Below are 53,538 nucleotides of genomic sequence, written 5' to 3' on the forward strand. Positions count from 1 at the left end.
TGTCTCCAGGCACTTTTTAGTGACGGTCTGGTTAATTTGGATACGAACTTTATCGATCGCTCAATCTGTAATTTTGCTTCTAGTGACCAATAAATGACAAGTCATAGCTAATGACTAATGACTGTTGAATGTTGACTGTTAGCTGTTAGCTGTTAGTTGTTATTGGGAATTGAGAATGAGAAATTGGGAATTCGTAGCAAGTAACCAATAACCAATAACTAATAACCAATTCCCAACAACTACTAACTACTGACTAATGACTACTGACTAATGACTACTGACTACTGACTAATTAAGATTCAGCCATTTTTGAGCGTTAAGCCGCTGGACGACGCCAAACACCATGAGGTCGAGAGTAATCTTGCGCTCGTCTATCAAAAAAGGCTCTAAAGTGCTGGTATGGCTATTATTTTCAGCACAGGAAAACGCCCTTTGACTTTGAATATTTTCTTGAGGAAAATACAGGTTAAATTGGCGCTGACCTTCTTGGAATTTACCAATTACCTGCCAGCAATCTCCAGCGGTACTCATACCGGCAATGGGGAGTTTTTGCTTGGTAAAACGCACCTCTAAGTCCTTAACGCCCTGCTTGGTCAAAGCAGTTTGCAAGGCGGGCAAATAATCTTGTTGAATAAATTCCGCAAAGGGCTTGTCTTCAACAGCAGGTGCTTTTTCTTTTTTAGCTTTAGCTGGGGGCTTGTCGCCGTCAGCGGCTTTAGCTGGGGGCTTGTCGCCGTCAGCGGCTTTAGCTGGGGGCTTTTTAGCTTTAGCTGCGGGCTTGTCAGTGCTGGGTAAGTCGGTTGTCTCGGGTGCGTCGGAACTTGGGGCGTTCTCGATCGCAGCACTGGGAGTTTCTGATTCGCCAGCGGTAGGGTTTTGCGGTTCTTCTGGCATTAAGGCTTCCTTGTAAAATTGATTGGTAGGAGTTTTGAGTTGAGATCCGGGCGAGCGACTCGATCGATCGCACAGATATTTTATCGAAAACCAAGCTTAAAGAATTGTCAGTCAAAAAACTTTGAGATCGAAACACTCGCTTCCGGGTTTTTCTATTGACAAATTGCAACTCCTGTGCTGACTCTAAATTTCAGCGACAGCTCGTTCAATCAAACGGCGGGCGAGAGTTTGAACGCCGGTGTGTTCGTAGTAATTGGTAGTCATGTCGAGGAATGCGCCCACATAGTCCACCTTATCGGCAGAAATTTCGACAAAATTCTGCAAGTGGCCGAGTACGTTTTGGGGAGTCAAACCCCGATCGCTGACAAAAGATCCCATCCAACCGGAAACCGAGTTAAAGCTTTCGCCGATAAAGCCGAGCTGGCCTGCGGGAGAGCCGCCTGGAATCATGCTGCCGATCGACTTAAACACTACATTATCTTGCAAATCTTGCGGGGAGAGGCGTTGAATCCAAGACTGAGTGGCCATAATAAAGTCTGGGCCCAGGGGAATCAAACCGTCGAAACAAACCAAAGCAGCCATCCGCATCAGGGATTCGCCGCCGTAGTCGCCCAGAGCTCCGGCAAAATCGCCGATGCTGTCGCCTGGAATCCCGTTAATTTGGCAAAAAGCGAGCAACTCAGTGACTAACTTCAAAGAAAGGTCGATCGTCTGAGCTTTTTCTGGCTTCGGGGTGAGATTGCCGAGGAAGCCCAAAAATGGGACATTTTCGGATACTTTGTTGGCCATAGCAGCCGCGCCTAGGGCACCGGAGGCACTGTCGATGGTTTGGTAGAGCCAAAGAGCGCGCTGGTAGCCTTGGGACTTATCGTTGTAGAGATAGATGGCGCGATCGCCAATTTGCTGAATCAAATCTTCATCAGTTTCGCCAGTAACAGTGCGAATGGTATTTTCAAAGCCCACTAAATTGTTCCACTCGCCGGGAACCACAAAGTCAAGCGCTCGCAGGGCTTTGACAGTCATGTTGTCTTTTGGCAGTTGATCGACTAATTCAAAGACTGTTTTGCTCACAAAAAACTCCTTATAGCTGAACAAGAATCAAAGATATTACTTTTGGCAGATGGCAAGAACTTCACAATTTTGTCTGGACAGACTTAATTCTGATTGCGCCTGACTAAAGTCGGGCGGGGAGTTCTATCGGAGACATTGCTACTTGAGGCGGGCTAGGCCGGGGAGGTTAAATTTTGACAGCCAAGCTTCGCGATCGCTAGCAGTAAAAGATGGATCGCGGGATTGAACTTTCACCTGATAGCGATTTGCCACCAAAACAGCAGTGATATTAGCACCCTGATTGACAGCAGGATAGCCGCTAATTTGCTTGGTACTTTGCTGGAATTTTGTACCAGCCGAGGGGTTGCCGGCGATATCGTTAATCGAGAGTACCGCGACATTTTTACCGCCTTTGTTGAGCTTAGCTTCAGCAAAACCAGATTTTTCTTGAGCGAAGACGCGATCGAATCCGGCACCTGAAGAGGGGAAGTATTTATTTAACTTGCCGCCTGCGACTGCGTTCTTGGGAAGGTTTTGACTTTGAGCTATGGATTTGTCAGTAGCCTGCTTGGCATTAGCGGCGGGTTTTTGGGTACTTTCCTCCTGGGCTTTGTCCCAGCGGGAAGGGGTTTGGGTTTGACCGCCGCAGGCGGTCACTAACAGGAGTACCGAGATCAGGAATGGAGCTAAGATTTTGCGCGCGGAGGGAAATGGCATCGATGTCTCCTTATGAGATACTTTCCGATTACAATTGTGACTCACGACTTCGCAATTTGTCTTCTGCGAGCGGGTGATTGGTGCTTGCGGGAAAAAAATATTTGTAAAAAAATCCTCTGCCCGCATGACAGAGGATTTTTTGCAATGGCGAATTCAGATGGAAGAAGACAGAAAGATTGCTCCACACAGTCGAGTCTGGGGGTCGGGGTCAAGAAAGCAAATTTCCTAATTACCAGCAATCTCAAAACAATTTTTTCGGATTTTCCCTAGACTTATGAGAGAGGTTTCAGAGCATTTGTCTGTCAGTCTTCCAACTGAGGCGTTGCTTTGTGGGAAAAGCTCAGGCGTCGCTTTCAATGTAGATAAACAACAAACCCATTACCACAACTGGCATCAGCCAGGTAATTACCGGAATCAAAATCCAAGGCAAGAAAGAGGCAGCGTAGGTACCTGTCATGTCAAATTCTCCAAACTAAAGTTAGCGTGTTCCAACAGGGATATAGACGAGTAGAGTCTAATTGTTGACTAAACCCCGGAAAATGGCATCAACGCCATTAAAGTTTTCCAGCAAGAAGTAGGCAGCAAAGACGCCACTCATGCCGCCAATGAAGAAACCAGCGGTCAACTGACTCCATCCTTCAGCATTTCTGAGGGAATCGGGAGTCATGGGATTAGCACTGGGGTAGCTGGTGTTGTCTTGCTTGAAAGAGACCAAACCGTAGGCAGACATACCTAGTGTGCCGAGTAGAACTATGACGAGGGCTGTAATTAGTCCGCCAAGATTAGCTGCTTCAGGATAATCCCGCAGGGGTCCGAAGACGATTTCTGGGCCGACGAGGAAATAGCCGTGTGCCAAACCGATTTCTAGACCTCGAACTAGGGGCGAGAGTCCTTTGCGGTAGGCTGGCAAGTTCCCGATGAATGCTTTGGTGAAATCAGAAGCACTGATGGGAGTTGCTAGATGACCCGTGAAGGGGTCGCCGTTAAAGGGTTTAATAAGCTCTGCATCTCTGGGATCGGCCATATTCTCTTTTTCCTCGCTGTGCGTAAATTTTGAGGCGTTCAAGTCATATTTTACGCAGGGACGGGCTTCCTATTTGCATAAATGCTACCGAGCTTTAGAAAAGTTCACTATTCTTTAGTTTTCAGAAGAATTTTTCTTTTGTCCTCTATACCAGAAAGCGAGTCGATCGGGCGACACTCCCAGGAAATAAGCGATAATTACTATTTGATTGATGGCAGTGGTTTTGAGTACCCCAAACTGCTGCCAGCGACGGTCGGAGGTCAGCACTGGCTGGGGTAATAGGGCAATGCGGCCTTGTTTTTTCAACCGGCGCACGAATTCAAAGTCTTCCATCAGGGGTAAGTCGGGAAAACCGCCGATTTTGTCAAAGGTAGCTAAATACAGAAAAATGGCTTGATCGCCGTAGGGCATTTGGAAAAAGTTCGATCGACAGTTTACCCCTGTTTCTACCAGCCGCAGACAGAGCCTGCGCCCATCAATTTTGAGTGGAAATGCCCCCCCTACTATGGACGGTTTAGCTAATGCCATGCGCGCGTCAGAGTCGTAGCCTGGGGGTAAAAGAGTGTCGGCGTGGAGGAACAGCAGGATATCTCCAGTAGCGGAGGCGGCACCTGCATTCATTTGAGTAGCGCGGCCTGGGGCGGTAGAGATAACTAGCACGCCCAGAGATTGGGCTATATCTGCGGTGCCATCGCTGCTGCCGCCGTCTGCGACAATGATTTCAACATTTTTAGCATTTCGGGCGGTGGAGATGACTGGGGCGATCGTAGGTGCTTCGTTTAAGGCTGGAATAATAATAGAAATTTTGAGATTATGATTTTCTGATGGCATACAGAATTAAGCAGCCCGTGACATAGAGGGCGGGTTGTACAAAGCTTATCTGTTATTCAACAGCTTCGGACAGTTTTAGGCTTTACAGATGGGGGCGAAAAACCGGGTTTCTATGAGTTTTGGGTTGAGTAGCCATAAATATAGCCTTTCTGTGCTCTGGTATGAGGTACTATCCGGGATAGGCCGCCGTGGCCTCCGTGGCCAAACCGGGCATAGGCCGCCCCGCCGTGGGCATAGGCCGCCGTGGGCATACCTCACCACGCGATCGAACCGCTATATAGTCAGAAACCGGATTTCTCACCAGCAGTCAGAAACCGGGTTTCTACGAGTTTTGGGTTGAGTAGCGATAAATATAGCAAGAAACCCGGTTTCTAAGAGTTGGGGGACGCTTTAGGATAAATTCAGTCAGAAACCGGGTTTCTACGATTTGGGAGACGATTATCGTAGAGTATCGCCCTCAAATCATGATTCTATTTTGAACTAAAATTTGTTATGTTTTGCCTTTTTGTCGCGCTTGCGACTATTGTCGCAAGCGCTGTCTAACCACTGCATTTGGTCAGACAAATACAATTACTATATTATGACCTTCTGGTTTCACAAACAAGTGTTTTTTATTAATTAAACATGAGAATTACTAATGAATTAGATCTGCTCAATAGAGTTTAATTATTTCAACATATTCATATCTAAATCTAGCAAATCCTCCGGTCGATCGATATCTGCAAGAGTGGGAAGATAAGCAATTTTCAGATCGAGCTTTTGGGCGATCGCCCGCGTAGCAGCAAATACCTCATTAGTTCCCCAGTTAATGCCGCCAAACAATTCCGGTATCGATCGCCCCAGCCCGATCAGATAATAACCTCCGTCTTTTGCCGCCCCCAAAACTAAATCGTGCTGGCTCAGTTTGTCGAAAGCTTTTGCCATGATTTCTGGTTTCAGTGCGGGACAATCAGTGCCGATAATTACAGCTTTGTCAACCCCCGAATTAAAGGAGTTTTGAAACGCTGCGGTCATTCTGGCACCTAAATCGCCGTCTGTTTGATTTTGATAAATAACATCGGTTCCCAACCAGTCTTGCATCTGTTGTGGGCTGCCGCCTGTGTAATGAATTTCTACTGATAGGCGGCGGGAGTTTTGGAGAGTGAGCGCGCGGGCGATCGCCTTTTGAGCCATCAAGCGGTGAATATTGGCAGCACCTGTTTTTCCCAGCACCGGAATCAGTCTAGTTTTAGTTTTTCCGGGTTCGGGATAGCGGGTGAAAATTATTAGTTTTTCTGGAATCATACCATTTTTGATTTTAGCTGATAGATCTTGCATAAATCTTCGATAGAGCCGAGCCACCGCAGATTTTAAGCAAATAAACACAAATAAACGCAGATAATTTATAGATTGTCTGCGATTGAGTGCAATGCAAGTCTAATATTGGTGGGTTGGGCGCGGTTTAATATTTGTTTGTTGGTAACTTAAGTTAATTGTCGCACCCAATTTACCCTACAATAGGTTAACCAAAAATTGGTAATTAACGGTTAGCTCATTTCTAGCATTCGCTGGATTGGTTTCAAGGCTGCCCGTTGCAGTTCTTGGGACATGGTAATTTCGGGAGTTTGATTTTTGAGGGATAGGTACAATTTTTCCAAGGTATTTAATCTCATGTGCGGGCATTCGTTGCAAGCACAAGTATTATTGTTGCCAGGAGCGGGGATAAATTGTTTGTGTGGTGTTTGCTTTTGCATTTGGTGAATTATTCCCGGTTCAGTCGCGACAATAAATGCTTGGCTGGAACTCGATTGAGAATATTTGAGCAAAGCGGCGGTGGAACCGATATAATTCGCGTGGCGAAGTACGGGAGGTTCGCATTCTGGGTGAGCGATGATTTCGGCTTCGGGATGTTCGATTTTGAGTTGAACTATCTTTTTTTCTGAGAAGTTTTCGTGGACGATGCAGGCTCCTTGCCAGAGTTCCATGTGTCTACCGCTTTGTTCGATGACGTAGCGGCCGAGATTGCGATCGGGCCCAAAGATTATTGGCTGATTTTCAGGAATTTGGTTGACAATTTTGACGGCGTTGGAGCTGGTGCAAATTATGTCGCTCATTGCCTTGATTTGGGCGGTACAGTTAATGTAGGAAATAACTAAGTGTTTTGGTCGATCGGCTTTGAATGCTGCAAAGGCTTCGGGCGGGCAACTGTCGGCGAGGGAACAACCTGCATTTAAGTCTGGCAGCAATACTAATTTGTCGGGATTGAGGATTTTGGCGGTTTCTGCCATGAAATGAACTCCGGCAAAAACTATGACATCGGCGCTGGTGTTGGCGGCTTTGCGGGCAAGTTCTAGGGAGTCGCCTATGAAGTCTGCGATGTCTTGGATGTCGGAGTCTTGGTAGTAGTGGGCGAGAATGACGGCGTTTAACTCTTGTTTGAGGGCGTTGATTGCTGCAAACAAGTCGTGGGGCAGTCTGGTTTGGGTAAAGTTGGGAGCAGGTGCGGTGGTAAACACAGTTAGAATCTTGGGTGAATGGTGGCGGCTGGACTCAAATGTATTTTGAATTATAGTTGAATTCACCAAAAACGGTTGCAAGCGGCTGGTTGGGCCAATCTAAAATCTAAAATCTAAAATCTAAAATCTAAAATTGCCTGGGGGAGAGTGCAAAAATTGGTCGCTGTTTCCTATGCTGATAAGAAGGGGCTAGGGCTCGATCGCACATAACAAATCAAATGAATAAAGCTAAATCTATCAAAATTGCGGTGGTGGGGGACGTTCACGATCGCTGGGAAGCAGAAGACGGCGAGGCGCTGAAGCATTTGGGCGTTGACTTGGTGCTGTTTGTGGGGGATTTTGGGAACGAGTCGGTGGATGTGGTGCGGGCGATCGCCCAATTGGACATTCCGAAAGCTGCGGTGTTTGGAAACCACGACGCTTGGTACACAGCGACGGAGTGGGGCCGGAGTCAGTGCCCCTACGATCGCACTAAAGAAAATTGGGTAAAACAGCAGTTAGATTTAATGGGAGAAGCCCACGTCGGTTACAGCAAGCGAGATTTTCCCGAATTGGGCGTAACTGTGGTGGGAAGCCGCCCGTTTACTTGGGGGGGGTCGGAGTGGAAGTACAACGATTTTTACTCGGAATGGTTTGGGGTAGAAAGTTTTGAGGAGTCGGCCAAACGCATTGCAGGAGCTGCGGCGGATGCGGATTGCGAAAATGTAATTTTTTTGGGTCACACGGGCCCGACGGGGCTGGGAGAGGCTCCGGGCGACCCCTGCGGTCGAGATTGGAAGCCGCTGGGAGGGGATTGGGGAGACCCGGATTTTGCTGAGGCGATCGATCGAACTCGCGGTTCGGGGAAGCACGTACCTCTGGTAACTTTTGGTCATATGCACCACAAACTGCGGCACACCAAGCACGAGTTGCGGAAGTCGTGTTTCGTGAGTGGGGAGGGTACAGTTTATTTGAATGCCGCCAGCGTACCGCGAATTGCGGAGACAGAGCGATCGAAACTGCGGAATTTCTCGATCGTGCTGCTGGAAAATGGCACAGTGTCGGAAGCGTCTCTAGTTTGGCTGGGGGAAGATTTCGCAGTGGTTTTAGAGCAAATTCTTTACCGGCAAACAGAATCGGCAACGGCTTGTAGTTAGCGGCAACTACTGGTATGATGTAGTTTATCTACCGGGAGAGGTGGCAGAGTGGTCGAATGCGCCTGACTTGAAATCAGGTGAACCGTAAGGTTCCGTGGGTTCAAATCCCACCCTCTCCGTTTTTTCAAGACTTTTAGCCAATTAACTAACAAGCTTTAGCAACACTCTAGGCTTAAACAAAACCCCGGAGAAAGGGAGCTCGATAGAGTTTTAGACAGAAAGTCGATAAGTATAGCCTTTCTAGCGAAAGATGAGGTACTGTCGGGCATAGGGCAGTGGATTATTTTTAGATAGGCACGCATTAGTCATGGTTTGCGATCGCAAAAACATTGCTTGCTAGCAAAACTCTACAGCCATAACCAGCCTCAACAAGCAAAGGCACGAACAGCACAAAAAGGCAGCAATTTAACAGGTCAATGCAGGCATTGACCAGATATTTTCGGATAAAAACAGATAGAGTGCAGTCCCTGCAAATATCTGTATCTGACTGATTTTGTACAGCATACACCTGATTTTGTACAGCAAATGCCTGACTTTAGCGCTCCACAAAAATTAGCGGGACTTAAACAACTTTCAAGCCCAAACAGATCATCAAACAGGCTTTATATGCAGCTTGGGCGTCTATATTCTGTTGCAGCCAGCGCACAAATCGATGCTTGACGGCACCAAAAATTTAGGAATAATATCCGCTAAAAGTGGAGGAGAAAAGACGGATTCTGAATCAAAAAACAGTTCCTAAATTTAGATGGCTGCGGTTATTCACAGCGGCTGTTCCCGTTGAGAAGGCGGTTCTTCTGGCAGCGGAATAAACTCTGTCTCTTGAGGAACCTGACCGAACCTTCCTTCTTTCCAATCGAGTTTGGCTTGCTCAATGCGCGAGTGCCGGCTCGAAACAAAATTCCACCACTTATGCCGCTCGCCCACAGGTTCACCGCCAATCACAATACACCGAGCCGTGCTTGAAGCAGAGATGTTTACTTCAGTCCCTGAAGTTAGAACTGCCAACCGATGCTGTGCTAAAGGCACTCCATCGATTAGAAGCCCCTCTGTTACGCTGTAAACCGCCTGTTCGCTGTAATCGCCCGGTAAGGTAAACTCTGTTCCATTCGTCAGTTGCACGTCCAGATAAATCATGGGTGAAAATATTTGAACTGGGGAAATGCGACCGTAAGCCTCACCCGCAATCAGGGCGAACGAAACTCCTGCATCCTCCCAAACAGGTAGCTCAGAAGCTGGATGGTGCCGAAACCAAGGGTCGGTTTCTTCGTATTCGTCGGGAAGCGCTATCCAGGTTTGGATGCCGTGCAGGATGGCTTCTTTGTTGCGATCGTCCTGGGGGGTGCGTTCCGAGTGGACAATGCCTCGCCCTGCCGTCATCCAATTGACCGCGCCGGGACGGATTTCTTGAACGCTACCGACACTATCGCGGTGCAGCAAAACTCCTTCAAACAAGTAGGTGACGGTTGCTAAGTTGATGTGCGGGTGCGGCCTGACATCGACACCCTTACCTGGTGGAAACACCGCAGGGCCGAGATGGTCAAAAAAGATGAACGGGCCTACCAGAGTTAGAACGTCTGAGGGAAGCAAGCGGCGGGCTTGGAATCCACCCAAATCTTGAATGTGCGGCTCGATGAGATGCTGAATGCTATCTGTCATGATGTTGGTGAAGTTGCGAACGTTAATCGCCTGTGTCAACAGTGCATTATACAAAAAGCTATCCCTAAAGAGTTGTATCGGTGACTTGTTTAAACATTCCCAAGGGTAAGCTGTTGTAGAGTGTCGAGTTCTCAAGCAGCTTTCTGGTTGCGAGACGGTGGAGAGTTCGTCAGCGACTTGAATCCGACCTTTGACGGGGAAGCGAATCAGGCGATCGAGCGAGCCGCGTTTTTCTTCGCTGGTGGACTCATCGAGGATGGCGCATCATGCCGTAGCGGTCAGCTTTAGTGAGGCGGTGAGTAAGTAGGTCGGCGAAAAAACACACAACTATGTTAAGAAACACAAAGAAAGGTATAGCTTTAGTGAGGTAATTAATATATGGGTGCTCGACTAAGAGTATTTCTGACTCAAAAGCAAGACAAAACCCTATTAAATCTGAGAACGGCGAAAGTACCACAAAAAGTCAAATATCGAGTAGAAGTAATCAGGTGAAATGCACATGGCTGGTATGTTTAGAAAATAGCTACTCACTTTAACTTGGCTTCACAAACAGTGAGAGCAGTCTTACATAAATGGGAAGAATTTGGTAGAAAAAGCCTTTGGGAAAAACTAGGTCGAGGAGTAAAAGCCAAATGGAAAGAAGAGGATATAGAGTTTTTGGAAGAATGCTTAAAAAAAGAACCACGTACATATAACAGTTTTCAATTAGCTGATAAATTAGAAAAAGAGCGCTGGATCAAATTAAGTCCAGAGAGACTAAGACGGGTACTAAAAAAAGGGGGCTCATTTGGAAAATAGTTAGTCCAAGTCATAAAGGAAAACAGGACGCCATCCTAGCGAGAAATAAAGCAATCAGACCTAGATATGCTGGAATTAGCAGCAGCGGCTGGAGAATTTGACTTAAAATATTTTGATTGATCGGGATACGAGTGCCTGGAGTAAACCTAGTTATACCTATTACAAAAAAGGCGAGCAAAAACGGATACAACAAACTAAAAATCGAGGTTGTAGATTAAGTATTGTGGGGGTTTTTGAACCTTTAAGTAGCTTTGTATATGGTTTGGTAATTGGAGGTGTCGATCGAAAAGCTTATATTCAGATGATGGAGAAAGAAGCAGAAGAAGCGGCCCAAATGAAACGGATTAGAATTATTCTACAAGACAACGAGCCAATACACTGATGTCAGGATGTTAAACAGTTGTGGTCAAAGTGGGAAGGTCAGGGTTTATATGTTTTTTTGTTGCCTAAATATTGTTCCGAAATGAACCCAATTGAATGAGAGTGGCAACACATTAAAGAAGATGAATTGGCGGCGACATTTTTTTGAGGATGAATTAGAACTCGCCTAGGCCGTAATTCAGGGAGTAGAAGTTAGAGGAAAAAGAGGAGATTACCCTAGACAACGTATTAAATTCAAGTCCAGTCACCATACTTAATATTTTGTTACATACTTATGGATTTTCCCGCCGACCTACTTCGTTCTGACAAAAATGAGGTATCGAACCCTCAATCTAAAATCTAAAATCTAACATCTAACATCTAACATCTAAACCTGTACCTCACTTTTTTGAGCGAGGCTATATGACAGCCCGATCGCAATTATAGCAGTTACGCACTGGGACTAAAAAAACCGAGTTTTTAGAATAATCTACGTCTACAAACGAAGTATTCTCGTGAAAAACCCGGTTTCAGGACACTCGCGCGTCCAAGAGTGAATCGTACTTTAACGATTACATTTTGCTGATAATTCTTTGCACGATTTCCACACCTGTTACCGCCTGCCAGCCAAACAGCCCCAATAGCGCCACATTTAGAACGATGTGACTGTATCTGGCCAAATCATTGCCTTTTTGCATCAAAGGGGTCAGCGAGGCTGAAATGGCAATTATTGCGGTCATTCCCAAGCCTGCTAGCAAGTGGGCTCCCACAAATAGTTTGCCGTTGTTGATGTAGGTGACGGCCATTCCACCGATCGCCCCTGTTACCATCAAGGCTAGCAGCAAAGAACCAATTTGGTGATGCTTGATGTTGAATTTGCCCTTAATTAATTCTTTTTTGGCCTCGCCTTCAGCACTTCTGGTACGGCGGATTTGAAGACCGAGATACAAAGCATAAAATGACAGAGCCAGCAATACCCACATTAACACTGGGTGGAAGAATTGGCTCCAAACTTTTACTGACTCCGGAATTATTTCGACGTTCATAGTGTTCTGAGGATTAGCAAACATACTTCATAAAAATTAGTATACCACTAAGTCAGTCTCGTGCGACCGTAAAAATATACGGGATGAGACACTATTATGCCTGCCATTAAACAAGACGCTGTATTGATTCAAGCCGCCAAGACTGGCAATATTATTCACGTCCAAGCTTTACTCGCTAAAGGCGTTGACGCTAATGCCAAAGACTCTGAGGGGACAACGGCTTTGATGTTTGCGGCCCAAAAGGGCTATACGGAAATCGTGCGTATTCTACTAAACAATGACGCTAATGTCAACCTCGCGAGCAGGCGTTTTGGGCTGACGGCTTTGATGCTGGCCGCCGCTCACAAACAGGCTGATGTTATGCGGCTGTTGTTGGCTGCGGGGGCTGATGTTGATGCAAAAAATGATGATGGAAGTACGGCTTTGATGGCGGCTTCTCTCAAAGGAGATGTTAATGTTGTGCGGCTTTTGCTTGATGCTAAGGCTGATGTGAATGTCCGAGATATAGATGGAGATTCTGCTCTGAAAATAGCGGCTTTGTCCGGGGACGAAGCTGTTGTGAAAGTTTTGGCTGATGCGGGTGCTGTTGCTGACAATTTCATGCTGTTTTTAGCTGTTAGTCAAGGTAGCGCTGAAATTGTCAGAATTTTGCTCGATCGCGGTGCGGATGTTAATCTTAAAAATCTCAAGAGCAAAACCGCTTTGATGGAGGCCGCAACGGCGGGAAATTTGGCGGTTGTCGAGGTGCTGTTGGCGAATAACGCTAATGCGGAAATTCGCGACAAAGACGGCGAAACTGCTTTGACTTTGGCTGCGGATTTAGGCAATATTGATGCGGTGCGGGCTTTGCTGGGTGCGGGCGCTGATGCGAATGTGAAGAATGGAGATGGGGGCACGGCTTTGATGGCGGCTGCTGCTGGGGGAAATTTGCCGATCGCACGTATGTTACTCGATGCTGGCGCGGATATCAACGCTAAGGACAGAGATGATGAAACTGCGTTGAATTTTGCGGTAGTTGAAGGCTGCGAAGATGTGGTGGAATTGCTATTAAACCGAGGTGCTACTGTCGGAGCCAGAAATCGGTTGGGCGATACGCCTTTGATGGTGGCTGCTGTTCACGGTCACAGTGCGATCGTAGCGGCTTTGCTGCAAAAAGTCAACTCAAATCAGGCAGATTTTCTGAATGCTAAAAACTTTGGGGAGACGGCTTTGACGCTGGCTGTTTTTGGCGGACATACTGAGACGGTGAAGGTTTTGCTCGAGGGCGGTGCAAATCCGAATGTCCCGGCAGATTTGGGGAAAACGGCTTTAATGAAAGCGTGCGATCGCGGTTATTTGGCGATCGTCCAATTATTAGTTGAAAAAGGCGCGGATGTCAACCTGCTGGATGATTCCGGTGCAACTGCTTTAATGTGGGCCGCCCATCGCGGTTATACTCATGCAGTCAAGATTTTAATCGCTGCTGGTGCAGAACTAAATCACAAGAATCCCGGCAATTATACAGCTTTAATGCTGGCTGAGTTTAAAGGTTATTCGACTGTTGTGAAATTGCTCAAAAATGCCGGAGCACAGGAATAAATATCGCATCACGGGAGATGCAGATGCGGACGGCGGTTGAAACCAGGTTTACAAAAACTTTCGTCCGCCTCCGCCGACTGAAAAAATGCCGTATCAAGAAAAAAACGTAATGTTAACCATCCATTCTTCAACCCCTCTCAGATCGGGTTTTGTTTGTGTAAACCTCGTTTTATATCAAATCCTCTCTTTATCGGAATAGTAATATCGTTGACCGTTGCATCGGAATGATTTAACCTTACTAGAACACAGAGAACACAGAGAGATTCGAGAGAAATGAATAATTCTGATGCTAACAGAATTGATATAAATTCACTGTTAACAGTTAACATTTAATATTATGTATGAGTGCAATCGTAATTGATATTAACCGCCGTTTTATCTTTACTTTACGCACCCAGATTAACCCGCAAATCTTATCTCAATCAGCTTTACGCACCCAGCCGTTAATAGTAAAGCGACTGTCAGCAAAAGCTTTCGAGGGACAGCTAACCGTCAAAACTTCGTGCATATAGCGGCTGAGAAAAAATACAATGCTGTTATTCCGAGGTTCTACCGTTCTGAAAGTGTCGGCCGCCACATAAAAATTGTTCTCGACTTTGCTATCATAAATCAGCAATTCGCCACCGGAAAAAGCCTTGGGTTCTCGATAGAAATAGTAAACATAAGTAAAAAATCTGCTAGCAGTATCGGGCGAGCCGCTGTCGTTGTGAAGTTTATAAAAGTTGTTGTCGTTGTGTGTGGTTAGCTGAGATTCTATATCACCAAGCGGAAATGATGGGATATTTAATTTCCGCAGCACGTCGGGGAGAATTCCTTTAATCCGATTTACCATCAGTGTTGAAAATTCGGGGAATGAGTGAAGTACCATAGAACGGCGGTAATCTTCGGCATTTGTTGAGGTGCTGGTACTCACAAATTCTGATTCTTTTGCTAAAACATATTTGATTAGTTTGTTTTTTTCGGCTGGTGTCAAAAAGTTATCTATTTGGGCGTAACGAGATATTAAGTCGTCATTTATAGGCGCGGCGGCGGGGATTACGGCGGGGATTTCGGGGGGAATTTCGGCGGGAGTTGCTGGCTGCTGCGGTTGCAGTTGCTGCAAGTAAATTGGGGGTTCAGTGACTAATCCAACTAGGTGTTCGCCGGGAAAGGAAAGGCTAGAACGCCCGTCGTCTATGGGGATTTGAAATAAGGTGGAAAAACCTACTGTTGCTTGGGTGCGATCGACTAATGTTTTGACTAGGCTGTACAATAATGGTGTGTCGGATTTGAGAATGACGGTGCACTGATGTCCGCCGGTGAGCAGGATTTTAACTTTTACGTCTTGGGGTTGAATTTGCTGTTGAGTGTAAGTCATAATTTTTTAAGGACGCAATTCGGGAAGGACGCGATTTGGTAGGGACACAACAGTGTTCATTAGTGTCAACTTAACGTCAAACGTAATACCGGTCTGCTGTTTGACGATTAGGCCTCGATCCCCCCTAGCCCCCCTTAAGAAGGGGGGGACAGGAGTCTTCTCAAAGTCCCCCTTCTTAAGGAGGATTTAGGGGGATCTAGACTTTGCCTAAAAGCGACATTTATCAGGGTTTCAGGCTTAAGTTGACACCAATGAACAGTGTTGTGTCCCTACCGTAGGGTATATTTCCTAATGCAAAAAGTGGCGGATATCGGTGAAAACCATTGTGATTCCGAGTTGGTTGGCTGCTTCGATCGAATCTTTATCGCGCATACTACCTCCCGGTTGGACGATCGCAATTATCCCCGCGCCCGCCGCCGTTTTTACGGAATCGTCGAAGGGGAAGAAGCCGTCGCTAGCCAAAATCGCTCCTTGACTCTTCTCTCCTGCTTGTTCCAATGCTAGTTTAACCGATCCGACGCGGTTCATTTGTCCCGCACCGACACCGATTGTAGTGCGATCGCGCGTTACAACGATCGCATTAGATTTAACGTGTTTCGCTACTTTCCAAGCAAACAGCAATTCTTCCAACTCTTCAGCAGTCGGCTGTTTCTCAGTAACTGCGCGCCAATTGCTAGTTTCTTCTACTGCATTGTCTGATTCTTGAACTAGCAAACCACCTGCAATAATTTTAACAGTTTGCGGCGGCCCTTGAGTCAAATCCGGCAAAATCAAGACTCGAACTTTCGCCTTTTTCTTGATAATTTCTTCCGCTTCTGGTTCGCACCCCGGCGCAACAATACATTCTAAAAATGTTTTAGTTAACGCCGTTGCGGTAGCAGCATCAATCGGGCGGTTGAGGGCGACAATTCCACCGAAAGCTGAGACTGAATCGGTGTCGAAAGCTTTTTGATACGCTTCGGAAATAGTTGTTCCCAAGGCTGTACCGCAAGGATTTGTATGCTTGAGAATAGCGGCGGCGGGAGTGTCCGGGAATTCTACAATTAGCCGCCTTGCTGCTTCTAAATCTACTAAATTATTGTAGCTTAATTCTTTGCCTTGCAGGATGGTGCTAGTCGTCCAGCCTGTGGGTGCAGTTCCGCTTTGATACCAGGTGGCCGCTTGGTGGGGATTTTCGCCGTAGCGGAGTGTTTGCAGTTCTGTTCCCGATACGTTGAAATGTTCTGGTAGCTTCGATTCTGGCTCGGATTGGCTGCTGAGATAATTGGCGATCGCGCGATCGTAGTTTGCTGTATGTTTGAAGGTTTCCAGCGCGCACTTTTGCCGGAATTTTAAAGAAGCTTCCCCGCCATTTTCACGCAGTTCTGCTAAATAAGTATTGTACTGTTCGGGATTGCACAAAACTGTCAAATGAGCGTGGTTTTTAGCTGAAGCTCTCAGCATCGCGGGCCCGCCGATATCGATCTGTTCAATTGCGTCTGCTAGAGTTACTCCCGGTTTAGCAATTGTTTGTTCAAACGGATACAAATTCACTACAACTAGATCGATCGCCCGAATTTGATTTTCGGCTAAATCTGCGATATCTTGCGCTACATCGCGGCGCGCTAAAATACCTCCGTGGATTCGCGGGTGAAGTGTTTTGACTCGCCCTCCCAAAATTTCGGGGGAACCAGTATATTCTGCAACTTTTGTGACTGGGATTCCTGCTTCTTTGAGGGCGCTTGCTGTCCCGCCGCTGCTAATTATGTCAAATTCAAATTCTTCTACTAGACTGCGCGCTAAGTCGATTAGCCCGGTTTTGTTGGATACGCTCAGAAGTGCTAGACGTGCCATTGGTTTGAAATTGCGATCGCAAAAATAGACAGGTTATATTCTATATCAAATCTGGTGGTAGGGGAATAATTTGGTAGTTTGTGACTGTGATTACATTATCTCAACATGACTTGGCTTGTTATAATTATATTTTTTCTATACAATAAAACAATTTTCAGTTGATTATATAGCGGTTCTCAAGCGTGGTGAGGTATACCATATGCCCTATGCCGGACAGTACCTCACCTTTCGGAGAAAGGCTATAAATATTTATAACTGGTGCGTCGATCCTGTTATATTGTCCGCTGTCAGAGGGATTGAAGCCATCTTTCCCCTTCACGGCAGTCTCCCGCGCCAGGGTCTATGCTGTTAAAATTACTTATTCAAGTGTAATAGATAATTCGCTGGCGATCGCTCTATAATCTTAAGGATATTTTAGGATTAATTATCAAATTCATGTGCTAGCATCTGTTATAAATTGTTCTATCCCTAAATTAGCCAAAAAATTGGGCCAGAGCGACATCTTAATAAAAAAATAGTAGGTTCAAATATGTTTTTTCAAGAAGCAGATTCAGAAAATCAGCTGAGTAATATTAGCAGGAACCCGAAACAAACTGCTAACAACATCACTAATAGAATAAACTCTCAAGAGATATCAAAAAAATCAGCAGAAACTTCGACACAGGCCAACTTTTCACAAGCTTACAGTCTGAGTTTGTGTGAAATGCAGCAGATGCAGCGAACAATGGAACAGCTAAAGCAGGATTTGCAAGCTAGCGAAGGTCGGTTTCGGAATACGATAGAAAAGAATGCAGACGGCATGGTAATTGTCAACAAGCGAGGACTTGTTTGTTTTGTAAATCAGTCAGCAGAAGCGCTGTTTAACTGCACGGTGGAGGAACTTTTAGGTCGAGAGTTTTTTGGTGGTTTGCTAGTAGAAGGTTCTGCTTGCGATCTGGATATGAACGCAGATATTATTCCCCCAGTTGGAAAAGCAGCTACAGCAGGAATTCGCGTCGTACAAACAGAAGTTAAAGTTATTCGCAAGCAGCAAGAAAATGCTGTGGTAGAAATGCGGTTGGTGGAAACGGAATGGGAAGGAGAAATGGCTTATTTAGCGACGCTGCGGGACATTACCGATCGCAAGCGCGCCGAAGAAATGCTTTGGTTGTACGATCGGGCTATGGCAGCTACCAGCACCGGAATTGTCATCTCTGACGCAACTAACCCAGAACATCCAATTATTTATTGCAATCCCGCATTTGAGAGCATGACAGGTTATCGGCGACAGGAAGTTATCGGGAAAAACTGCCGATTTTTGCAAGGAAACGATACAGACTCCGATGCGCTAAACACCATCCGCCAAGCATTGAAAACAGAGAGCGAATGCAAGGTAAGATTAAAAAATTACCGCCAAGACGGAACCGCTTTTTGGAATGCTTTGTCAATATCTCCAGTGCGCGATAGAACAGGTAAATTAACTCATTTCATCGGCGTACAGAGAGACATAACCGATCGCAAACAAGCCGAAGAAGCATTGCATAATTCCGAAGCACAAAGCAGAGAACAAGCAGCTCAACTAGCAGCAGCACTAGAAGAACTAAAATCCACTCATTCCCAATTAGTGCAGAGCGAAAAAATGTCTAGTTTGGGATTGCTAATTGCTGGAGTCGCTCACGAAATCAACAACCCCGTCAGCTTCATTCACGGCAATCTTGCTTACCTCAAAAATTATACTAGAGACTTGTTTAATTACCTCGAACTTTACCAAAAACACTATCCCAATCCAGTTGTAGAAATTCAACAGAAAATAGAAGAGAATGAACTAGATTTTTTGGTTGAAGATTTCCCCAAAATTGTATCTTCAATGAGCGTCGGTATCGAGCGGATTGACCAGATTGTCAAGTCGCTGCGGAACTTTTCGCGGCACGACGATTCACAGATGAAACCCGTTAACCTCCATGAAGGTATTGACAGCACGCTGTTAATACTAAATCACCGTTTGAAAGGAAATGGTGAAATACCGTCAATTGCAATTGTCAAAGAATACGGAAACTTACCACCTGTGGAGTGTTTTGGTGGGCCGATAAATCAAGTTTTCATGAATATTCTCAGTAATGCGATCGATGCTTTAGGTGATGGGAATAGTAAGCAAAGTTTTCAAGAAATGCGAGAGAGTCCCAGCCAGATTAAGATTTGCACAGAAGTTAGGGAGAATTTTGTAGAAATCAAAATTGCTGACAACGGGCCGGGAATTTCTGAAGAAGTTAAGCAGCGCATATTCGATACATTTTTTACTACCAAACCCGTTGGTAAAGGCACGGGAATGGGTTTGTCAATTAGCTATCAAATTATTGTAGAAAAACACCAAGGCGAATTATATTGCACTTCGGAATTGGGCAAAGGCACGGAATTTACTATCAAAATGCCGATCGCACATTAGTGTCGGATGCAGCAAGCACCTTACTGTTAAGATAAAACACATTAATAGATATCACTTATAGTCCAGTCTCGATCCCCCTAAATCCCCCTTAAAAAGGGGGACTTTGACTGCTCTTGTCCCCCCCTTGTTAAGGGGGGCTAGGGGGGATCTCCGGGTGTAAAAACACGCCCTCAACTCTCATACACAAAGCCTTAAAAAACCTCCGCACCCTCCAACTTCTTCATAGTTTCAACCTTAGCCCTCGCCGCTTCCCCGCAAGTCTTCGGAGTCGGAAACATCTTCCCAGGATTCGCCAAACCTTTCGGATTAAACACCTGACGCACCCACTGCATCGTCTCCAAATCTACCTCCGAAAACATATCCGGCATAAAACACTTCTTATCAGCACCGATGCCGTGTTCCCCCGAAAGACTGCCACCGACTTTCACGCACAGCCTGAGAATTTCTCCCCCCAATTCTTCCACCTTTTCCAACGCACCTTTTACCGAGTTATCGTACAAAATCAGCGGGTGCAAATTCCCATCTCCCGCGTGAAATACATTCGCAATCCGATAACCGTATTTCTCACTCAAACCCTCAATTTCCTTCAAAACATAAGCCATTTGCGTGCGCGGAATTACGCCATCTTGCACGTAATAATCCGGGCTGAGATGACCCGCCGCCGCAAAAGCAGCTTTCCGCCCTTTCCAAATTTTCAGCCGCGTTTCCGGGTCATGGGCAGTCGTGATGTTTCGCGCTCCATTCTGCTTGCAAATATCAGCAATTCGCTGTTGGTTTGTGGCAACTTCCACTTCTAAACCGTCAATTTCTACGAGCAGAATTGCCGCTGCATCGCGGGGATAACAACCAGTTGCCACCACATCTTCTACAGCATTGATGCTGATATTGTCCATGATTTCCATACCGCCTGGAATAATCCCAGCGCTGATAATATCGGACACCGATTCGCCCGCTGCTTCGATACTGGCAAAATCCGCCAACAGAACGCAAATCGATTCCGGCGCTTTCAGGATTCGCAAAGTAACTTCCGTGGCGATACCTAAAGTGCCTTCGGAACCGACAAATATACCTGTTAAATCGTAACCGGGCATTTCGGGAATTTCGCCGCCAACATCGACAATGGAACCGTCGGGAATTACCAATTTTAATCCTAAAACGTGATTGGTTGTAACTCCGTATTTGAGGCAGTGAACGCCGCCAGAATTTTCGGCAACGTTGCCGCCAATCGAACAAACAATTTGACTGGAAGGATCGGGTGCGTAGTAGAAACCGGCACCGCTAACTGCTTGCGTTACCCAGTTATTAATTACTCCCGGTTGTACGACAACTTGCTGATTTTCTAAGTCTACTTTTAGGATTTTTCGCATCAGGGCTGTGACAATCAGCACGCAGTTTTCTACGGGCAAAGCGCCGCCGGAAAGCCCGGTTCCCGCGCCTCTAGCTACCCAGGGAATGGAATTGCGATCGCATATTTTGACCACATTTGCCACTTCCTCGGTAGTGCGCGGCAACACTACCACAGCGGGGCGCTGGCGGTAGCTGGCGAGCCCGTCGCACTCGTAGACGAGTAATTCTTCGCGGCGCTGCACTACCCCGTTTTTGCCGACTACAGCCTCAAATTCTTTAATAACGGGTTTCCAGTTGCGTTGTGTTTCTACGGCTATCATTAGTAACTTAATTTTAAGGGTTGCAATACTGACACTGAGCTGGATCGGCAGTCTCTCGATTGTCGGGAAACAGTTCTTCTTTAGTATAACCGCAGTTTTTGCATTGATAAATAGTCGATCGCACTAGCTGAGTCGGAAAATAGCAAAGTCCGCAGGGCAATCCGATTTTTTTGTCTGTCACCTCAAATCCCGGCCAACCGCACTGCGGGCACAATTGCTGAAATTTTCTAACTAAATTGAGAGTTGCATTTTCGATATTTTTCATCCGAGTGGGATTGTACATCGCCCGCATATCTGTTTCGAGGTGAACTCTGCCAGTTGAGGATTTTTTCAAGCCCGCTGATACAGCATCAAAAAGTTGTTTTTCTGTTACAATACCCTTGACAATTTCACCATTGCCGAGTGCAGCATCGCCAACTACAACCACCAGTCCGTGTGCGGGAAATCCAGCTTTTTGAGCAAAATCATCTGCTTCTTCTATAGTGGCAACTAACTGGTGACTGTAATTAGTTTCTACAGACAATGATTCACCGATAATTTCGAGATTGTTGGTTCGATCTAATAAAATCACGATTTCTCGATTAGCTGGCAAATACGGCATCATTGGGTGAGGGCCGAAAGTACCTTCACTCGCAAAGGCGAGAGTTTCTCCCGCAATTTCTAGAGCTTTTTCGGCTTTCTGGCGGGCGGCTTCTATTTGAGTTCCTAAGCGTTTAACTTCTCTAGTAAATGTGCCGAAAATGTCTGTATTAAGCTCTGCAGGCAGTACGAGTTTTACGCCTAATTCTCGTTCCAGAATGGGAGCCATCACCCGTTCTTTTTGGTGCATTGTAGCAAGAACGGCGGTGCGATCGATCAATAAGTGATGTTGGTTCATCTATTTTAAATACTGCAAATAAAACTGATATCACTGCTTGTTTTTATTGTTTGACAAATCAATTACAAAATTTCCTCCATCATCATAAATCCGTTTTCTCGTTTGACCGAGTTTTTGTAAGCTATCTTGAAATTCAAAAGTGTTCAATGCCTGATTTCGGAGCCAAAAACCTAGTGGCTTGACTTTGAGTCTATATTCTAGAGATTTCCTAGGAAAGTTCGCTTCATCAGCGTAAGAATATGCAACATATCTAATCGATTTTGAAACTAGATAATCTGCTAGCGCTTCTTCTCCTTTAAAGGAAGGCATACCGGGCGGAAGGCTAGCCCCGCCTGGGTAGTCTGCAATCCAGATTGTATGTTTCTTAAAATTCATTAAAAAAGGTTTGTCAAGTCTTGTTAAAACTATTTCTCCTTCAGGAACCGAATTTAGCATTTTTGAATATTTTTCTCGCTCGTCTAGTGTCACTAAAGGTACATTTTTCAAACCAGAGGCAATGTTCTCTACATAGTTATTATATTGTCTAAACATTTTGTCGCCATTACAATTTATCGCTAATAACAATGACAAAAATAATCCACCAATGAAACGCCTATTTCTTAAGTTTAAGTTTGACATTTTTGGCTCGATATTTTCCATAACAACCAATATTAATATCAGGAACACAACTAATAGTAGCGAATATGAATAGCGGTCGATATCCGAGCCTCCAGTAGAAACTCCTATGATTGCAACGCCCATCACATTACTAAGATTAATAGACAGACTTGCTTCCCTAACAATTGGCTTTTTATGGAGACCAACCATAAAAAATCTAATTCTCAATACAGTCAATAAATAAACAATTGCCAAAATTGCATAGAGCTTGAGTCTAAGTGCTGAAAATCGAAAAAGCTCTCCGAAAATCTCATTGCTAGGAAGCTTGACCGAGCCTCCATATACAGAACCATGAAAACCTCTACCAAATATGGGATATAATAAAGTCCCTGATGACTGATACAGTGAGATCGACCAGGGTAAAATAAACACAGCCAATAAAATACTAGCCAAACAAAATTCGTAGATTGCTTTATGCTTTATTTGGCTGCCAAGGATATAGAAAAAATAACTACAGGTGAAGAAAATAATACACGCGGGAATCAAGGTGGTTTTTAAAGCGCAGATGGCGGCTGCAAGCAATCCTACAATAGCAGCATTACTGTGGATGTTTGTTTCTTTTAGCTTGTCCCAATCAAAAACTCTGAATAAGCTGAAGAAAAGACATACCGGAATTAATATACTAGTTATATTTGTATGATCTCGGCTAATTAATAAAAATGCGAACACAATCAGTAATGCCGAGCTTTTTGAAAATTGTTTTTGCTGACAGTATCCGATCATGAGTCCTATCATTACGACTAAGGCGCATCCGGGATCGATCAGATATAAACTTCTTTCATCCAACAGGCTGAGAATGAATGTATGCAAGAATGATTGTCCTCCCAGTGCAGATACCAATCTTCTTTCGCTGAAAGGATCGGAACCAAGAGAACCTATTTGAAGCATTTTATGGGGGAATACAAAATAGGCGTGGTAGTCATCGTGAGGATTAAAATTATACCAGGCCACTGAACCACTGTATTGCACAGCAGCCAGAAGGAAAGCGATAAAAGTCCCGATCGCCAAAAAACTATTTTCTTTAAAAGCATTAATTAACCGATTCAGCTCGTCGGCGATCAAAGTTTTATTTGCCCAGGCATCTATTATTCCGTAAAGTGCGCCCAAGCATATATATATTAAAATAGTTGCTTGCGAAATAGTCCATGTCACATTTAATAAACCACCAAATATAATCGTCCAAGCTATCCCCCAAGCGGCTCTTTGTCCCCAGTCAACTCTGTACTGAGGAAAAAGGATGCGGTTGACTACTCCACCCCAACCAATCAGGGATACAAGAATGAAAATTCCCCAGGCAAAAGAAAGAAAATAATAATAATTCATAATTGTTACCTCAGTATCGATTTAGAAGGTTATGATCAGACGCACCCTTTGAATTAAGTTATCAACTCAGCACTCAACGATCAATGTTAAAAGCGATCGCTAGTTGCCCCCAGCGGTTCCCCCACTTTGACCTTGGAGTACAAAAATTACTCCCGTCATAATTAGCCCCACGCCTACCAACCGCAGCGGTGGCAAAGGCTCGTTAAATACAATTTTCCCGCCCAACACAGTAAACAAGTAACTAATTGACAGTAAAGGCGAGACTATGCTAATGTTGGCGCGAGACAAAACTACGATAAAGCCGATCGAAGAAACTGCATACAAACACAGACCTCCAACTATCAAAGGCTGAGTTGCCATTGCGAGCACTTTTTCCACTAAATTAGCAGCGCCAATGGGCCCTAAGATTTTTGCTCCTGCTTTCAGACTAAATTGACCCACCACACTGCACAAAATAGCAGCGAGCAAAACTAGAAAAACGCTTCTACTCATACATTAACTAACCTAATATTACAAAAAAACGGCAGTTGGGAAAAAATTGAAAAACTTTAATTAAGTTTTGTTGATTTTTATTCACAACCAATAATTTAAGCAGAGATACTGGAAAAGTAAGTATTGTCGATCGCCAGCAATGCCTGGAATAAACCTATGGCCGAACAGACCAACACCAGCGGGGAATACACTCTCGAACTCTCGATACTCATGCCCTGCCTCAACGAAGCAGAAACTTTAGAACTTTGCATCGAGAAAGCTCAGAGGTCACTGCGCGAACTGGATATTGCCGGCGAGGTCATCATAGCAGACAACGGCAGCACTGACGGTTCCCAAGATATCGCCACCAAAATGGGGGCCCGAGTCGTGCCCGTAGCAGCCAAAGGCTACGGCAGCGCCCTGATGGGAGGCATCGTAGCGGCGCGCGGAGTTTATATTATCATGGGCGACGCTGACGACAGCTACGACTTTTCCAACCTCGGTGCCTTTGTCGAAAAATTGCGGGGAGGCTGCGATTTAGTCATGGGAAATCGCTTTCAAGGAGGCATCAAACCCGGTGCAATGCCGCCACTGCACAAATATTTAGGAAATCCGGTGCTGACATGGGTTGGGCGGTTATTCTTTGCAAGTCCCGCCGGCGATTTTCACTGCGGATTGCGGGGTTTTAGGAGAGACTCAATTTTGAAACTCGACTTGCAAACAACGGGGATGGAATTTGCTAGCGAAATGGTCGTCAAAGCCTCTCTGTACAAGTTGAAAATCGCTGAAGTCCCAACGGTACTATCTCCCGACGGGCGCAGTCGCCCGCCGCACTTGCGAACTTGGCGAGATGGCTGGCGGCACCTCAGATTTTTGTTGCTTTACAGTCCTCGCTGGCTGTTTTTGTATCCTGGTGTGGCGCTGATGATTTTGGGTATAATTGTTACCATCTGGCTGTTGCCCGGTACTCAAAAGATTGGCAGTATTAACTTTGACGTACATACGCTGCTTTATGGGGCGATCGCAATTATCGTCGGTTTTCAAGCAGTAACTTTCGCTTTCTTCACCAAAGTTTTCGCTATCAGCGAAAAACTGCTGCCCGAAGACCCCAAACTAAACAAAATATTTCGCTACGTTACCTTAGAAACAGGATTGATTGCCGGAGTCACGCTGATATTAATCGGAATAGTTGGCTCGTTTTTGTCATTAACTATCTGGAGCGATACAGCTTTCGGTTCTCTAGACCCTTCTAAAACTCTCCGTTTAGTTATTCCCTCGCTCACGTGCCTGACCGTCGGTTTGCAAATGGTTCTCTCCAGCTTTTTTCTCAGCGTGCTGGGCTTGAAGCGCAGGTAAACTAATTATCACTGAAACACTAAAACCTCTGCTCTGAGTACATCCAAAACCTCAAATCCTATGACAATAAATCAAAAAAACTCCAGCGAGTACGTTGGCCCCAAGCTTGGTGGTTTGGCCACCAAACTATCTTGGTACGCCCGCCAAAAAATGTTTAATTTACTCATGGCATTAGCCAATCCCAGCGACGACACAACCGTGTTGGATGTAGGAGTAACTTCCGACCGGCGCGAAGATTGCAATTTTTTTGAGAAACTCTATCCCTACCCCCACAAAATCACCGCTGTGGGCATGGAAGATGCTGCATTTTTAGAACAAGAATATCCCGGTTTGAAGTATGTCCGTTCTAACGGTTTGACTTTACCATTTCCCGACAAAAGTTTTGATTTAGTCGTGAGTTTTGCCGTCATCGAACACGTCGGCAATCGAACTCAGCAAAAAACTTTTATTCGAGAACTTTGCCGCGTCGGCAAAACCTGCTGCATCACTACTCCTAACCGCTGGTTTCCCGTAGAATTCCACACCGCTGTCCCCCTAATTCACTGGCTTCCCCCCTCTTCGTTTCGAGTTCTTTTGAGATTGCTGGGCAAGAACTTTTTCGCCAAAGAAGAAAACCTCAATCTTTTATCCGAAAAAGATGTATTGCAGATGCTGCCAGCAGAGGCTAAAATTGATACCAAACATTTCCGGCTTCTCGGTTTAATATCCAATTTGCTTTTTTATGTAAAAAATCCCCTGTGATCCAAGAAACCGGATTTTTACTTTGACTGTTGGCTGCAACGAAAGATGTTTGGAAAAAACCACATTTCTGACTATCTCTGCGTCCAAGACTTTCTACAATTTTGTTTCTAAATCCAGCACAAATTTTTCTCCGTCTTCATACAATTGTTTTCGAGTTTTTGCAAGTCGCCACACGTTATTCCGAAAGTCGTGAGAAAGTTTTGCTTGCAGTCGAAACCAAGATGACAATCCAGGCCCTGAAGTATCTACAGCAGGATGATTGAGACTCCAAGACGAATAAGCTATGTATCGAATAGATTTTGTGGCTAAATAGTTGGCCAAGGCTTCAGGGCCTTTGAATGCAGGCATACCCAGGGGGAACGCATCTTATTGAACACTGTTCATCAGTGGTGAGTATATTTTGAGATAAATTCACCATTCAAAGAAGCTACAGACACGCTTTGTAATGAATCTTGAGATAAAATAGGAACTAATCAATGCTGGCTTTTACTTAATGCTAATTTTGAGACAATAAAATATTACAACCACTGTTTACAAGTTGTATAATAGTTATTAATGAGTTATTCGTGAGAATTTAGTTGACTGCAACAGCGAGAATCTTAGTCAAATAGTCATCATCCCACCAGGCTCGAAGTCGCTTATTCTTTGTTCCAGTTTTTGAGTTTTTTTCTTGACTCAAAAGATTGAGTGAGATGTGTCTAAGGATGGCAAAGTTTTGCGGAGCATTATCTTTTATAACCCGACAATTATCTTCACGAAAACCCACCTCTAATACCCAAGGTAAAAAATTTTTAATTCCCCAATGGCTGCGGACTGATTCACCAAATTTTTGAGCATCATTTGGTAAACTACTAAGATAATAACGAGTTTTAATAGTTGTTTTTCTCTTGACTATTCTTACGGATTCTATCAGACCTATACTATAAAGCTTCTCCCATTAATTGTCGGGCTATATCTGCTCTTTGATGTCACTTAACATGGTTGTGATGTCGGATTTATGAGCGACCGTGATTGTTCTCTTTTTTTGTCGAATAAGCTGCAGGTGTCAAGCCTGAAAACCCTGGTCTAATTGTTTGTTTAAACAACGCTTCTATTCTGGCATACAGGGAGGGTTGATTTTTTTTAAGGTGATTATCTAATCTCCTCCTTGTTCGAGAATTGACTTCACAATTGACCTTTGACAGCCCATCGCATGGCTTGGTGACAATGCTTCCACTTAATTCTAATACTTTTAGTAAAGCCGGAATTGCTGTGATTTTATTAATTTTTGATCGACTTTAACTTGTCCTAAAACTAATCTTTGACTGGTTCCCCAAGCACGGAGCATATGAATCGCTTTTTTGTCTGCTCTCCAAGAGTAAGAATGGCGAAGAGCTTTGCCATCAATTGCGATTACTTCTCCTCTCTTTGAAGCAGCTAATAGATTGAATCCAACTCAAAAAATATTGCTGAAATTGCTCAGGTTTGAGGCGAGAAAAGAAGGAGGGCCATTGTGTCATGGGTCGGGATGCCATTCGGCAATTCTCAAATTGTCTTTAACCGTTCGTATTTAGAAGAACCCGTAACTTTCGATATCCACCCATGTATCAGCACCGCAAATCACGGCACAAACTGAGAGGGTGATAATATCAATTAATTGATGATGTTTCGTCGGCTCTATTCTGGCATATTTTAAGTATAAAAAATGGTCGGCAATGGTAATTTGAGGGTAAGGATTAAGGTCTAAATTAGAGGAATTAAAGAAGGAGTCTGCACAGCCGAGTCAACCATTGCTTTTAGAGCTTGGTCAAAAAACTCAATGAAAGAACGTTCTTGATGGCGACAAGTTTGTATAACCGTCAATAAATTGGCAGTATCTTGAAACCGTTCCATAGATCGGGAACCTCCACTAATTTTTCTTTTTGTGACGGCTAAACGTAACGTTCGTTCTGCTAAATTATTATCAGGCGGTATCTCTGGATGGTCTAAAAAATACCACCATTGATCGGCTTTCTTCCTCAAGGAGCGTAAAAGTTTCCCGGCTTCCCCTCCTGCTCTCTCTATCCATGAATTAATCGTAGATTCAACTTTTGGTTTAAACTGGGATGTCCAACTCAAGAATTCATCAAGGTTTTGGGTTTGTTGGCCTAAAGCATAGTTTTTAAAACCCTCATCTATCAGGCTAATAAATTTTGCTCCAATCTCCTGGTTATTTAAGCCAGGAACCTGGATTAGTTTCTTGAAGTGACGGCGTAAATGCGCCAGACATTTTTGTTGGGCCTTGACAGGATAACCATTATAGGCGCTATAGTCATCTGAACTAAGTACACCTTCGTAGCAAGAACCCAAAATAGATTCTAATTCCGCGCGAGAGCGAGTATCAGCAGCATGAAATAAAGCGAAGTTGGTATTGGCAAAAATCCATAACCATTCTTTGACCCCAATGACTGCCCTTGGCGTTTCATCCGCATGAATATTGGGCCTTGTTTGTTTGACCCACTGTTTGAGCTGGTCAATACTTTGAGTCACTGCGCCATTTATTCTTTCATTGGTCGCTACTAAAGTTCCCACTCCTATTTCTATTTTTCCCAGTTCCCACAACAGTTCTTGTTGTTTTTCGCAGGATAAATGTCCGTAATTATTTATCCATCCTAAAAAAGCTTGCAGTCTGATTCCGATATCTTGTCCCGGTACTATTTCTGGCGACCAGTCTGCTGTTTGTGTGGCTCTCCTGAGTTTATGGTGTAAAATGTACCTAATAATACATTTACCGTTATGAGCTTCCATCTAGACTATCTATTAGCTTTGCCTGGAGTCAGGGTTGAAACTTGTACTCAAGTTGAGGGGGAAATTTTCTTGGGACTGAGCATTTTATTAGAAGGAATTGTTTGTCATCATTGTAACAATCCTACCGAAAAACTGCATCAAAATCGACCAATTTTAGTAAGAGATTTGTCTGTTTTTGGTCGTCCTGTATATTTAAAAATCCCACGACGGCAGTTTTACTCTCCTAACTTACTCAACGGTATCCCACAGAAGAATTAGATTTTTTGGACGTTAAAAGACGGCATACTCAACGATACGAACAAAATATTTATGAGCGTGTAAAACAATCGAGCATGGAGCAAATTGGAAGAGAAGAAGGACTGAGTTATGACGAAATAAAAAGAATATTTGAGCAGGTAAACACCCTAAAAAAAAACCGAATTGGCAACGGGTTAAACGAATTTGTCAAGGGCGAGATAAGTATGGGAAAAGGTCAAGGAAATTTTGTGACTGTTGTGAGTGACCTAATAGAAGGTAATTTAATTGAGATGATTGATTCTCATCGCTCGGAAGAAATCATTGAAGTCCTTATGCAACAAGCAATTGAGGTTCGAGAACAAGTTGAGGAAGTGAGTGTTGATATGTGGGGAGGATTTCCTAAAGTTATCAAAAAAGTATTTCCCAACGCCAAAATTATTATCGATCGTTTTCCTGTGATGAAAGTAGTTAATAAAGGCTTGAATAAATTACGCAGAGCCGCCGGAATAACAGATAGGCAAAGTAAATATTTATTGTTAAGTAATCGAAGAAATTTGAAGCCAGAGCAAATTGATAAATTAGAGATGGCACTAGGTAAATCAGAATGCTTGAGAATTGCGTATGAGATGAAAGAAAAATTTAGAGAAATATATGAGACTAATTTGACCGTTAAAAAAGGGCAGGCAAAAATTAAAGAATGGCTAAATCATGCACAAGTATTTTTTAGAGCATCTGCATCAACGATTGAAAATCATTTTGAGAGTATTTGCAACTACTTTCTTAATCGCACAACAAGTGGAGTTATGGAGGGAATCAACAATTGAATTAAGTTGATAATGCGCCAAGGATATGGTTTTTATAATTTTCATAATTTTAGGAATCGCGTATTAGCTTGCTGGTCTAACTAGGGCTTGCTGAATAAGTTAAGAAAAATCACGATCGCAATTGATGGGTGATTCAAGTTCGGCGAAACATAATTTTTTGTTTTTGTAACTTACCAAGATATAATTTTTGATAATCATTGAACCGTAACCAGGCATTGTTTTCAGAAATCGGCAGAAAAAGATACAAAAAACCCGTCTTAACCAGGTAGAAAGGTTCATTACTAAAAAAGTAATAGCAATAGCTGTTTGAGAAGTATTATCAAGTTTTGCCATGACCCGATTCAAGCTGAATCTTCGTTTTCCTTGTCCAAATTTTCCTTCAATCGCATTTCTAATTCTTTCATCTTCTAAGGCTTGTTTTTTTGTTTCTTTGCTCACATTAGCTGGAGGTCTTCCTAAAGGCGGTCCACTAATTCTAATTCCTCTTTCTTTACACCATGCTCGGTTTTCTCGATTTCGATAAATGCGATCTGCATGGACTGATTCTGGATAGTATCCTGTGAAAGCATAATACGCTTCTATTTGGGCTTTTAAGTCTCCCGATTCGTTAAAGTTATCCCAACTCATCCGGTCTAAAAATACATATCCTTCAAAGCAACTCGCTGATAGTTTAGCTCGCCTCTCTACTGGTTTCCCCGCTTTTCCTCTGATAATGGGACGGATATGGGGTTGGCTTAAACTTACTATTCTATCCTCTATGCTCTGTTTGTTATTTTCAAATAACCAGAGCTGTTGCCTATAAACTTCAGCTACCACTAACAAGGTTTTATATTGCTTTTTATTCAGATTTTCTAGGGTAGCACCTGACTCGATTAGCTGTTCAATATGAGCTATGTTTCTTTTGATATATTGCAGTTGTTTCTTAATTGCTTGTCTTTTTTTGTTCCGGGTGGGACGTTTTTGTTTCGCTACTGCTAAGTAGTCTTTTCTGGCTATTTTTCGGTAGGTTCTGGGTTTGTTCTTGATTTTTACTTTGAGAGACTTATAGAGAATGTCGATGATTTTTTCGGTATGAACTCTGGCTCGATTTAATAGTCCTAAGTCGGTCGGATAGCTAATGTCGGCTGGGGTACAGGTTGCATCTATGATTAATTTTCCTTGATTGGGTAACTCATTTTTTGCGTCCGAATCCTTTTTTTTTTCGGTTTTAACTGAGGTGGTTTCAAGCATTTTCTTGACCATTTTTTCGTTCACTTTGTTAATTAAGTTCGCACTGATTCGTTGCCGAAAGTGAACTAATAGTGATGGGTCAAAGGGTAGTTCATTACTGTAGGTTGATTGACCGATAAAGTATTGTAGATATGGGTTTTCGCGAATTTGTTCTACTGTTTCCCGATCGCTAATTCCGAGTTTTTCTTTAATGATCAATGCCCCCAATGCCATCCGAAAGGATTTAGCTGGTGCGCCCATTTCTGTCGGGAAATTTTCAGCATATTCTGATTCAAATTCTGACCAAGGAATTAGTTCGGCCATTTTTACCCAACGGTTGTCTGCTGACAACCTTCCTCCGAAGGGCAGTTCAAACTCGGATGGGGGGCTTGGAGCAAGCTCAGCTTTTCTGTACACAAGCGCAAATGGTGATGCAAGGGTTTTGTGCTATTTTACCTGTTTATCTTGCACCTAACTCGCTTGTACCCTCTCTTAACCCTTTTGGTGTAACCTTTTGACACTGATTCAGCAAGCCCTAACTAGATAAACTTATAACCATAAGTTCAGGAGAGCCACCCGTAGCAATATTTAAATTGGCTATCAATGTCTGCGTGCCATGACGAATATATTCAAACTCTCGAATTGCAACTTTTCCTGGTCGCATTGGTAAGTCTTTCTCGATACGTTCATCGGGCTTGAATCCCTGTCATTTCATCAACCGATATGGTGTGTTATCCATTTTGACTGCGTTCAATCGCAGTTAGATATAAACCTGTAATATCTTTAACTTTTGCATCAAATTCTTCATCCACAGGGGGGGTTAACCAGTAGCGCGAGGCCTGTGGTTTAATTTCTGCTTATTCTAATAATCTGCCAACATCTCGGACTGATATACTTTCAATAATGCCTTGTTTCATGATTTCCTCGGCCAGTTCTCTAGCCGTCCAATGACTTATTGGCCGTCCATAATCCGACGGTGAGGAACAGGCTGCAAGCAAATAACTCGGTTACTTGTTCCATGCTAAATTTTGCTGGTGCGCCAACACGTTCTCGATCTTGTAATCTTTGCAAAATCGATAAGTCTTTTCTCTCGCTCTCCAACCATCGGTTTCGCCCCTTCACGAGCCATCTGCCGGTTAATCTCTAGGCTTCGGGCTATTTCACGATGATTTTGACCATCAGATGCCATGAGAATGATTTTGGCTCGTAGCACGATCTGTTGCGGCGTGTTGTGTCTCTAGCTCAACTGGTGAAGTTGATGACGGTCGCCATCGCTTAATTTTAATGTTTTAGGCATTAATAAGGCTATATATGACTCCTTTATCACCTACCGAAACTGGTCTAAACTAACTATGTTAGTCTACCACAAATATAGTCTGTCTACTTACGCCGAGCTGTACTAGTAATTCCTTGGTCTGCTGGTCAACGGGTAATTTGGAAATATCTAGCTCTGGGATTGGTTCTAACATCGTGATACCTACTTGGTACTGCTTTTATGTAAAGGATGGAGGATAATACCTCTAGGTCCAGTCTTTTGAGGAGTCTCATCATGAAACCCTATCTGATTTGTCCCACTTGTGGTTCTGACGATGTAATGAAAAATGGGATGACTCGTCGGGGCAAACAAAACCACAAATGTCGCGACTGTGGTCGGAAATTTGTCGAAAATCCGAACTTGGACAGCCAAAGACACCGACACTTTGGCAAAAATTGAGTTACTTCTCAAGAGAGCGGATTTCCCTCGCTGGTATTGCCCTCCTTCATGGGCGTTTCCTCTCTTCTGGCTCCTCTCATTATGTGAACCACTTGTACGGTGCAATAGAACTCTTGCGCCACGGTGATCCCGAAAGAAGTTGGAAAACACACAGTCCAAATGGATGAACTCTGGTATGAAAGTAGATGACAAAGGGAATAAACAATGGGTCCCGTTAGCAATGGATACCAAGACTCGGGAAGTGATCGGATGTCATATTGGAGACCGCTCCTCGAAGTCGGCTCAAGCATTATGGGATTCACTACGCTTGTGTCTATCCCCTGCAGTGCCAAGATTTATACCGATCGCTCTTGATGCCTATGCCGTAGTTTTACGCCCGTAAAAGGCATAAGTCTGTCGGCTCCGAAAGTGGATTAACCAGTTACATTGAACGATTGAACAATACTCTCAGGCAACGAATTTCGCGATTAGTCAGGAAGACGTTATCGTTTTCAAAAAAGTTGGAGAATCACTCATAGTGGTATTTGGAACTTCATTCATGACTACAATCACCAAATCCGATTAGGAATGCTGAAAGTTCAACCGCCTCAAATTTCTCTATCCTTTACATAAAAGCACTACCACCTACTTTACTTTCTCGATGCTTCCACTGTCAAGGAACAAGTCTCTTGTCTTAACTTTAGTTAACCAGGAGACATGAAGCACACCCAACCGAAGTGATTTCAACCCAAATACCCTATCCACACTCGAGCGATCGCACCCAACATTTTGAGCAAGTTCGAATTAGCTTCATGGATTCCACTTGTCTGAAAGTAACACGTAACCGCAGGATCAGTCAGCACAAAGTGTTTAAAGATATCGCTGCTCGATGGAAAACCGAGCGTCGATTGGTTCTTTGGTTTAAAGTTACATCTAGTCATCAACGATCGAGGCGAGTTACTTAACTTTCAAGTTACGCCTGGTAATGTAGACGACCGAAAACCTGTGCTTGACTTGTTGCAACATCTGTTTGGCAAAGTGTTTGCTTACCCTGGGTTACATCTCCCAAAAAATGTTTGAGGAATTGATGGCAAGCCTCGGCGTGCAAGTCATTACTAAACTCAAACGCAATCTGAAACAACGTTTGATGTCGCTTGTCCGATCGTCTGCTGTTACGAAAACGCGCTGTCGCCCGTGACCGTTATTGACCAGTTAAAGAATATTTCTCAGATTGAGCATTCCCGACATCGTTCCCCCGTTAACTGCTTTGTCAATATTCTCGATCGGGTTGATTGCTTATTGCCATCAACCCAAAAAGCCAGGAATCGCCATGGATAACAACTTGCTCTGTTCTGCTTAACCCGAACTCACTTTAATCAATGACTCACAACTGATGACTAAAAATTCACTACTAATAGACCTCTTGCAAAATAATTTTATGCTCTACTAAAGGGTTTGGCTTAAGTGGAACAGATTGCAGGTTATATCAGCACTTTACAATTATGAGTTAGCTCTGGGGTCTAAAACTCAAAGCCTTTAATTATAACATATATTTTTTGGGCAAGAGGTCTAATGACTAATGACCAATGACCAATGAGCAATGACTAATGACCAATGACTAATGACTAATGACTATCCAATCAGTTGAATAGGGCCGGTAACGCTGCCGCTAAAAAATTGTTTAATTAATAAATTATCTGTGGTTGCAATGTCGCTGACGGTTCCCTCCCACTGCACTTTGCCTTGATAGAGAAATATGATGCGATCGGCTGTGCGGCGGATGGTACTGTCTTGGTGGGTGACGATCGCATAAGTGCTGCAAACTCCTTGAGCTTTCTGCAAGTCGCGGATTAAATCTTCAATTACCGTACTGGCGATCGGATCTAAGCCCGCCGTGGGTTCGTCGTACAGCAAAACCTCTGGATTGTCCCTGTCATTATCGGGATTCGCCATGATGGCGCGGGCAAAACTTACCCGCTTCCGCATTCCCCCAGACAACTGCGCTGGATAGCGTTCGCCAATTCCCGGTAAACCCACCATATCCAACTTCTCCTCGACCAATTGCCGAATCCGGGGGCGCGGCAGCTTAGAATGCTGGTACAGTAAAAAACCGACATTCTCCTCCACCGTCAGCGAATCAAACAAAGCCGCTTGCTGAAACACCATCCCAATCCCGATCGGATCTGCCACGTCGTCTACCCATCCCACCCTGCGCTGTCCCTGAACGACAACCTCTCCGGCATCGGGGGCCAACAAACCCGCAATTATCCGCAAAATCGTCGATTTCCCCGTCCCGGAAGGGCCAATAATTGCCAGGGCCTCTCCCCGATAAATGTTCAGATCGACTCGATCGAGGATCTGGTTCTGGCCGAAGGACTTACTTATCCCTTTGAGTTCGATTAGCGGCTCAGCCATAAGATGTTATCAATAAGTTGTCAGTCCTCAGTCATCAGTCTAGCTAATGACTGAGGACTCATGACTAATAATTTAATGACTTAAATAGACTGCCAGAATCAAAACTCTCTTGTATTGTAAATTTGTCAGATTGAGCTGTTCCAATACCCTTAAGACTAATTAACCATGTCAATTAGTTCATTTCCTAAAGCCCTTCGCGTCTTGGCTAAAGCCAAGCAGGTTATTGCCCATTCCAGAAATCCTTACCCCCCTTCTTTGCGGAACGGGCGAGTTCACCAGTGGTTTAAGTGGTTGGCCCCCGGACTGTTGGTGAAACGGTGGCTGCTGATCAGTGCTAGCGGTGTGGTGCTTGCCACCTTGGGTTTAGCGATTTGGACTGGGATGACTCCGATTTTTTTCTTGTTGCAATTGTTGAAAAATTTTTTGACGTGGATTGCAGAAGTTATTCCCAATTACGTGTCGGGGCCGGTCGTGATTGCTGGCGGGATTTTGTTAATTCTGTGGGGGCAAACTCGCAGTTTGAATTCTATTACTCAAGTGCTGATGCCGGAAGGGAATGAGGAATTGGTCGATCGACTCCTCAACCACCGCCGCTTGCACCGCGGCCCAAAAATTGTGGCAATTGGAGGGGGTACCGGGCTTTCTAATTTGCTCAGGGGATTGAAGGAATACAGCGCCAAAATCACTGCTATTGTCACGGTGGCGGATGACGGCGGGTCTTCCGGGCGACTGCGGCGGGAAATTGGGGTGCTGCCGCCGGGAGATATTCGCAATTGTTTGGCGGCCTTGGCAGATGAGGAAAAGTTATTGACTGAGTTATTTCAATATCGTTTTCAGGCCGGTGACGGTTTGGTGGGTCACAGTTTTGGGAATTTGTTTTTGACGGCGATGAGCGATATTGCTGGAGATTTGGAACAGGCGATCGCCGCGAGTTCTAAAGTTTTAGCGGTTAGGGGAGAGGTGCTGCCGGCTACTCTGAGCGACGTTTCTTTGTGGGCAGAACTGGCTGACGGCAGGATAATTGAGGGGGAGTCCAGCATTACCGAAGCTAACGGAAAAATCGTCAAAATAGGCTGCATTCCTGCTAATCCTCCCGCTTTGCCCAAGGTGGCGATCGCGCTGAGGGAAGCGGATTTTATAATTATTGGGCCGGGGAGTCTTTATACGAGCGTGATTCCGAATTTGTTGGTGCCGGAAATTGCCGAGGCGATCGCCCGCAGCGAAGTTCCGCGCATTTATGTGTGCAATATTATGACTCAGCCGGGAGAAACTGACGGATACAGTGTTGCAGATCACATTCGGGCGATCGATCGCGCTTGCGGCCGGCCCCTGTTCGATGCTGTAGTAGTGCAAGGAAAAGTCCCTTCTGCAAAAGCCTTGATCCGCTATTCTCAGGAAAATTCCTATCCCGTAGTGCTCGATAGAGAAGCCGTAACGCAATTGGGCCGGCGAATAGTCATCGCAAATGTGATGGATGAAGATAAAAATACCGGTTTAATTCGCCACAATTCTCAAAGGTTGGCGGGAATGTTGCTGCGTTGGTACGGGCGCGCCCAGAACATTTAAGCTGTTGACTGTTAGCTGTTGACTTTTGACTGTTTGTTAGCTGTTGACTGTTTGTTAGCTGTTGACTGTTAGCTGTTGACTGTTGACTGTTGACTGTTGACTGTTGACTGAGGGCGGGCACGGCGCACCGCCCCTACTAACAACTAATATCGTTGACCGTTGCATCGTCAGGTGATTTAACCGGTGCTAGAACACATAGGACACAGAGAGAGAGAATAGAGATATGAATACAGGACGATGCTACCGGATTTGATATAACAACTAACAACGAATAACCAATAACAAATAACCAATAACAAATAACCAATAACAACTAACAACTAACAACTAATATGATACTTTCTCTTCCTGATTTTGAGGCTACGCGCAAGTTTGGTGTGGCTTTAGGTCGATCGCTCCCCGCCGGCACTGTAATCTTATTGCAAGGAGATTTAGGAGCCGGCAAAACCACCTTAGTGCAAGGTATCGCTGAAGGTTTGGGAATCTCCGAATCTGTCGAAAGTCCTACTTTCACCCTGATTAACGAGTATTTTGCAGGGCGAGTTCCGCTGTATCATCTAGACTTGTATCGACTGGAACCCGAAGAAGCAGAGGCTTTGCACTTAGAAAGTTATTGGGACGGATTAGAAATGGATTTGGGAATTGTGGCGATCGAGTGGGCAGAAAGATTGCCGTACAAACCAGATAATTATTTGCAAATTTATCTGAGTTATTGCGATAACGGGCGGCAAATTGAATTGATTGGCGATTTATTGGATTGGCAATTGGAAATTTGACAAAAGGCGATTCCCTACGGGATAGCTACGCTTCACGGACTTACTGCGGACGGTTGACACGAATCAATTTGCCTCTCAATGTTTCCTCAATTGAAATAGCCTCATTGATGCGTGTTGCCAACCCTTCTACGTTCCTATCTTTGGTACAAACAATAATACCAGCGTGTTCTGGCTGTCGGTTGTGCAGTCCGATAAAATCAAACCGATTTAATGTCAAAACAGCTCTATCTTTGCTTATAGCAAATGCTAGCACCTCTGGATCGGGAATCCCAAGTCCTGCTTTTCCTGCTTCCTGAACAGTCAGGACATTGTGACTAAAAGCGCGCAACAATTGGACGACTGGCAAAGGAAATTGTTCGTCTGCATACAAATTCAGCATGACTCAGGCTTCCTCATTCTTGCAGATTGCTTCTTCGATTTCCTTCAGATGTGCATCAGCATAAGTCCAAACATTCACTAGATCGGCAGCGCTGAGATGGGGATAAAATTGTAGAAGTTCAGAATCGCTTGAACCTTCACGGCGAAAACTTTCAAGCAGCCAAACTGGGATGCGAGTTTTGGCGATACAAGCATCGCCACCGCACACATCGGGAGTTTTCGTAATTCCCGGCCAGCTATTATTTAAACTTTGGGTTAATAGCCGTATTGCTTCAACTTTCTCCGTCGGATTTAAGGCAAGAAGTTGTGTTTCTAATTCTGGGAGCATAGGTAATATCGCCTTGACAATAAGGGAATATATTCGGATTATTTTAGCACAATTTTTATGCTCACTAAAGTAGTCAAGTAGGGTGCGTCAGTTAGGCAGAATTTTGCAAAAAATTCACCATCTCATTCTGACGCACCAACGAATAAATAAATGGTGCATCAGAATGAAATTTTCAATGATAATTGACAATTCCCTTTTCTGACGCAGCCTACCCCTGACTGGGTTTGTTACAAAACTCCTATGCAGGTTTACTCGCCATCAAATGTCAAGGCTTCTCCCCTCACATTTGTATCTAATTTGCCGTTTTCAAAAACAACTTTTCCTCCCACAACAGTCACCACGGGCCATCCCGTCAAATTCCAACCTTCAAAGGAACTCCAGCCGCACTTACTCGCCATTTCTGCTCCGACAACCGGGCGGTATTTTTCTAAATCTACCAATACTAAATCGGCATCAAAACCCGGAGCAATTTTCCCTTTGTTCGGAATTTTATAAGCTTTAGCAACTGCCGCCGACATCCAATGAGAAACTTGCGCTACGGTACATTTTCCCTCGACTGCTTGCGTCAGCATCAAAGGCAAAGAAGTTTCTACTCCGGGCATTCCCGATGGCGTATTCGGATACTCTTGAGCTTTTTCTGCTAAGGTGTGCGGCGCGTGATCTGTGGCGATAAAATCAATTACGCCGTCGAGTAAAGCTTGCCAAAGTATTTGGTTGTCTTTGGGTTCGCGCAAGGGTGGATTCATCTGTGCTAAACTGCCAATTTTCTGATATGCACCGGTATTTAACAGCAAATGCTGTGGTGTTACTTCCGCTGTTACCCAACTCGGTTTTTCTTGACGCAAAAACTCGGCTTCATCGCCAGTTGAAAGGTGCAGGATGTGCAATCGGCGCTGATATTTTTTAGAAAGTTTTACGGCTAGCTTGGTTGCTAATAAGGCTGCTTGGTTGTCTTGAATTTGCGAGTGTACGGCGATATCGGAAATGCCGGCAAATTCCTGACGGCGCTGATTGATTCTAGCTTGATCTTCGGCGTGTACTGCAATTAGCCGATCGCCCTTAGCAAAAATCTGCTCTAAAGTTGCTTCTCCATCCACCAACAACTGCCCGTGCATCGAACCCATAAATACCTTAATCCCCGGAGTCGGATTTGCATCCAACAAATCCGGCAAATTCTCCGGCGTTGCACCAATAAAAAAGCCGTAATTGACCAAACACTTCTCGGCAGCGCGCCTTAGTTTATCATCTAAGGCCGCTTGGGTGGTAGTTAAAGGTCGCGTATTGGGCATTTCCAAAAACGATGTCACGCCGCCTTTAGCGCAGGCACAACTAGCGGTAAACAAGTCTTCCTTGTGTTCCAAACCCGGTTCGCGGAAGTGTACCTGCGGGTCAATTACTCCGGGTAACAGAGTTAAGCCGATCGCATCTATTTCGCGATCGGCCGACTCGGCAATTTCAGGAGCAACCCGAACAATTTTGCCATCGCTAATTAGTACGTCGCCTACCAAAAACTCGCCGTCTGGTAACAGAACGCGAGCGCGGCGGATTAACAAATTTGATGTGGTCGGCATAAGTTATAATTTAGATCGGTAATGTGTGTGGAAACCTCCAACAAGTTTATCCTTAAAACAGTTGGAAAAATAGTAATAAATTTAACTAGGTTTGGAAAAATTTTTAATTTTTCGGGTGCGAATTCGGTGCGTTACTCAACGACATAGTATAAAAACTTACCAGTCGAACACAGATTTGGCGGGTTTCCTCAAAAAAACTCCGAATTAAGTCTATAATTTATATCCAGCCCAGTGACTTAAATACTTATGACTCGTCTAGACAAGTCAGCCGACGACAAACCCCCGCAAAATACCGACGAAAATCCTTGGATTGAAGGAATTAAGACGATCGGCTTAGCAGCATTCTTGGCCTTTGGCATCCGCACCCTAGTTGCAGAAGCTCGTTATATTCCTACCGGCTCGATGCTCCCAACTCTACAAATTAACGATCGATTAATTATAGACAAGGTGAGCTATCGATTCCAAGACCCCCACCGAGGAGATATTATCGTATTTATGCCTCCCGATTCGGCGAGTTTGTGCACGGGACAGCCTCCGCCGATCAAAGATGCCTACATCAAGCGAGTTATCGGGCTTCCGGGGGACACTGTGGAAGTCAAAGACGGAAAAGTTTTTATCAACAAGCAGCCGCTACAGGAAAAGTATATAGAAGAAATTCCGCAGTATCCCTACGGGCCTGTAGTTGTATCTCAAAATTCTTACTTGGTGCTCGGCGACAACCGCAATGCAAGCTGTGATAGCCATTATTGGGGCTTTGTACCGAAGCAAAATATCATCGGTAGGGCGATCGTCCGTTTTTGGCCTCTCAACCGCACAGGCTCGATCGATCCTACGCCGCTTTATCCGGCCAAAAATTAGCTACCATTCAAATCCTCGGCGGTTTCAACCGCCGGGTTTGTGAGTTAATGCGTGATATCAATTTCGGTTGCATCAGTATTGTTCAAGCCGTCAACAGTCAAAAGTAAACAGTTAACCGGAACAGCTTATCATTGCAGCAGATTTAATATGCTGTTTCGCGATCGATCGCTTTCACAACTTTGTTATACATTTCCTCTGCTTCTTGCGGCGAATTGCCGATACTCGTCAATCCCAATTTGCCAAACTCCGACAAACAACCCATTAAATGAAACACGCTCCCCGTCTCAGTACCGCTATCAAAATGCAGTTGATTGTCAGCAATAATATCCATCAAATCGTTCGGTAACAATCCCCGATACCGCTCTTTTTTCAAATTGTCCGAAGCGACATAATATTTAGGACGGCCCTGCTGGCTGTAAAACAATCCCGTAGTGCGATCGTAACGACCGTTTGTTAACAACTTCAAAGCCATAAACGGATGAGTTGTCCCTCCTTTCCGCAAATTAATTTCTATTGCTTGAATATCCCATGTGCCGTCATCTTGTAGCACGGCAACAACATCGACTCCAAATCGCTCTAAAGCACCTTTATCAGCTAAATTTTTCCCCACTTTCCATCCCAATTCTTGCAAGGCCAGCCGATAGGATTCATCAGCCGGAAATTCGCAACCCAAGAAAATTTGATTGTCCGGGCCTCCTAAAATCTGGTCGTGGGTTGAGAGAATCTCTACTTCGCCGCTGGGGACGATTCGACCTTGAACGCTGGGCGATCGCTTTTCTTCTCCCTCAATAAATGCTTCGGCAATTGCCCCTAACTCGGGAATGCGGCTGCTGAAATTTTCCCAGGTTTCGCCTGTGGATTGAAAGCGCAAATTATGGAAGCTATCGCCAATTGCTTTAACTCTTTCTGGCGGCGCTTTGCTTGCGATCGGTTTGAGGTCTAAAATTGCATTTCCTTCCCCCGAAAAACCTTCATTTAATTTAATTACTATCCGCTGCAAATGCGGCTGCCTTTCCCACAAATCGGCCGCAGCTTCCGCTAAATCTTCCGCATTCCAAACCAACTCAGAACCGTCAGGATAAGCCACGCCACATTCTTTAAAAATTTGCCTGCTGCCGCTTTTGGTTCCCCAGTAAAGCAGATCCGGATCGCTGCCCCACAAAGGAATTCCCAATTTAACAGATAACTCGCGTTCCAAGGCCGTCGAGTTGTAACAAACCATATAAGATTTTGTCGGCCGCACTGCTTGACGGATGCGCTCCATCAACCGGGGGCGGTCTAAAATTTTCTGAGTCAGGGATTTAGCAGAAGCATCGTAAGCACAGAACAGCAAAAGGCGATCGCGCGCGTGAGAAAATGGAATACCAGGGAGCAATTGCAGGTAATAATCCACAATCATTGGGTGCAGCGGTTGCGAGGTAATGTAAATTAAGCGCGTGCGGGGATTTCGCAGGCGAATTAATGAAAATAAATGCCGCTCTTCATAGTGGTAAGCACCCTCAACTTTCTGCATTTCTTGCTGGTCTAAGCTGAGAGACGGAATGATAATGATATCACAATCATCGCTGTCAAATTCTTCGCTCGCTCGCCAATGTTCGCGTAATTGTGTCTGAAGATTGCGAAATTGCTGTGCGGATTCCGAAGATGAATTCTTTAACTCTTTCATGGCGTTTAATCCTAATGATTCAAATAATGCTTGCTAATAGTGTATGGTGCATCATCCGAAATGTCTGAGACAACTCAAACAGTTTTTTTTGACGCACTTGATGGATTATTGAGGACACAAATACACAATAGTGACTTATATTATATTCCGTCAATTATCTGTAATAAAAATTATTTGTAGTGAGGAATGCAAGTCCTTTGACGAATGCGGACTAAAGTGCTCGCTACGAACCAATTTTATTATGTCGTTCGATATGACACGATCTTCAGGTGTGTTTGTTCCAATATTTGAGGCAAATCAAACATATTTTTGCTGACGCACCCTAGGGATAACTAAGAAGCTCGCCGCACTCGAAAAAGTCTTGCATATTCCAATATAGGTTCTAGTCGCCGTTGATTTTGCTTGAGTGCCGAGAGCAATTTTTCCGAAGGGCGGAATACGAGAGGAGCCGAATATTTTTTCAGCATTTCCATATCTGGCGACTGGCTCAGCAGCATCAGCCGTACATCTTTGTCAAGCAAGTAACTCAGAGAAAGCAAATCTCCCATGTTAGTAAAATCATTCCCGCGATCGCTAATTACAATTGTATCTTTAATCGACCTATTAGCTATCGCCTCTTTGTTAATATTTTTCGCAACTTCAGCATTAAAATAGCTCAAGTCTTTGCTCCACGAAGTATCAGAAACCGCACTGAGCGTACAGGATGCTATACTTGCTGTAAATATCCCGGCTAAAACGACTTGCCAAAACCGCTGCTGAGTTTTCAGATGACTCGCGAGCAAGTAAGCCACTGCTAGCTGCACTCCCGGAAAGCAAGAAATGAGATAGCGGCTGACGGCGGAACGTTTGCCGCCGAGAATTAGATCGGGTAAAGCTAGTATCAAAAAAGGTACAAAAATTGATGTTAAAATAAACAGCTTAGTTGAATTGCTAGTTTGGCGACATATTTTGTAAAGGGCTGCCGCAATTAATAGCAAAAATGGCAATCTCAGTAGATAAGTCCATATATTGTCAAAGCCGAAGTCGAAGTCAAAAAATAAGGCTGTAAAGCTGAGAGTCCACAATTTTGCTAGATACAGCCAACCAGGAGATAGTCGCGTCCAATCTGTCGTTGCTGAAGCTCGTTGGAGATTGGTAGCCAGCACGTAAATCCACGGTAGATACAAGATTAAAGCGGCTGTTACTGCTAAGAAAAATTGAGAATTAGTAAGGTGACTTCGCAATTTCTTTTTTTTAACAAACAGCCAGGAAGAAATTATAAAAACTCCGTGTCCGATGAGTGTTAAACTGAAGAAAGGGTGAGTGTAGAAGCCGATCGCGATCGCCAGCGAGTAATAGGCCCAATTTTCCCAGCCCCGCAACCGCACTGCTCTCAACAGCAGCCAACTGCTGCCAATAACTGCGGCTGTCAGCAAACTGTACTGCCTTGCTGTCTGGGCAAACAAGATGTCAAAGGGAGATAAAGCTAACAGTGCTGTTGCTACTAACTGCACATTTTTTGAGGCGAAAAGTTCCTGAGCTAAACCGTACATCAAAGGCAGCGACAGCAAACTCAATATGGCTGGCAAACTGCGGGATGCTGCTAGAGAACTGCCAAATTGCTGCATCCACCAACGAGCCATGAGAAAGTACAAAGGCGGATGTTGTGGGTCTTCTAGTGCTAAAGAACGAATTGTATCTGCTGCTGTACTTCCCGGTTTAATCCGCTGATATTTCTGCAATTCTGGTGCGGGAATAATTCGGTTTTGGAATAGTTCGTCGTCGATTTCTTGCCTGGTGAAACCAGCGGCGCGGATTGATGTGTAAACTTCGTCGTGCCAGTAAAGTTTGCGATCGAGCTCGAAGAACCGAAATCCGATTCCTAGTAAAATGCCGATCGCCAATAAGCCGATCGGCCACCGGGAATTTTGAGAATTAACAGATGTGTCTTGAGGTGTTGTAGATGCCATGCTTGTCCTAATTAGACCCCTTGCAAAAGTCAAAAACTCTCTGAAAATTATCTGCGTTAATCTGCGTTAATCTGCCTTTTATCTGCGGTCGATCTATTAATTAAAGATTTATGCAAGAGGTCTATTGTGGCGATCGCCCCAGAGGAACGGTAGATCGACCCAGGGGAGTGACGCACCAAGACCCTCAGAAACCGGGTTTTTTTACCGAGTTAGCCTGCTGCAATCAAGTATTGCGAAAAAACCCGGTTTCTAGGCACCCGCGTGTCAGCCCTGTCAAGAGCGACACCCAGCAAATACCGTTACATACCCCAACCGACAATAATTCTACCCTCTGCCGGATGCCGAATACATTCTACACAAGAGCCTTGTGGAAGCTGGAGCAGTCTCAAGCAAGCCACCATCAAGAATCTTAAACCAAATCCTCCCAGAACCTCCAGACCCCAAAAATAACTGCTAACATACGTGTTGTACAGTTAATCAACAAGCTCCGCAAGGGGTCTACCCGCGTACCGCAAATGGCAAAAAAAGAAGCTTCTACAAAAACTGCTGAAAACTCAGAAAAGCAAAAAGCCTTAACTTCCGTATTGTCCCAAATCGAGCGCAGCTTTGGCAAAGGAGCGATCGTCCGATTGGGAGACTCCACTCGCATGAAGGTAGAAACCATCCCCACCGGAGCCCTGACACTGGACATCGCTTTGGGTGGCGGTTTACCCAAAGGCCGAGTCATTGAAATTTACGGCCCGGAAAGTTCCGGTAAAACTACTTTAGCGCTCCACGCGATCGCCGAAGTCCAAAAATCCGGCGGTATCGCAGCCTTCGTCGATGCCGAGCACGCCCTCGATCCCACCTACGCCTCAGCATTAGGCGTCGATATTGAAAATCTCCTAGTTTCCCAGCCAGATACCGGCGAAATGGCCCTGGAAATCGTCGATCAACTCGTGCGATCCGTCGCCGTCGATATCGTAGTCATTGACTCCGTAGCCGCCCTCGTGCCCCGCGCCGAAATCGAAGGCGACATGGGCGACTCCCACATGGGTTTGCAAGCGCGTTTGATGAGTCAAGCTTTGCGGAAAATCACCGGCAACATCGGCAAATCCGGCTGTACCGTCATCTTCCTCAACCAATTGCGGCAGAAAATCGGCATAACCTACGGCAACCCCGAAACCACAACCGGCGGCAACGCACTCAAATTCTACGCCAGCGTGCGGCTTGACATTCGCCGCATTCAAAGCTTGAAAAAAGGTACAGAAGAATACGGCAACCGCACGAAAGTTAAAGTTGCTAAAAATAAAGTTGCTCCGCCTTTCCGCATTGCCGAATTTGACATTGTATTTGGCAAAGGAATTTCTACTTTAGGCTGTCTGACTGACTTGGCAGACGAAATGGGAGTAATTACTAAAAAAGGTTCTTGGTACAGTTACAACGGCGACAACATTGCTCAAGGACGCGACAACGTGATTCGGCGCATGGAAGAAAATACCGAATTTAAAGATGAGATCCAGCGGCTAGTGCGGGAACGACTTGATACTGGGGCTGTAGTTTCTGCTAATTCTGTGGCTCCTGTCGAGCCGGATATTGATGATGAGGATATCGATGACGATGAGGATGTACAAGATTTAGAAGAAGTCTAAATTTTGTAGTCAGTAGTCAGTAGTCAGTAGTCAGTAGTCATTAGTCAGTAGTCATTAGTCATTAGCAATAGTAGGTTGGGTTTCTGTATTGAAACCCAACCTACTTATTGTATTATTGCTGCGATGGGTTATATATAGCTGTTCTCAACCCTTACTCAGGCAAAGAAACAGGCTGCAAATATTGAGAATTAGCGCGCACGTAACAGCCCTGTCTTGTCAGCAACCAGGGTTCACCGTTGGCAATCGCGATCGCATTTCCTCCCCTGAGTTCAGCAGAAATTGTATCTCGATTCGCGCGGTAAACTCGTTTAATTGCTCCGTTTGGTGTCTGGCGACAGTTGAGTTCTCCATCCCGCGACGTGACTCGCCAAGCTGGCCAAGTTACAGAACCAGAAGTTTCGCTCAACCAAGTATTAGCATTGCTAGCAGTATAGTCGCCGCTGGCATTTGAACGCGGTAAAAGCTCGACCAAATTTACTTTAAATGTCTGGCCAACAGAAGTACAATTTTGTCCTCCTTTCACCTTCCAAGTAACTTCTGCTCCCAACTGGCCGCTCCTTCCAACTTGACGACGGACAATGGCTATATCTCCAGAACAAATAATCTTTCTGCCGGGCCCAGTCGAACTGTCTTTAAAAGTTCCGTTGTAATAGTAAGATCCTGCTGCTCCTTCGGAACGGGTAATTTGAATATTGCCCAAAAAATCGCGATTACCTACTTTTGTAAAATAAAAACCGTTAGGATTGTTTACTTTTTCTGACAAGTTTAAAGTAGTTTTTCTGGTGGTGGGATTAATATAAGTTGTAGCGCTAGCAGCACCGCACCACATTAATGCCAAAACTCCGGCTGAAAACCAAAGATTAACTCGTTTCATGGCAATTCATTTTATGAACTTCTACTTTATTTATAGCTAGCAGGCGCATACTTCACCAGTCCCTCGATCGAGTGTCACTCATTTGAGCGACAGCGCACTCGTATTACCGCATCGCGGGTTGAGGCTAAACTTCACCCTACTTCACCTCTCTGCAACTCTCATCACTTCCAAGCACCCGCATCCATCGGTTTGTACCCTTCAACTTCTGACTCATTGCAGGTGCAAATACTTAGCACCAGAATAAAGACATATAGCTTTTCTGTGCTCTGGTATGAGGTACCATCCGGGATCGGCCGCCGTGGCCAAACCGGGCATAGGGCATACTTCACCACGCTTGAGAACCGCTACTTACGTATATAGCGGTAACTAACACTAGCCAGATTTTGACAACTGGCAAATTTCAAATCTCAGGCTAGTTGTAAAGAAATATAAAAGGTACGGAAAGTTAATTGCTGTGACTGAATGTACGATTTCTCAACTGAAATGTCAAAAAAATCGTATTGTTTCATCGCAAAAATGAACTGGATTGAGACGAATTTATTTTGCCATAAACTTAAATCCTTGTAGGAGGAAGCATCAATCATGGCTGACGGTCAATTAGACGTTATATTAAAGATGGCTCAAACAATTAATCCTCAAATTGAGAGCGATCGACATTTTGAAATAGATTTGGACAAGTTGCGGCAACTGCCGGCAGGAACGTTAGGCCACTCAGTGGCGCGATTTCTTGACGAACAAGGGTTTGAGCCGATCGCCTCTGGAGACTGGATTCAGCGAAACCACGACGTTTGGCACGTTTTGACTAATCTTTCGCCTTCAACAGAAGATGAATTTGTACTGCAAGCGTTTACTCGCGCTCAAGTATTTCGCCCTTCCTGTGCAATTTTAGTGTTAATTGGACTGATCAGCGGCAAATGCGCGATCGGACAAATTATCAAAGGTTTAAAACATGGAAAATTAGCCGCGAAGCTAATTGATTGGAACCCTGAATCGGATTGGGAAACTCCCTTATCTGAAGTCAGAGAAAAACTGGGCATTCTACCATTAATTGATTAGATTTTTAACTCGTTACTGCACGGCAAAACTATGCAAAGCACAATTAACAAACCGGAAATTAGCCTGAGTCCGCGAGAAAGGGCGATCGCCCAATTAGTAGCCCAAGGCCTGCCAAACAAATGTATCGCCAAAAATTTAAATATCAGTCACTGGACGGTTGCTACTTACGTGAAGCGGATTTTTATGAAACTCGGTGTTTGTTCCAGAGCAGCAATGATTGCACTGTTGATTCAAGAAAATTTGCTTTGGGACTCTTAAATATTAGGGTGCGTCAGCTAAGCTGTTGTGTATCCCAATTGTTTATGGTGATTGAGAGGGAGAGGGGGAGAGGGGGAGAGGGGGAGAAGATTTTTGAGTCGAAATATACAATTTAAATGCACAACAGCTTAGGATCGAAAACTTAATAACTTAAACACCTCCTACAGTCCTCTCTCCTCTAAGTTGCCTTCCTCAAAGGAGGCTCTTCCTCGCCTATGTGCATTACCAGGCTCTTCCTGGTAACGAGCAATATCAAATCCTCTCTTCATCGGAATAGTAAATTCAGGCGTTGACTGTTAACTGTTGACTGTTAACAGTTAACAGTTAACATCATGTATGAGTGCAACCGGAATTGATATGACGAACCCTACACGCACTTTAATCCTCATAAAAATTAGAGGACTCGCATTCCGAGCGATCGCTCTAAAACCACCTAGGCTAAAGCCAAAGGACGAGAAGAATTTCTTAAAAAATTCAGCAATTCTCGATTCACCGTTTGCGGCGCTTCCTGCTGAACCCAGTGACCGCAATTAGGGATTAATTTCAACTTAAACGGAGCTGTAATTAACCGATCTAAACCTTCTACCAGTGTGTGGCTCAAAAACGCATCTTCTTCTCCCCAAAGCACCAAAGTAGGCACTGTCACCGGTTCTAATTTCTGCCCCCAATGCCAAAGTCGCTGCGGGTGAAACATTTGCTGGTAATAATTCATCGCCGCAGCTAACACTCCCGGCTTTTCTAAAGCAGTCTGATAAATCTTAGTTTCCTCAGCGCTAAAAGCTCCTTTGCGAATAGCTTGACCCTGAAAAATATTTTGCACAAAATCTTTCAAATTTTGCCGGATCAACCATTCGGGGATGCCGGGAACTTGGAAAGCTAAAATGTGCCAACTGCGCCGGAGTTGGTCTAAATTGCTTGCCATTTCTTGCACTAATCGCTGCGGGTGCGGAGCGTTTAAAATTGCTAAGCGGTTGAGTTTTTCGGGGAATTTTTGAGCTAGATGCCACGCGATCGCACCGCCGCAGTCGTGACCGACAATGTGAGCTTTTTTATAGCCGAGGCGATCGATCAAACCGCGAATATCAGCACTCAGCGTATCCAAATCATAACCGCTGGCCGGCTTGTCGGAATCGTTGTAGCCCCGCAAATCCGGCACCACAACCTTGAAATGACGAGCTAAGGCAGGAATTTGATGTCGCCAAGAGTACCAAAACTCTGGAAACCCGTGCAGGAGCACAACGAGCTCGCCTTCTCCTTGGGAAACGCAGTGCAAGCGGATGTTGTTGGTTTCGACAAAGATGTGTTGCTGTTCGGAATCTAAAGACTGCATAAATTAAAAGTTAGACTTATGTTTCGGGAAGTACGGAACCCGCCGACTGCTAGCAGGTGAGTACAAATAAACATTAGATGTGTCGGGCGGGTTTTGCCTCGATTTTCTCGCTTGTATCTCGTGATTCTTAACTCGCGCCCGCCCTACAAGGTACTATTGTTTTTTTGCCATTACTTACTTAGTCGGCTGAAACGACCGAATGGTTTTAATGTTTCTGCTTTTATTCTAGCTGCTTTTCGATCCCCGCTGCTGGAATCTAATTAAACTTAAAACTTGTAGCGTTTTGGAGTGTCTGGTTTTTTAGGTGTAACTACTTATTTCAAATTGAGCGATTGAAATTTGTAGTTTTAACAGCGGCGGAGGCGATTCAATAATAGCACAATTTCGTCAGTTGCCGATCGCAATTTTGAAGATGGCAAGTCAGATTGATTGACGATGATGCTAAACACCAGCGGCTCGTAACTTGGAACTTCGATATATCCCGACAGCGCCGAAACTCCGCTCAAAGTTCCAGTTTTTGCTTGCAAATTGACGCGGCTTGAGGTATAATTAAATCTATTTTTTAAAGTGCCGTTCTCGCCTGCGATCGGCAACGAGGCGCGGTAGACAGACGCAGCAGGTGAATTAGCCATCAATCTCAAAGTTTGCACCAAGGCTTCGGGACTAATCAAATTGTGTCGGGAAAGTCCCGAACCGTCGGCTAATATGTAGCTGTTGGGATTTACACCTAATTGAGTTAAAGCTGTTTTTAACTCCTTCAAACCAGTTTCATTAGTATCTTCTTGTGGCAGAGACATCTTGACTGTGAATTTTCCCAACAATCTCAATAAAACCTCTGCATAAAGATTGTTACTTTCGCGATTAGTTTCCTTCACCAATTCGGCCAGCGGCGGCGATTCAACTGCTGCTAATTCTTGGTTCAAATTGCGAGCAACAGAGGTAACTAAAACTTGTTGAACCGGAATTCCCTCCGCCGTCAAGACTTGTTGAAAATTTTGTAAAAAATTATTAGCGGGATTGACAACTGCAACATAACTTGATTCAGATTCTGCACCAACTTTCAACTGTCCGCTAACTCGAATTGCGGGGCGATCGAACTCCCTGCCAACTTCAAGAAACTCAGATTCGTTGGGGCCCACTGTGACTGAATTGTTCTGAATTTGCCACTGATTGGCTAACTTTGGTTCGGCAAAAGTAACTTTTAGAGGTTGTCCGAGATTCTGCGGTGACAAAACAAGCTCGATCGCGTTTTGATTGAAAATTAAACTGTTAACCGGCGCGCCATAGCCAGCTTGCGCGTCTTCCCATTCCCAATTGCGATTGACTGCACTGCCTTGAAAATAACTGTCATCGCCAATCAACTCGTTTACTTGACTAATTCCCCGCTGCTTCAACTGCTGCGCCAAGGATTTCAACTGAGGCTCAGCAATGCTCGGATCGCCCCTACCGGCAACGTACAAACTCCCATTTTCTCCGCTGTAAACCGATGTCTTAATCCGAAAATCGGCACCGAGTTTCTGCAAAGCAGCGGCTGTAGTTAGCAGCTTGACATTTGATGCTGGAATGAAATATTTGGTTGCGTCGCGGCTGTAGAGAGTAGCGGTAGAAGATAGAGGTTGAATCAAAATCCCCCAGCGCGATCGGCTAAATTCAGGACGATTGGCGATCGCATCTACTTGCGCCCCCAATTCCCCAGGACAAATATCTCCCGCAACTGCCGGCGTTTGAGCGACTACCGCCGACGTGCGCCCCAACACTAGCACCAACAAAATAACAGCAATTCCTTTGATTTTCACAGCGCAATTTCCATAACAATAACTATTCAAATTAGCCCTTGTAGGGACACGGCAATGCCGTGTCCCTACGGGGATCGCTCGGTGTACTTCATAAACTTGCAATCTGCTGTAATAACTATTAAAATTAGATGCGCGAGAGCTGGGAATTGGCACTTCCATCAATTCAATTTTAATAATAATAACGCATATGAATTCTCGGATTGAACAGCGCTTCTACAGGTTTTCCGCCTTTGAGATGCTCTTCCACGATCGACTGTACATCACTCGGTTTAACTCGACAATACCAAATTTCGTCTGGCGTGACTCGCACAGTTGGGCCTGTGTTGCACTGTCCCTGACAGCTACAGGCTTTAACTGTCACTCCTGCAACTGGTTGGGCTTCAAAGGCAGCGAGCACTTCTGCTGAACCATTTTTGAGGCAAGATTGATACTGACAAATTAATACACAGCGCTCTTCTGGTTGGGATTCTGGTGCTGGGGCTGGAGATTCTGGCATCGGTAAGGATTTATCGGCTCTTTAATATATCTTAACAATCTTGTGGGGTCGATCGCCCGCGTGCTTCTAGACAAACTGCAGAATTCGTGAGGGCGATCGAAAAAAAGCTTTCAAATTATGGCATTCAAACTTTTTGGGTGCTGCTAGTTGGTAACAAATCTCTTCGGCTTCGCTGCCTTTCTTGGGCCTGTGTCACGGTTTCCCTATATGATCGGATTTAGAGCAAAAAGTCAATCAACCGCCAATCATGCCCAAAACAGTAGCCGATGTGATGAGCCGCGAGCCGATTTTAGCGCGTCCCGAAATGCCTTTGAACGAAGCGATTAAAATCTTAGCCGATCGACGTATTAGCGGTCTTCCCGTCGTAGATGAGAATGACTTGTTGGTAGGAGTCATCTCCGAAACCGACTTGATGTGGCGGGAAACCGGCGTAACTCCGCCCGCTTACATCATGGTACTCGACAGCGTGATTTATCTAGAAAATCCCTCGCGTTACGAGCGAGAACTGCACAAGGCTTTAGGACAAACAGTAGGAGAAGCGATGAGTAAAGATCCAGTTACCATCAAGCCCGACGAATCTGTCGCAGAAGCTGCAAAACTAATGCACGATCGCAGTATTCACCGATTGCCGGTAGTTGATACAGAAGGCAAAGTAATCGGCATCCTCACTAGGGGAGATATTATCCGGTCGATGGCTGCCGAATCTTAATTAATTGTTTTCGTTGAAGGATTGTATCAAAAAATAAGTCGATCTTTCCTTCAATCTCCTTCGCTTTTGGCAATTACCTTTTTCTCAATTACCTTCTTCCCAATTACCTTTTTCCCAATTTAAAAATTCCATGAGCATTACCCCTGAATCTGTAGAACAATTGTTGAATTCCGAGGATTTTGGCGAAAGGCTGCGAGGTGTCAACCAACTGCGAGAATTAGAACCTGCGATCGCCTATAAGTTGATTCAAATTGCGATCGGTGACAAAAACGTCCGCGTTAGATACGCTGGTGTGAGCCAAATGTCAACCCTCGGCACGCAGAATCTGCCGAACGCTTTAGAGGTACTGCTTCACAGCTTGCACAACGACCCCGAACCCGACGTGCAAGCTGCAGCAGCCGATGCTTTGGGCGCTTTGAAATTAACCTCTGCTTTAGAAGATTTGGAGCAAGTTTATAGCAGTACGTCTGAATGGCTGGTGCAACTGAGTATCGTCGCAGCTTTGGGAGAAATGGGAGATCCCAAAGCATTTCCCATGTTAGAAAATGCCATAGCTTCTGAAAACGAATTGATCCAAACTATAGCCATCAGTGCATTAGGAGAATTGGGAGATAAACGCGCGGTGCCGCTGCTGCTTCCTTGCGCTTCTAATGAAGATTGGCAAATTCGTTACAGAGTCGCTCAAGCTTTGGGGCGGTTGGGCGGCACCGAAGCTGCAGCAGCTTTGGAAATTCTCGCCAAAGATGAGGTTGAGCAAGTTGCTCAGGAGGCTAAAATCGGACAAGAAAATAGTTTGAAATTGTGAGTTTTGAGTTGGGGATTTTGAATTAATACCAATTTTCTAAAGTAGCGCTAGATATTAC

General features: G+C 44.7%; 49 protein-coding genes, 1 tRNA gene and 3 pseudogenes. 23 read left to right on the plus strand and 30 right to left on the minus strand.

The genetic code is table 11. The features are described from left to right. Nucleotides 1–288: 288 nt before the first annotated feature. From AACV78_RS07255 to nadA, 8 genes are all read right to left on the minus strand, one after another. The gene (locus tag AACV78_RS07255; protein WP_194012092.1) at nucleotides 289–894 is read right to left on the minus strand and encodes a DUF2996 domain-containing protein; all 606 of its coding nucleotides are present in this window, start codon (nucleotides 892–894) and stop codon (nucleotides 289–291) included. A gap of 183 nt (nucleotides 895–1,077) precedes the next feature. Further along, complete coding sequence (locus tag AACV78_RS07260; RefSeq protein ID WP_194012093.1) at nucleotides 1,078–1,965, minus strand: hypothetical protein; 888 nt, start codon at nucleotides 1,963–1,965, stop codon at nucleotides 1,078–1,080. A 138-nt stretch (nucleotides 1,966–2,103) separates the two neighbouring features. Further along, nucleotides 2,104–2,661 carry a hypothetical protein gene (locus AACV78_RS07265; protein WP_194012094.1) on the minus strand — a complete coding sequence of 186 codons (558 nt, stop codon included), beginning with the start codon at nucleotides 2,659–2,661 and terminating at the stop codon, nucleotides 2,104–2,106. Between the two features lie 340 nt (nucleotides 2,662–3,001). Beyond that, nucleotides 3,002–3,118, minus strand: coding sequence for a photosystem I reaction center subunit VIII (locus AACV78_RS07270; protein WP_194012095.1), 117 nt, complete (start codon nucleotides 3,116–3,118; stop codon nucleotides 3,002–3,004). 57 nt (nucleotides 3,119–3,175) lie between these two features. Beyond that, nucleotides 3,176–3,685, minus strand: a complete 510-nt coding sequence (locus tag AACV78_RS07275; protein ID WP_194012096.1) for a photosystem I reaction center protein subunit XI — start codon at nucleotides 3,683–3,685, stop codon at nucleotides 3,176–3,178. A gap of 114 nt (nucleotides 3,686–3,799) precedes the next feature. After that, entirely contained in the window at nucleotides 3,800–4,516 is a 717-nt protein-coding gene (locus AACV78_RS07280; RefSeq protein WP_194012097.1) for a TIGR04283 family arsenosugar biosynthesis glycosyltransferase, read from the minus strand. 666 nt (nucleotides 4,517–5,182) lie between these two features. Continuing rightward, a complete protein-coding gene (locus tag AACV78_RS07285) occupies nucleotides 5,183–5,800 on the minus strand; it encodes a TIGR04282 family arsenosugar biosynthesis glycosyltransferase (protein WP_194012103.1) in 618 nt (205 codons plus the stop codon). 242 nt (nucleotides 5,801–6,042) lie between these two features. Then, nucleotides 6,043–7,011 (minus strand): quinolinate synthase NadA, encoded by a 969-nt coding sequence (gene nadA / locus AACV78_RS07290; RefSeq protein ID WP_194012104.1) that lies wholly within the window; start codon nucleotides 7,009–7,011, stop codon nucleotides 6,043–6,045. A gap of 218 nt (nucleotides 7,012–7,229) precedes the next feature. Between nadA and AACV78_RS07295 the strand changes: the two genes are divergently transcribed. Then, nucleotides 7,230–8,147 (plus strand): TIGR04168 family protein, encoded by a 918-nt coding sequence (locus AACV78_RS07295; RefSeq protein WP_194012098.1) that lies wholly within the window; start codon nucleotides 7,230–7,232, stop codon nucleotides 8,145–8,147. Between the two features lie 34 nt (nucleotides 8,148–8,181). Continuing rightward, a tRNA-Ser gene (locus AACV78_RS07300) sits at nucleotides 8,182–8,266 on the plus strand. Nucleotides 8,267–8,906: 640 nt separating this feature from the next. Here AACV78_RS07300 and AACV78_RS07305 read toward each other — a convergent pair. Next, nucleotides 8,907–9,857, minus strand: a complete 951-nt coding sequence (locus tag AACV78_RS07305; RefSeq protein WP_228042109.1) for a pirin family protein — start codon at nucleotides 9,855–9,857, stop codon at nucleotides 8,907–8,909. A 66-nt stretch (nucleotides 9,858–9,923) separates the two neighbouring features. On the opposite strand from AACV78_RS07305, the gene AACV78_RS07310 reads away from it, so the two are divergent. Further along, complete coding sequence (locus tag AACV78_RS07310; protein ID WP_194012099.1) at nucleotides 9,924–10,091, plus strand: hypothetical protein; 168 nt, start codon at nucleotides 9,924–9,926, stop codon at nucleotides 10,089–10,091. A 90-nt stretch (nucleotides 10,092–10,181) separates the two neighbouring features. Further along, nucleotides 10,182–11,082, plus strand: a pseudogene (locus AACV78_RS07315) (IS630 family transposase). 451 nt (nucleotides 11,083–11,533) lie between these two features. On the opposite strand, the gene AACV78_RS07320 reads toward AACV78_RS07315, so the two are convergent. Further along, complete coding sequence (locus tag AACV78_RS07320; protein ID WP_194012100.1) at nucleotides 11,534–12,007, minus strand: DUF4079 domain-containing protein; 474 nt, start codon at nucleotides 12,005–12,007, stop codon at nucleotides 11,534–11,536. A 96-nt stretch (nucleotides 12,008–12,103) separates the two neighbouring features. On the opposite strand from AACV78_RS07320, the gene AACV78_RS07325 reads away from it, so the two are divergent. Next, nucleotides 12,104–13,585: an ankyrin repeat domain-containing protein gene (locus AACV78_RS07325; RefSeq protein ID WP_194012101.1), complete on the plus strand. Its 1,482-nt coding sequence runs from the start codon at nucleotides 12,104–12,106 to the stop codon at nucleotides 13,583–13,585. 418 nt (nucleotides 13,586–14,003) lie between these two features. Here the strand turns inward: AACV78_RS07325 and AACV78_RS07330 are convergent, their stop codons facing one another. Further along, nucleotides 14,004–14,942: a 2OG-Fe(II) oxygenase gene (locus AACV78_RS07330; RefSeq protein WP_194074277.1), complete on the minus strand. Its 939-nt coding sequence runs from the start codon at nucleotides 14,940–14,942 to the stop codon at nucleotides 14,004–14,006. A 288-nt stretch (nucleotides 14,943–15,230) separates the two neighbouring features. Beyond that, nucleotides 15,231–16,775, minus strand: coding sequence for a bifunctional phosphoribosylaminoimidazolecarboxamide formyltransferase/IMP cyclohydrolase (gene purH, locus AACV78_RS07335; RefSeq protein WP_194012472.1), 1,545 nt, complete (start codon nucleotides 16,773–16,775; stop codon nucleotides 15,231–15,233). A gap of 712 nt (nucleotides 16,776–17,487) precedes the next feature. Here purH and AACV78_RS07340 point away from each other — a divergent pair. Beyond that, nucleotides 17,488–19,197, plus strand: a complete 1,710-nt coding sequence (locus AACV78_RS07340; RefSeq protein ID WP_228042104.1) for a hybrid sensor histidine kinase/response regulator — start codon at nucleotides 17,488–17,490, stop codon at nucleotides 19,195–19,197. Between the two features lie 191 nt (nucleotides 19,198–19,388). Here the strand turns inward: AACV78_RS07340 and glcD are convergent, their stop codons facing one another. From glcD to AACV78_RS07360, 4 genes are all read right to left on the minus strand, one after another. Further along, entirely contained in the window at nucleotides 19,389–20,864 is a 1,476-nt protein-coding gene (gene glcD, locus AACV78_RS07345; RefSeq protein ID WP_194012470.1) for a glycolate oxidase subunit GlcD, read from the minus strand. 13 nt (nucleotides 20,865–20,877) lie between these two features. Further along, nucleotides 20,878–21,741, minus strand: a complete 864-nt coding sequence (locus tag AACV78_RS07350) for a DUF6671 family protein (protein ID WP_194012469.1) — start codon at nucleotides 21,739–21,741, stop codon at nucleotides 20,878–20,880. A gap of 30 nt (nucleotides 21,742–21,771) precedes the next feature. Next, entirely contained in the window at nucleotides 21,772–23,721 is a 1,950-nt protein-coding gene (locus AACV78_RS07355) for a hypothetical protein (RefSeq protein WP_194012468.1), read from the minus strand. Between the two features lie 99 nt (nucleotides 23,722–23,820). Continuing rightward, the gene (locus AACV78_RS07360; protein WP_194012467.1) at nucleotides 23,821–24,213 is read right to left on the minus strand and encodes a DMT family transporter; all 393 of its coding nucleotides are present in this window, start codon (nucleotides 24,211–24,213) and stop codon (nucleotides 23,821–23,823) included. 156 nt (nucleotides 24,214–24,369) lie between these two features. On the opposite strand from AACV78_RS07360, the gene AACV78_RS07365 reads away from it, so the two are divergent. Then, nucleotides 24,370–25,548 carry a glycosyltransferase family 2 protein gene (locus AACV78_RS07365; protein ID WP_194012466.1) on the plus strand — a complete coding sequence of 393 codons (1,179 nt, stop codon included), beginning with the start codon at nucleotides 24,370–24,372 and terminating at the stop codon, nucleotides 25,546–25,548. A 60-nt stretch (nucleotides 25,549–25,608) separates the two neighbouring features. Further along, nucleotides 25,609–26,289 (plus strand): class I SAM-dependent methyltransferase, encoded by a 681-nt coding sequence (locus AACV78_RS07370; protein WP_194012465.1) that lies wholly within the window; start codon nucleotides 25,609–25,611, stop codon nucleotides 26,287–26,289. Between the two features lie 93 nt (nucleotides 26,290–26,382). Here AACV78_RS07370 and AACV78_RS07375 read toward each other — a convergent pair whose 3' ends face one another. The 3 genes and pseudogenes from AACV78_RS07375 to tnpC form a co-directional block, all read right to left on the minus strand. Continuing rightward, entirely contained in the window at nucleotides 26,383–26,637 is a 255-nt protein-coding gene (locus AACV78_RS07375) for a hypothetical protein (RefSeq protein ID WP_194012464.1), read from the minus strand. Between the two features lie 226 nt (nucleotides 26,638–26,863). Next, a pseudogene (locus AACV78_RS07380) lies at nucleotides 26,864–27,991 on the minus strand (ISAs1 family transposase). Between the two features lie 20 nt (nucleotides 27,992–28,011). Continuing rightward, complete coding sequence (tnpC, locus tag AACV78_RS07385) at nucleotides 28,012–29,055, minus strand: IS66 family transposase (protein WP_255513012.1); 1,044 nt, start codon at nucleotides 29,053–29,055, stop codon at nucleotides 28,012–28,014. On the opposite strand from tnpC, the gene AACV78_RS07390 reads away from it, so the two are divergent. Both AACV78_RS07390 and AACV78_RS07395 read left to right on the plus strand, forming a co-directional pair. After that, the gene (locus AACV78_RS07390) at nucleotides 29,044–29,313 is read left to right on the plus strand and encodes a transposase family protein (protein WP_228042105.1); all 270 of its coding nucleotides are present in this window, start codon (nucleotides 29,044–29,046) and stop codon (nucleotides 29,311–29,313) included. The genes tnpC and AACV78_RS07390 overlap by 12 nt on opposite strands. Nucleotides 29,314–29,318: 5 nt before the next feature. After that, the gene (locus tag AACV78_RS07395; RefSeq protein WP_228042106.1) at nucleotides 29,319–30,116 is read left to right on the plus strand and encodes a transposase; all 798 of its coding nucleotides are present in this window, start codon (nucleotides 29,319–29,321) and stop codon (nucleotides 30,114–30,116) included. Nucleotides 30,117–30,215: 99 nt separating this feature from the next. Here the strand turns inward: AACV78_RS07395 and AACV78_RS07400 are convergent, their stop codons facing one another. After that, nucleotides 30,216–31,742 carry an IS5 family transposase gene (locus AACV78_RS07400; RefSeq protein ID WP_194011696.1) on the minus strand — a complete coding sequence of 509 codons (1,527 nt, stop codon included), beginning with the start codon at nucleotides 31,740–31,742 and terminating at the stop codon, nucleotides 30,216–30,218. Nucleotides 31,743–32,886: 1,144 nt separating this feature from the next. Here AACV78_RS07400 and AACV78_RS28670 point away from each other — a divergent pair. From AACV78_RS28670 to AACV78_RS07415, 4 genes and pseudogenes are all read left to right on the plus strand, one after another. After that, a pseudogene (locus AACV78_RS28670) lies at nucleotides 32,887–33,651 on the plus strand (IS1 family transposase). A gap of 104 nt (nucleotides 33,652–33,755) precedes the next feature. Further along, nucleotides 33,756–33,983, plus strand: coding sequence for a transposase (locus tag AACV78_RS28675; RefSeq protein ID WP_368666960.1), 228 nt, complete (start codon nucleotides 33,756–33,758; stop codon nucleotides 33,981–33,983). Continuing rightward, complete coding sequence (locus AACV78_RS28680; protein ID WP_368666963.1) at nucleotides 33,901–34,098, plus strand: transposase; 198 nt, start codon at nucleotides 33,901–33,903, stop codon at nucleotides 34,096–34,098. The genes AACV78_RS28675 and AACV78_RS28680 overlap by 83 nt, the downstream gene beginning before the upstream one ends. Continuing rightward, nucleotides 34,049–34,216: a transposase gene (locus AACV78_RS07415; protein WP_194011698.1), complete on the plus strand. Its 168-nt coding sequence runs from the start codon at nucleotides 34,049–34,051 to the stop codon at nucleotides 34,214–34,216. Before AACV78_RS28680 ends, AACV78_RS07415 begins: the two co-directional genes overlap by 50 nt. Before the next feature lie 434 nt (nucleotides 34,217–34,650). Here AACV78_RS07415 and AACV78_RS07420 read toward each other — a convergent pair whose 3' ends face one another. Further along, nucleotides 34,651–35,433 carry an ABC transporter ATP-binding protein gene (locus AACV78_RS07420; RefSeq protein WP_194011699.1) on the minus strand — a complete coding sequence of 261 codons (783 nt, stop codon included), beginning with the start codon at nucleotides 35,431–35,433 and terminating at the stop codon, nucleotides 34,651–34,653. A 165-nt stretch (nucleotides 35,434–35,598) separates the two neighbouring features. Between AACV78_RS07420 and AACV78_RS07425 the strand changes: the two genes are divergently transcribed. Then, nucleotides 35,599–36,999: a gluconeogenesis factor YvcK family protein gene (locus AACV78_RS07425; protein WP_194011700.1), complete on the plus strand. Its 1,401-nt coding sequence runs from the start codon at nucleotides 35,599–35,601 to the stop codon at nucleotides 36,997–36,999. 332 nt (nucleotides 37,000–37,331) lie between these two features. After that, nucleotides 37,332–37,775: a tRNA (adenosine(37)-N6)-threonylcarbamoyltransferase complex ATPase subunit type 1 TsaE gene (tsaE, locus tag AACV78_RS07430; protein ID WP_194011701.1), complete on the plus strand. Its 444-nt coding sequence runs from the start codon at nucleotides 37,332–37,334 to the stop codon at nucleotides 37,773–37,775. 40 nt (nucleotides 37,776–37,815) lie between these two features. Here the strand turns inward: tsaE and AACV78_RS07435 are convergent, their stop codons facing one another. From AACV78_RS07435 to AACV78_RS07445, 3 genes are all read right to left on the minus strand, one after another. Further along, nucleotides 37,816–38,154: a DUF5615 family PIN-like protein gene (locus AACV78_RS07435; protein ID WP_194011702.1), complete on the minus strand. Its 339-nt coding sequence runs from the start codon at nucleotides 38,152–38,154 to the stop codon at nucleotides 37,816–37,818. A gap of 3 nt (nucleotides 38,155–38,157) precedes the next feature. Then, complete coding sequence (locus AACV78_RS07440; protein ID WP_194011703.1) at nucleotides 38,158–38,481, minus strand: DUF433 domain-containing protein; 324 nt, start codon at nucleotides 38,479–38,481, stop codon at nucleotides 38,158–38,160. A 248-nt stretch (nucleotides 38,482–38,729) separates the two neighbouring features. Further along, nucleotides 38,730–40,052, minus strand: a complete 1,323-nt coding sequence (locus AACV78_RS07445; protein ID WP_194011704.1) for a dihydroorotase — start codon at nucleotides 40,050–40,052, stop codon at nucleotides 38,730–38,732. A 246-nt stretch (nucleotides 40,053–40,298) separates the two neighbouring features. On the opposite strand from AACV78_RS07445, the gene lepB reads away from it, so the two are divergent. Further along, on the plus strand, nucleotides 40,299–40,910 hold the full coding sequence (lepB, locus tag AACV78_RS07450) for a signal peptidase I (RefSeq protein WP_194011705.1): 612 nt from the start codon (nucleotides 40,299–40,301) through the stop codon (nucleotides 40,908–40,910). A 142-nt stretch (nucleotides 40,911–41,052) separates the two neighbouring features. On the opposite strand, the gene AACV78_RS07455 is transcribed toward lepB, so the two are convergent. After that, on the minus strand, nucleotides 41,053–42,576 hold the full coding sequence (locus AACV78_RS07455; protein WP_194011706.1) for a peptide ligase PGM1-related protein: 1,524 nt from the start codon (nucleotides 42,574–42,576) through the stop codon (nucleotides 41,053–41,055). 332 nt (nucleotides 42,577–42,908) lie between these two features. Then, nucleotides 42,909–44,525: a glycosyltransferase family 39 protein gene (locus AACV78_RS07460; protein WP_194011707.1), complete on the minus strand. Its 1,617-nt coding sequence runs from the start codon at nucleotides 44,523–44,525 to the stop codon at nucleotides 42,909–42,911. 110 nt (nucleotides 44,526–44,635) lie between these two features. Between AACV78_RS07460 and AACV78_RS07465 the strand changes: the two genes are divergently transcribed. Together AACV78_RS07465 and recA are read left to right on the plus strand one after the other, a co-directional pair. Further along, nucleotides 44,636–44,938, plus strand: coding sequence for a hypothetical protein (locus tag AACV78_RS07465; protein ID WP_194011708.1), 303 nt, complete (start codon nucleotides 44,636–44,638; stop codon nucleotides 44,936–44,938). Between the two features lie 102 nt (nucleotides 44,939–45,040). Continuing rightward, complete coding sequence (gene recA, locus AACV78_RS07470) at nucleotides 45,041–46,156, plus strand: recombinase RecA (protein WP_194011709.1); 1,116 nt, start codon at nucleotides 45,041–45,043, stop codon at nucleotides 46,154–46,156. 151 nt (nucleotides 46,157–46,307) lie between these two features. On the opposite strand, the gene AACV78_RS07475 is transcribed toward recA, so the two are convergent. Beyond that, a complete protein-coding gene (locus tag AACV78_RS07475; RefSeq protein ID WP_194011710.1) occupies nucleotides 46,308–47,030 on the minus strand; it encodes a hypothetical protein in 723 nt (240 codons plus the stop codon). Nucleotides 47,031–47,612: 582 nt separating this feature from the next. Between AACV78_RS07475 and AACV78_RS07480 the strand changes: the two genes are divergently transcribed. Together AACV78_RS07480 and AACV78_RS07485 are read left to right on the plus strand one after the other, a co-directional pair. Beyond that, on the plus strand, nucleotides 47,613–48,086 hold the full coding sequence (locus tag AACV78_RS07480) for a Coq4 family protein (RefSeq protein ID WP_194011711.1): 474 nt from the start codon (nucleotides 47,613–47,615) through the stop codon (nucleotides 48,084–48,086). Nucleotides 48,087–48,116: 30 nt separating this feature from the next. After that, the gene (locus tag AACV78_RS07485) at nucleotides 48,117–48,344 is read left to right on the plus strand and encodes a response regulator transcription factor (RefSeq protein ID WP_194011712.1); all 228 of its coding nucleotides are present in this window, start codon (nucleotides 48,117–48,119) and stop codon (nucleotides 48,342–48,344) included. Nucleotides 48,345–48,777: 433 nt separating this feature from the next. On the opposite strand, the gene AACV78_RS07490 is transcribed toward AACV78_RS07485, so the two are convergent. From AACV78_RS07490 to AACV78_RS07500, 3 genes are all read right to left on the minus strand, one after another. Then, nucleotides 48,778–49,674, minus strand: a complete 897-nt coding sequence (locus tag AACV78_RS07490; protein WP_194013030.1) for an alpha/beta fold hydrolase — start codon at nucleotides 49,672–49,674, stop codon at nucleotides 48,778–48,780. Nucleotides 49,675–50,021: 347 nt separating this feature from the next. Continuing rightward, nucleotides 50,022–51,464: a D-alanyl-D-alanine carboxypeptidase/D-alanyl-D-alanine endopeptidase gene (dacB, locus tag AACV78_RS07495; protein ID WP_370528878.1), complete on the minus strand. Its 1,443-nt coding sequence runs from the start codon at nucleotides 51,462–51,464 to the stop codon at nucleotides 50,022–50,024. Between the two features lie 175 nt (nucleotides 51,465–51,639). After that, nucleotides 51,640–51,966: a (2Fe-2S) ferredoxin domain-containing protein gene (locus AACV78_RS07500; RefSeq protein ID WP_194013032.1), complete on the minus strand. Its 327-nt coding sequence runs from the start codon at nucleotides 51,964–51,966 to the stop codon at nucleotides 51,640–51,642. A 247-nt stretch (nucleotides 51,967–52,213) separates the two neighbouring features. On the opposite strand from AACV78_RS07500, the gene AACV78_RS07505 reads away from it, so the two are divergent. Further along, nucleotides 52,214–52,675 carry a CBS domain-containing protein gene (locus tag AACV78_RS07505; protein ID WP_194013033.1) on the plus strand — a complete coding sequence of 154 codons (462 nt, stop codon included), beginning with the start codon at nucleotides 52,214–52,216 and terminating at the stop codon, nucleotides 52,673–52,675. Nucleotides 52,676–52,805: 130 nt separating this feature from the next. Beyond that, the gene (nblB, locus tag AACV78_RS07510; protein WP_194013034.1) at nucleotides 52,806–53,480 is read left to right on the plus strand and encodes a phycobilisome degradation protein NblB; all 675 of its coding nucleotides are present in this window, start codon (nucleotides 52,806–52,808) and stop codon (nucleotides 53,478–53,480) included. Nucleotides 53,481–53,538 lie beyond the last annotated feature (58 nt).

The organism is Tychonema sp. LEGE 07196, from assembly GCF_963890365.1.
Taxonomy (GTDB): domain Bacteria; phylum Cyanobacteriota; class Cyanobacteriia; order Cyanobacteriales; family Microcoleaceae; genus Microcoleus.

Excerpts from the sequence above, each read along its gene's own strand:
- AACV78_RS07255 (WP_194012092.1), bottom strand. The coding sequence starts at position 894 with ATGCCAGAAGAACCGCAAAACCCTACCGCTGGCGAATCAGAAACTCCC.
- AACV78_RS07265 (WP_194012094.1), bottom strand. The coding sequence starts at position 2,661 with ATGCCATTTCCCTCCGCGCGCAAAATCTTAGCTCCATTCCTGATCTCG.
- AACV78_RS07270 (WP_194012095.1), bottom strand. The coding sequence starts at position 3,118 with ATGACAGGTACCTACGCTGCCTCTTTCTTGCCTTGGATTTTGATTCCG.
- AACV78_RS07275 (WP_194012096.1), bottom strand. The coding sequence starts at position 3,685 with ATGGCCGATCCCAGAGATGCAGAGCTTATTAAACCCTTTAACGGCGAC.
- AACV78_RS07280 (WP_194012097.1), bottom strand. The coding sequence starts at position 4,516 with ATGCCATCAGAAAATCATAATCTCAAAATTTCTATTATTATTCCAGCC.
- AACV78_RS07285 (WP_194012103.1), bottom strand. The coding sequence starts at position 5,800 with ATGATTCCAGAAAAACTAATAATTTTCACCCGCTATCCCGAACCCGGA.
- AACV78_RS07295 (WP_194012098.1), top strand. The coding sequence starts at position 7,230 with ATGAATAAAGCTAAATCTATCAAAATTGCGGTGGTGGGGGACGTTCAC.
- AACV78_RS07320 (WP_194012100.1), bottom strand. The coding sequence starts at position 12,007 with ATGAACGTCGAAATAATTCCGGAGTCAGTAAAAGTTTGGAGCCAATTC.
- AACV78_RS07325 (WP_194012101.1), top strand. The coding sequence starts at position 12,104 with ATGCCTGCCATTAAACAAGACGCTGTATTGATTCAAGCCGCCAAGACT.
- AACV78_RS07330 (WP_194074277.1), bottom strand. The coding sequence starts at position 14,942 with ATGACTTACACTCAACAGCAAATTCAACCCCAAGACGTAAAAGTTAAA.
- purH (WP_194012472.1), bottom strand. The coding sequence starts at position 16,775 with ATGGCACGTCTAGCACTTCTGAGCGTATCCAACAAAACCGGGCTAATC.
- AACV78_RS07340 (WP_228042104.1), top strand. The coding sequence starts at position 17,488 with ATGCAGCGAACAATGGAACAGCTAAAGCAGGATTTGCAAGCTAGCGAA.
- glcD (WP_194012470.1), bottom strand. The coding sequence starts at position 20,864 with ATGATAGCCGTAGAAACACAACGCAACTGGAAACCCGTTATTAAAGAA.
- AACV78_RS07350 (WP_194012469.1), bottom strand. The coding sequence starts at position 21,741 with ATGAACCAACATCACTTATTGATCGATCGCACCGCCGTTCTTGCTACA.
- AACV78_RS07355 (WP_194012468.1), bottom strand. The coding sequence starts at position 23,721 with ATGAATTATTATTATTTTCTTTCTTTTGCCTGGGGAATTTTCATTCTT.
- AACV78_RS07360 (WP_194012467.1), bottom strand. The coding sequence starts at position 24,213 with ATGAGTAGAAGCGTTTTTCTAGTTTTGCTCGCTGCTATTTTGTGCAGT.
- AACV78_RS07365 (WP_194012466.1), top strand. The coding sequence starts at position 24,370 with ATGGCCGAACAGACCAACACCAGCGGGGAATACACTCTCGAACTCTCG.
- AACV78_RS07370 (WP_194012465.1), top strand. The coding sequence starts at position 25,609 with ATGACAATAAATCAAAAAAACTCCAGCGAGTACGTTGGCCCCAAGCTT.
- AACV78_RS07375 (WP_194012464.1), bottom strand. The coding sequence starts at position 26,637 with ATGCCTGCATTCAAAGGCCCTGAAGCCTTGGCCAACTATTTAGCCACA.
- AACV78_RS07390 (WP_228042105.1), top strand. The coding sequence starts at position 29,044 with ATGAGCTTCCATCTAGACTATCTATTAGCTTTGCCTGGAGTCAGGGTT.
- tnpC (WP_255513012.1), bottom strand. The coding sequence starts at position 29,055 with ATGGAAGCTCATAACGGTAAATGTATTATTAGGTACATTTTACACCAT.
- AACV78_RS07420 (WP_194011699.1), bottom strand. The coding sequence starts at position 35,433 with ATGGCTGAGCCGCTAATCGAACTCAAAGGGATAAGTAAGTCCTTCGGC.
- AACV78_RS07425 (WP_194011700.1), top strand. The coding sequence starts at position 35,599 with ATGTCAATTAGTTCATTTCCTAAAGCCCTTCGCGTCTTGGCTAAAGCC.
- tsaE (WP_194011701.1), top strand. The coding sequence starts at position 37,332 with ATGATACTTTCTCTTCCTGATTTTGAGGCTACGCGCAAGTTTGGTGTG.
- AACV78_RS07435 (WP_194011702.1), bottom strand. The coding sequence starts at position 38,154 with ATGCTGAATTTGTATGCAGACGAACAATTTCCTTTGCCAGTCGTCCAA.
- AACV78_RS07440 (WP_194011703.1), bottom strand. The coding sequence starts at position 38,481 with ATGCTCCCAGAATTAGAAACACAACTTCTTGCCTTAAATCCGACGGAG.
- AACV78_RS07445 (WP_194011704.1), bottom strand. The coding sequence starts at position 40,052 with ATGCCGACCACATCAAATTTGTTAATCCGCCGCGCTCGCGTTCTGTTA.
- lepB (WP_194011705.1), top strand. The coding sequence starts at position 40,299 with ATGACTCGTCTAGACAAGTCAGCCGACGACAAACCCCCGCAAAATACC.
- AACV78_RS07455 (WP_194011706.1), bottom strand. The coding sequence starts at position 42,576 with ATGAAAGAGTTAAAGAATTCATCTTCGGAATCCGCACAGCAATTTCGC.
- AACV78_RS07460 (WP_194011707.1), bottom strand. The coding sequence starts at position 44,525 with ATGGCATCTACAACACCTCAAGACACATCTGTTAATTCTCAAAATTCC.
- AACV78_RS07465 (WP_194011708.1), top strand. The coding sequence starts at position 44,636 with ATGCAAGAGGTCTATTGTGGCGATCGCCCCAGAGGAACGGTAGATCGA.
- recA (WP_194011709.1), top strand. The coding sequence starts at position 45,041 with ATGGCAAAAAAAGAAGCTTCTACAAAAACTGCTGAAAACTCAGAAAAG.
- AACV78_RS07475 (WP_194011710.1), bottom strand. The coding sequence starts at position 47,030 with ATGAAACGAGTTAATCTTTGGTTTTCAGCCGGAGTTTTGGCATTAATG.
- AACV78_RS07480 (WP_194011711.1), top strand. The coding sequence starts at position 47,613 with ATGGCTGACGGTCAATTAGACGTTATATTAAAGATGGCTCAAACAATT.
- AACV78_RS07485 (WP_194011712.1), top strand. The coding sequence starts at position 48,117 with ATGCAAAGCACAATTAACAAACCGGAAATTAGCCTGAGTCCGCGAGAA.
- AACV78_RS07490 (WP_194013030.1), bottom strand. The coding sequence starts at position 49,674 with ATGCAGTCTTTAGATTCCGAACAGCAACACATCTTTGTCGAAACCAAC.
- AACV78_RS07500 (WP_194013032.1), bottom strand. The coding sequence starts at position 51,966 with ATGCCAGAATCTCCAGCCCCAGCACCAGAATCCCAACCAGAAGAGCGC.
- AACV78_RS07505 (WP_194013033.1), top strand. The coding sequence starts at position 52,214 with ATGCCCAAAACAGTAGCCGATGTGATGAGCCGCGAGCCGATTTTAGCG.
- nblB (WP_194013034.1), top strand. The coding sequence starts at position 52,806 with ATGAGCATTACCCCTGAATCTGTAGAACAATTGTTGAATTCCGAGGAT.